This window comes from Pseudidiomarina tainanensis (assembly GCF_900115255.1).
Classification (GTDB): Bacteria; Pseudomonadota; Gammaproteobacteria; order Enterobacterales; family Alteromonadaceae; genus Pseudidiomarina; species Pseudidiomarina tainanensis.
Window position 1 is genome coordinate 173,015 of sequence record NZ_FOYU01000004.1, and the last position, 55,872, is coordinate 228,886.

52 protein-coding genes and 1 rRNA gene are annotated in these 55,872 nt (G+C 47.4%); 29 read left to right on the forward strand and 24 right to left on the reverse strand.

Annotated elements, in window-relative coordinates; genetic code table 11:
* Positions 1 to 42: 42 nt before the first annotated feature.
* Complete coding sequence (locus BM292_RS11015; protein ID WP_092858532.1) at positions 43 to 1,098, reverse strand: NAD(P)-dependent alcohol dehydrogenase; 1,056 nt, start codon at positions 1,096 to 1,098, stop codon at positions 43 to 45.
* 9 nt (positions 1,099 to 1,107) lie between these two features.
* Entirely contained in the window at positions 1,108 to 2,946 is a 1,839-nt protein-coding gene (locus BM292_RS11020; RefSeq protein ID WP_092858534.1) for a M1 family metallopeptidase, read from the reverse strand.
* 139 nt (positions 2,947 to 3,085) lie between these two features.
* On the opposite strand from BM292_RS11020, the gene BM292_RS11025 reads away from it, so the two are divergent.
* The 4 genes from BM292_RS11025 to ruvX are packed head-to-tail and all read left to right on the forward strand — an operon-like array spanning position 3,086 to position 5,809.
* Positions 3,086 to 3,823 carry a 16S rRNA (uracil(1498)-N(3))-methyltransferase gene (locus BM292_RS11025; protein WP_092858536.1) on the forward strand — a complete coding sequence of 246 codons (738 nt, stop codon included), beginning with the start codon at positions 3,086 to 3,088 and terminating at the stop codon, positions 3,821 to 3,823.
* A gap of 25 nt (positions 3,824 to 3,848) precedes the next feature.
* Positions 3,849 to 4,796 (forward strand): glutathione synthase, encoded by a 948-nt coding sequence (gene gshB, locus BM292_RS11030; RefSeq protein WP_092858538.1) that lies wholly within the window; start codon positions 3,849 to 3,851, stop codon positions 4,794 to 4,796.
* A 39-nt stretch (positions 4,797 to 4,835) separates the two neighbouring features.
* On the forward strand, positions 4,836 to 5,402 hold the full coding sequence (locus BM292_RS11035; protein WP_092858540.1) for a YqgE/AlgH family protein: 567 nt from the start codon (positions 4,836 to 4,838) through the stop codon (positions 5,400 to 5,402).
* The gene (gene ruvX, locus BM292_RS11040) at positions 5,399 to 5,809 is read left to right on the forward strand and encodes a Holliday junction resolvase RuvX (protein ID WP_092858542.1); all 411 of its coding nucleotides are present in this window, start codon (positions 5,399 to 5,401) and stop codon (positions 5,807 to 5,809) included. Before BM292_RS11035 ends, ruvX begins: the two co-directional genes overlap by 4 nt.
* Here the strand turns inward: ruvX and BM292_RS11045 are convergent.
* Positions 5,806 to 7,191: a PhoH family protein gene (locus BM292_RS11045; protein WP_092858544.1), complete on the reverse strand. Its 1,386-nt coding sequence runs from the start codon at positions 7,189 to 7,191 to the stop codon at positions 5,806 to 5,808. The two genes, ruvX and BM292_RS11045, sit on opposite strands and share 4 nt — an antisense overlap.
* Before the next feature lie 158 nt (positions 7,192 to 7,349).
* Between BM292_RS11045 and BM292_RS11050 the strand changes: the two genes are divergently transcribed.
* Positions 7,350 to 10,028 (forward strand): helicase-related protein, encoded by a 2,679-nt coding sequence (locus BM292_RS11050; protein ID WP_245751934.1) that lies wholly within the window; start codon positions 7,350 to 7,352, stop codon positions 10,026 to 10,028.
* A complete protein-coding gene (locus tag BM292_RS11055; protein WP_092858548.1) occupies positions 10,025 to 10,681 on the forward strand; it encodes a pseudouridine synthase in 657 nt (218 codons plus the stop codon). The genes BM292_RS11050 and BM292_RS11055 overlap by 4 nt, the downstream gene beginning before the upstream one ends.
* Here the strand turns inward: BM292_RS11055 and djlA are convergent.
* The 3 genes from djlA to BM292_RS11070 are packed head-to-tail and all read right to left on the reverse strand — an operon-like array spanning position 10,659 to position 13,122.
* Positions 10,659 to 11,444 carry a co-chaperone DjlA gene (gene djlA / locus BM292_RS11060; RefSeq protein ID WP_092858550.1) on the reverse strand — a complete coding sequence of 262 codons (786 nt, stop codon included), beginning with the start codon at positions 11,442 to 11,444 and terminating at the stop codon, positions 10,659 to 10,661. The two genes, BM292_RS11055 and djlA, sit on opposite strands and share 23 nt — an antisense overlap.
* Complete coding sequence (gene murU / locus BM292_RS11065; protein WP_425439084.1) at positions 11,441 to 12,109, reverse strand: N-acetylmuramate alpha-1-phosphate uridylyltransferase MurU; 669 nt, start codon at positions 12,107 to 12,109, stop codon at positions 11,441 to 11,443. The genes djlA and murU overlap by 4 nt, the downstream gene beginning before the upstream one ends.
* An 8-nt stretch (positions 12,110 to 12,117) precedes the next feature.
* The gene (locus tag BM292_RS11070; protein ID WP_092858554.1) at positions 12,118 to 13,122 is read right to left on the reverse strand and encodes an aminoglycoside phosphotransferase family protein; all 1,005 of its coding nucleotides are present in this window, start codon (positions 13,120 to 13,122) and stop codon (positions 12,118 to 12,120) included.
* A gap of 147 nt (positions 13,123 to 13,269) precedes the next feature.
* Here BM292_RS11070 and BM292_RS11075 point away from each other — a divergent pair, with 147 nt between their 5' ends.
* Genes BM292_RS11075 through BM292_RS11100 form a run of 6 tightly spaced genes read left to right on the forward strand, consistent with a single transcriptional unit; the run spans position 13,270 to position 19,837 of the window.
* A complete protein-coding gene (locus tag BM292_RS11075; RefSeq protein WP_092858556.1) occupies positions 13,270 to 15,546 on the forward strand; it encodes an LPS-assembly protein LptD in 2,277 nt (758 codons plus the stop codon).
* Positions 15,547 to 15,555: 9 nt separating this feature from the next.
* Positions 15,556 to 16,842 (forward strand): peptidylprolyl isomerase SurA, encoded by a 1,287-nt coding sequence (gene surA / locus BM292_RS11080; protein WP_092858558.1) that lies wholly within the window; start codon positions 15,556 to 15,558, stop codon positions 16,840 to 16,842.
* Between the two features lie 8 nt (positions 16,843 to 16,850).
* The gene (gene pdxA, locus BM292_RS11085; RefSeq protein WP_092858560.1) at positions 16,851 to 17,831 is read left to right on the forward strand and encodes a 4-hydroxythreonine-4-phosphate dehydrogenase PdxA; all 981 of its coding nucleotides are present in this window, start codon (positions 16,851 to 16,853) and stop codon (positions 17,829 to 17,831) included.
* A complete protein-coding gene (rsmA, locus tag BM292_RS11090) occupies positions 17,828 to 18,637 on the forward strand; it encodes a 16S rRNA (adenine(1518)-N(6)/adenine(1519)-N(6))-dimethyltransferase RsmA (protein ID WP_092858561.1) in 810 nt (269 codons plus the stop codon). Before pdxA ends, rsmA begins: the two co-directional genes overlap by 4 nt.
* Positions 18,630 to 18,998, forward strand: coding sequence for a Co2+/Mg2+ efflux facilitator ApaG/CorD (gene apaG / locus BM292_RS11095; protein WP_165383925.1), 369 nt, complete (start codon positions 18,630 to 18,632; stop codon positions 18,996 to 18,998). The genes rsmA and apaG overlap by 8 nt, the downstream gene beginning before the upstream one ends.
* A 2-nt stretch (positions 18,999 to 19,000) precedes the next feature.
* Positions 19,001 to 19,837, forward strand: a complete 837-nt coding sequence (locus BM292_RS11100; RefSeq protein ID WP_092858565.1) for a symmetrical bis(5'-nucleosyl)-tetraphosphatase — start codon at positions 19,001 to 19,003, stop codon at positions 19,835 to 19,837.
* Here the strand turns inward: BM292_RS11100 and tyrS are convergent.
* Positions 19,824 to 21,026 carry a tyrosine--tRNA ligase gene (gene tyrS, locus BM292_RS11105; protein WP_092858567.1) on the reverse strand — a complete coding sequence of 401 codons (1,203 nt, stop codon included), beginning with the start codon at positions 21,024 to 21,026 and terminating at the stop codon, positions 19,824 to 19,826. The two genes, BM292_RS11100 and tyrS, sit on opposite strands and share 14 nt — an antisense overlap.
* Positions 21,027 to 21,218: 192 nt before the next feature.
* On the opposite strand from tyrS, the gene BM292_RS11110 reads away from it, so the two are divergent.
* Positions 21,219 to 22,526: a peptidoglycan DD-metalloendopeptidase family protein gene (locus BM292_RS11110; protein ID WP_425439085.1), complete on the forward strand. Its 1,308-nt coding sequence runs from the start codon at positions 21,219 to 21,221 to the stop codon at positions 22,524 to 22,526.
* Entirely contained in the window at positions 22,526 to 23,653 is a 1,128-nt protein-coding gene (locus BM292_RS11115) for an anhydro-N-acetylmuramic acid kinase (protein ID WP_092858571.1), read from the forward strand. The genes BM292_RS11110 and BM292_RS11115 overlap by 1 nt, the downstream gene beginning before the upstream one ends.
* Before the next feature lie 20 nt (positions 23,654 to 23,673).
* Here the strand turns inward: BM292_RS11115 and pepQ are convergent, their stop codons facing one another.
* The 3 genes from pepQ to BM292_RS11130 are packed head-to-tail and all read right to left on the reverse strand — an operon-like array spanning position 23,674 to position 26,163.
* Entirely contained in the window at positions 23,674 to 24,987 is a 1,314-nt protein-coding gene (gene pepQ / locus BM292_RS11120) for a Xaa-Pro dipeptidase (RefSeq protein WP_092858573.1), read from the reverse strand.
* A 59-nt stretch (positions 24,988 to 25,046) separates the two neighbouring features.
* On the reverse strand, positions 25,047 to 25,394 hold the full coding sequence (gene erpA / locus BM292_RS11125) for an iron-sulfur cluster insertion protein ErpA (RefSeq protein WP_092858575.1): 348 nt from the start codon (positions 25,392 to 25,394) through the stop codon (positions 25,047 to 25,049).
* A gap of 58 nt (positions 25,395 to 25,452) precedes the next feature.
* Entirely contained in the window at positions 25,453 to 26,163 is a 711-nt protein-coding gene (locus BM292_RS11130) for a DUF6776 family protein (protein ID WP_092858577.1), read from the reverse strand.
* An 84-nt stretch (positions 26,164 to 26,247) separates the two neighbouring features.
* Between BM292_RS11130 and hemJ the strand changes: the two genes are divergently transcribed.
* The 3 genes from hemJ to hemL all read left to right on the forward strand — a co-directional run bounded on the left by hemJ (position 26,248) and on the right by hemL (position 29,080).
* Positions 26,248 to 26,673, forward strand: a complete 426-nt coding sequence (gene hemJ, locus BM292_RS11135) for a protoporphyrinogen oxidase HemJ (protein ID WP_092858579.1) — start codon at positions 26,248 to 26,250, stop codon at positions 26,671 to 26,673.
* A 79-nt stretch (positions 26,674 to 26,752) separates the two neighbouring features.
* On the forward strand, positions 26,753 to 27,769 hold the full coding sequence (locus tag BM292_RS11140; protein ID WP_092858581.1) for an aspartate carbamoyltransferase: 1,017 nt from the start codon (positions 26,753 to 26,755) through the stop codon (positions 27,767 to 27,769).
* Positions 27,770 to 27,796: 27 nt separating this feature from the next.
* Complete coding sequence (gene hemL, locus BM292_RS11145; protein ID WP_092858583.1) at positions 27,797 to 29,080, forward strand: glutamate-1-semialdehyde 2,1-aminomutase; 1,284 nt, start codon at positions 27,797 to 27,799, stop codon at positions 29,078 to 29,080.
* Here hemL and mrcB read toward each other — a convergent pair.
* The 3 genes from mrcB to pepB are packed head-to-tail and all read right to left on the reverse strand — an operon-like array spanning position 29,072 to position 35,083.
* A complete protein-coding gene (mrcB, locus tag BM292_RS11150; RefSeq protein ID WP_177203839.1) occupies positions 29,072 to 31,357 on the reverse strand; it encodes a penicillin-binding protein 1B in 2,286 nt (761 codons plus the stop codon). The two genes, hemL and mrcB, sit on opposite strands and share 9 nt — an antisense overlap.
* Positions 31,354 to 33,792 (reverse strand): ATP-dependent helicase HrpB, encoded by a 2,439-nt coding sequence (gene hrpB, locus BM292_RS11155; RefSeq protein ID WP_092858585.1) that lies wholly within the window; start codon positions 33,790 to 33,792, stop codon positions 31,354 to 31,356. Before hrpB ends, mrcB begins: the two co-directional genes overlap by 4 nt.
* Positions 33,793 to 33,796: 4 nt before the next feature.
* The gene (gene pepB, locus BM292_RS11160; RefSeq protein WP_092858587.1) at positions 33,797 to 35,083 is read right to left on the reverse strand and encodes an aminopeptidase PepB; all 1,287 of its coding nucleotides are present in this window, start codon (positions 35,081 to 35,083) and stop codon (positions 33,797 to 33,799) included.
* A gap of 68 nt (positions 35,084 to 35,151) precedes the next feature.
* Here pepB and sfsA point away from each other — a divergent pair, with 68 nt between their 5' ends.
* From sfsA to panC, 7 genes are all read left to right on the forward strand, one after another.
* Entirely contained in the window at positions 35,152 to 35,856 is a 705-nt protein-coding gene (gene sfsA / locus BM292_RS11165; RefSeq protein ID WP_092858589.1) for a DNA/RNA nuclease SfsA, read from the forward strand.
* A gap of 112 nt (positions 35,857 to 35,968) precedes the next feature.
* Positions 35,969 to 36,421, forward strand: a complete 453-nt coding sequence (dksA, locus tag BM292_RS11170) for an RNA polymerase-binding protein DksA (RefSeq protein WP_055439665.1) — start codon at positions 35,969 to 35,971, stop codon at positions 36,419 to 36,421.
* A gap of 1 nt (position 36,422) precedes the next feature.
* A complete protein-coding gene (gene gluQRS / locus BM292_RS11175) occupies positions 36,423 to 37,295 on the forward strand; it encodes a tRNA glutamyl-Q(34) synthetase GluQRS (protein ID WP_092858591.1) in 873 nt (290 codons plus the stop codon).
* Between the two features lie 42 nt (positions 37,296 to 37,337).
* Positions 37,338 to 38,762 carry a polynucleotide adenylyltransferase PcnB gene (pcnB, locus tag BM292_RS11180; RefSeq protein ID WP_092858593.1) on the forward strand — a complete coding sequence of 475 codons (1,425 nt, stop codon included), beginning with the start codon at positions 37,338 to 37,340 and terminating at the stop codon, positions 38,760 to 38,762.
* Positions 38,762 to 39,241, forward strand: coding sequence for a 2-amino-4-hydroxy-6-hydroxymethyldihydropteridine diphosphokinase (gene folK / locus BM292_RS11185; RefSeq protein ID WP_092858595.1), 480 nt, complete (start codon positions 38,762 to 38,764; stop codon positions 39,239 to 39,241). Before pcnB ends, folK begins: the two co-directional genes overlap by 1 nt.
* A 39-nt stretch (positions 39,242 to 39,280) precedes the next feature.
* Positions 39,281 to 40,075 carry a 3-methyl-2-oxobutanoate hydroxymethyltransferase gene (panB, locus tag BM292_RS11190; protein ID WP_092858597.1) on the forward strand — a complete coding sequence of 265 codons (795 nt, stop codon included), beginning with the start codon at positions 39,281 to 39,283 and terminating at the stop codon, positions 40,073 to 40,075.
* Positions 40,076 to 40,080: 5 nt separating this feature from the next.
* Positions 40,081 to 40,917 carry a pantoate--beta-alanine ligase gene (panC, locus tag BM292_RS11195; protein WP_092858599.1) on the forward strand — a complete coding sequence of 279 codons (837 nt, stop codon included), beginning with the start codon at positions 40,081 to 40,083 and terminating at the stop codon, positions 40,915 to 40,917.
* Here panC and panP read toward each other — a convergent pair.
* The 6 genes from panP to mpl are packed head-to-tail and all read right to left on the reverse strand — an operon-like array spanning position 40,914 to position 47,045.
* The gene (gene panP, locus BM292_RS11200) at positions 40,914 to 42,575 is read right to left on the reverse strand and encodes a pyridoxal-dependent aspartate 1-decarboxylase PanP (RefSeq protein ID WP_092858601.1); all 1,662 of its coding nucleotides are present in this window, start codon (positions 42,573 to 42,575) and stop codon (positions 40,914 to 40,916) included. The two genes, panC and panP, sit on opposite strands and share 4 nt — an antisense overlap.
* Before the next feature lie 51 nt (positions 42,576 to 42,626).
* The gene (gene trmB, locus BM292_RS11205) at positions 42,627 to 43,331 is read right to left on the reverse strand and encodes a tRNA (guanine(46)-N(7))-methyltransferase TrmB (RefSeq protein WP_245751936.1); all 705 of its coding nucleotides are present in this window, start codon (positions 43,329 to 43,331) and stop codon (positions 42,627 to 42,629) included.
* Positions 43,328 to 44,104 (reverse strand): ABC transporter permease, encoded by a 777-nt coding sequence (locus BM292_RS11210; protein WP_092858603.1) that lies wholly within the window; start codon positions 44,102 to 44,104, stop codon positions 43,328 to 43,330. Before BM292_RS11210 ends, trmB begins: the two co-directional genes overlap by 4 nt.
* 1 nt (position 44,105) lies before the next feature.
* Positions 44,106 to 45,053 carry an ABC transporter ATP-binding protein gene (locus tag BM292_RS11215; RefSeq protein ID WP_092858605.1) on the reverse strand — a complete coding sequence of 316 codons (948 nt, stop codon included), beginning with the start codon at positions 45,051 to 45,053 and terminating at the stop codon, positions 44,106 to 44,108.
* 3 nt (positions 45,054 to 45,056) lie between these two features.
* Positions 45,057 to 45,677 (reverse strand): flavin prenyltransferase UbiX, encoded by a 621-nt coding sequence (locus tag BM292_RS11220; RefSeq protein ID WP_092858607.1) that lies wholly within the window; start codon positions 45,675 to 45,677, stop codon positions 45,057 to 45,059.
* A 24-nt stretch (positions 45,678 to 45,701) separates the two neighbouring features.
* Positions 45,702 to 47,045, reverse strand: a complete 1,344-nt coding sequence (gene mpl / locus BM292_RS11225; protein WP_092858608.1) for a UDP-N-acetylmuramate:L-alanyl-gamma-D-glutamyl-meso-diaminopimelate ligase — start codon at positions 47,043 to 47,045, stop codon at positions 45,702 to 45,704.
* A gap of 150 nt (positions 47,046 to 47,195) precedes the next feature.
* On the opposite strand from mpl, the gene BM292_RS11230 reads away from it, so the two are divergent.
* From BM292_RS11230 to BM292_RS11250, 5 genes are read left to right on the forward strand one after another with little or no spacing between them, the layout of a single operon-like run.
* A complete protein-coding gene (locus BM292_RS11230) occupies positions 47,196 to 48,188 on the forward strand; it encodes a class 1 fructose-bisphosphatase (RefSeq protein WP_092858610.1) in 993 nt (330 codons plus the stop codon).
* Between the two features lie 41 nt (positions 48,189 to 48,229).
* Positions 48,230 to 48,760, forward strand: a complete 531-nt coding sequence (gene ppa / locus BM292_RS11235) for an inorganic diphosphatase (RefSeq protein WP_092858612.1) — start codon at positions 48,230 to 48,232, stop codon at positions 48,758 to 48,760.
* Positions 48,761 to 48,765: 5 nt separating this feature from the next.
* On the forward strand, positions 48,766 to 49,473 hold the full coding sequence (locus BM292_RS11240; protein WP_092858614.1) for an ABC transporter ATP-binding protein: 708 nt from the start codon (positions 48,766 to 48,768) through the stop codon (positions 49,471 to 49,473).
* Positions 49,470 to 50,720, forward strand: a complete 1,251-nt coding sequence (locus BM292_RS11245) for an ABC transporter permease (protein WP_092858616.1) — start codon at positions 49,470 to 49,472, stop codon at positions 50,718 to 50,720. Before BM292_RS11240 ends, BM292_RS11245 begins: the two co-directional genes overlap by 4 nt.
* On the forward strand, positions 50,717 to 51,205 hold the full coding sequence (locus BM292_RS11250; RefSeq protein WP_092858618.1) for a DUF3299 domain-containing protein: 489 nt from the start codon (positions 50,717 to 50,719) through the stop codon (positions 51,203 to 51,205). The genes BM292_RS11245 and BM292_RS11250 overlap by 4 nt, the downstream gene beginning before the upstream one ends.
* Before the next feature lie 20 nt (positions 51,206 to 51,225).
* On the opposite strand, the gene BM292_RS11255 is transcribed toward BM292_RS11250, so the two are convergent.
* The 5 genes from BM292_RS11255 to rrf all read right to left on the reverse strand — a co-directional run bounded on the left by BM292_RS11255 (position 51,226) and on the right by rrf (position 55,707).
* On the reverse strand, positions 51,226 to 51,975 hold the full coding sequence (locus tag BM292_RS11255) for a TIGR04219 family outer membrane beta-barrel protein (protein ID WP_092858620.1): 750 nt from the start codon (positions 51,973 to 51,975) through the stop codon (positions 51,226 to 51,228).
* Between the two features lie 14 nt (positions 51,976 to 51,989).
* Positions 51,990 to 52,418, reverse strand: coding sequence for a copper chaperone PCu(A)C (locus BM292_RS11260; RefSeq protein WP_177203840.1), 429 nt, complete (start codon positions 52,416 to 52,418; stop codon positions 51,990 to 51,992).
* A gap of 28 nt (positions 52,419 to 52,446) precedes the next feature.
* Positions 52,447 to 52,758 carry a hypothetical protein gene (locus BM292_RS11265; protein WP_092858624.1) on the reverse strand — a complete coding sequence of 104 codons (312 nt, stop codon included), beginning with the start codon at positions 52,756 to 52,758 and terminating at the stop codon, positions 52,447 to 52,449.
* A gap of 179 nt (positions 52,759 to 52,937) precedes the next feature.
* Positions 52,938 to 55,346: a TonB-dependent receptor plug domain-containing protein gene (locus tag BM292_RS11270; RefSeq protein ID WP_092858626.1), complete on the reverse strand. Its 2,409-nt coding sequence runs from the start codon at positions 55,344 to 55,346 to the stop codon at positions 52,938 to 52,940.
* Positions 55,347 to 55,592: 246 nt separating this feature from the next.
* Positions 55,593 to 55,707, reverse strand: a 5S ribosomal RNA gene (gene rrf, locus BM292_RS11275).
* Between the last annotated feature and the right edge of the window lie 165 nt (positions 55,708 to 55,872).

Below are 55,872 nucleotides of genomic sequence, written 5' to 3' on the forward strand. Positions count from 1 at the left end.
TGAACCACACCCACTTTTCTACATTTAGACGTCTAAAAGTCTTTATTTCTGTTTTAATGTCGCCATATCAATCACAAAGCGATATTTCACATCGCTTTTGAGCATTCGCTCGTAGGCTTCATTAATGTCATCCATAGCAATCATTTCAATATCTGAAGTGATGCCATGTTCCGCACAGAAATCCAGCATTTCCTGGGTCTCGGCGATACCACCGATTAATGAACCTGCTAAACTGCGACGTTTCGCGATTAAGTTATAAACCGCAGGAGACGGATGTGATTCGGCTGGCACTCCAACCAACGTCATGGTGCCATTTAAACGCAGTAACGTCAGATAGGCATCAAGATCGTGCGGCGCCGCAACGGTGTTGAGAATGAAATCAAGACTGTTACGCCATGCCTTCATTTGCTCTTCGTCTTTTGAAATCACCACGTGGTCAGCGCCGAGACGTTTCGCATCGTCGACTTTACTTGGCGATGTCGTGAACAAGATCACTTCGGCTCCCATCGCCTTGGCTAGCTTGACCGCCATGTGGCCAAGACCACCTAAACCAACAACGCCAACTTTGTGGCCTTCACGAACACCCCAATGACGAAGTGGTGAATAGGTTGTGATACCAGCGCACAGAAGTGGCGCTACACCCGCGAGATCAAGCTTGTCTGATACTTTCAGAACGAAATCTTGGTCGACGGTAATGCGATTCGAGTAGCCACCGAAGGTGACACCACCTGAATGTTTATCTTCACCGTTGTAGGTTCCGACGAAACCGTTGTCGCAATATTGTTCATATCCTTCTTCGCAGTTCGCGCAGGTACGACATGAATCGACCATACAACCAACGCCGACGGTGTCACCGACTTTATATTTCGTTACTTTGCTGCCGACGCGAGTGACTTTGCCAACAATTTCGTGACCCGGTACACATGGGAACACCGTACCACCCCACTCATTTCGAGCTTGGTGCAAATCAGAGTGACAAACGCCGCAGTAGGCAATCTCTATTTCAACATCGTTCGCAGTTGGGTCGCGACGCTCAAATTCGAAATATTCAAGAGGCTTATCGGCTGCTTGAGCCGCAAATCCTAGTGCTTTTGGCATGTTTACTCCTTAGTTTTCACCGTACAACAATGCTTCATTCACGGTTTGGGTTAATGGGTGATAGCCTGGTTTTGCTTGTTCATAGACTTCTCGCGCCCATTTTAAGTTTTCTGGGGTCTTCGCCAGCTCTCGATATAACGGGCTGACTAATTTATTACGACCAATCGACAGCAAGTAACTACGCAATCTTTCACGTGCTGGTTCATATTTTTTCACGATCGCTAATTTTAACCAGGCGTGTGCAATTTCACTGTTCTGACTTTGAGTAAGACTGAACTCACGATCAAGGCGAGCCATGTTGTTCGCAGAAATATCCAGCGGCAAGTTATTAATAAAATACAGCCACTCATGGGTGGTCCACTCGTCAGTTTGTAACTGGCCACCTTTTAACCAGCGTTGCATTTGTTGCTCGACTCGATTAAACGCATCAGACGTTGGCTTTGGCGCATCTTCTGGCAATCCGGGCTCATGCAACCATTCATTAATTTTGCTCAATGCAACCGTGTTTGGTTTTTTATCCAATAACTCACGTTTTAAATACGCTTCAAATTGCGCAGTTGAAATACTCTGAAACGCAAAATCATCAAAGTACTGGCGTAAGAACTTATCGAACAGGTCACGACCAAACTTTTGTTCCAAATAAACTAGGAATAACTGCCCTTTCACATATGGCACCTGCGAAAACACATCATCTGGATGGCGCATACCTAAATCGATATTTAAAATCGTATCTTTCGGCGGCAAACGCTCCAATTCACCCATCAGGTCTTGGTAGCCCAGCGCTAATTCCATATTGGCGCGGCGTTCACCAAATAAGGCTTCCATAATTCGGTTTTCAACGTAGCTGGTGAAGCCTTCATTAATCCAAAGGTCACGCCAGCTCGCATTGGTAACAAGATTTCCTGACCAACTATGCGCAAGCTCATGCGCAATCAAATTTACGAGGCTACGATCACCCGCCACAACTGTTGGGGTAATAAAAGATAACCGTGGATTTTCCATACCTCCGAAAGGGAAGCTCGGCGGCAGGATCAACAAATCATAGCGATCCCAGCGATATGGTCCATACATGGCCTCGGTGGCTTCAATCATTGCCGGCGTATCGGCAAACTCCCAAGCCGCATCATCCAAAATGTATTTTTCCGCAAACACTGCGACATTATCGCTTATCGATTTAATCGCTAAATCGCCAGCAGCAATGGCTATCAAATATGGCGGAATGGGCTGCGGCATGGTGAATTCGTAGGTGCCCGGACGCTCGTCACTCAAACTGTTGTCCGCACTCATCACCGCCAACAAGCCAGCTGGGGTGTTAATCGTTGCGTTATAGGTTAACCGTAGCGCAGGGCTATCTTGAATCGGAATCCAACTACGCGAATGAATTGGCTGTGATTGACTGAACATAAACGGATGCTGTTTGCCTGCTGTTTGTTCAGGTGTTAACCACTGCAGACCACTGGCGCTTGGCGCAGTTTCATAATGAATGCGCACATGTTTGGCGACGCTACCAATATCAATAATTAATTCTCGGCCAAGGCTTGGATGCACATCACCCAAAGTAAATTTGGTGGGCTGCCACTGTTCATTCACCAGCAACTCCGCACGCTCAATCGTTAAATCACTCGTATCAAGGTAAAGCTGTGTGGTTTGGTCATGGCGAGCTAGGGTGTATGTCGCATAGCCTTTCAATTTACGAGCTTCAAAATCAACCGCCAAGTTGAGATCAAGGTGCGGGGTTGATACTTGGTTTAAACGTGCGTAACTGTGCACATCTTCGGCCTTAACAGGGCTTATCGCCATCATCGTTACGGTCATACTCAACATCATTATGAATCGTGACAGATACATGTAATTCATCTCCTTGGTCATCACACTCTGGCCATGATCAGTCGGATGTCTGACAAAATCAAATTTTTTCAAGCTGTCAAACTCAGCGCTGAATGATAAGATGCAAGCTACTTTGAATACTCAAAAGGGTTCACCTTTCATGCGAATTCCACGCATCTATCAAGCAACCGCTAACCCATGGGTTGTCGGCGCACAGATTGAACTTGAGGCCGATGCAGCGAATCACGTTGGCCGGGTGCTGCGCATGTCCGCTGGGCAACAACTTGAACTTTTTAATGGTGACGGTAGTAACTATGCTGCAACCATTACTGAGGCTACAAAGCGCGCAGTACAAGTCAAAATTGACGCTGTGACAACCAACGTATCCGAATCGGCGGTGCACATTCACCTCGCTCAAGGAATATCGCGTGGTGATCGTATGGATTTTGTTTTACAAAAATCAGTGGAGTTAGGTGTTGCTGAGATTACACCTCTGTTCACCGAACGCTGTGGTGTTAAGCTAAGCGGTGAACGGTTGTTGAAAAAACAACAGCAATGGCAAAAAATAGTGATTGCCGCGTGTGAACAAAGTGGCCGAAGTCGGGTTCCAATGGTTCACACGCCTGTGTCATTTAGCCAGTGGTTACAGCAACTACCGAGTGGATTACGCCTGACACTAGACCCGTACGCGCAAAAACCATTGCGAGACCTTGCCGAGCAACCTCAACAGCTCACCCTTTTTATAGGCCCTGAAGGCGGCCTGAGTGAGCAAGAAGTTGTCAGTGCCAGTGAGCATGGCTTCCTGCCGGTGCGGTTGGGGCCGCGTATTTTACGAACTGAAACAGCGGCACTAACGGCGCTAAGTATTATTCAATATCAATTTGGCGACTTAGCTTAACGCTTAGCTTAACGAAGGAATTTTCATGAAACTTGCGATGATTATGGACCCGATTGAATCGGTAAAGACCTACAAAGACACAAGTTTTCGTTTACTGCTTGAGGCTCAGGCGCGTGATTACGAAATCTATTATCTCACCATGAATGATTTATCGCTCATAGAAGGTGAGCCAATGGGCAATGCTCGTTCAGTACAAGTGGTCGACCAAGCAACAGACTTTTTCGCACTTGGCGAACCAACGGAAATGAATTTAGGTAGCTTTGACGTTATTTTGATGCGCAAAGATCCGCCGTTTGATACCGAGTTTGTTTACGCAACGTATTTACTTGAGCTTGCTGAGCGCCGTGGTGCATTGGTTGTCAACAAACCACAGAGCTTGCGTGATTGTAACGAGAAACTGTTCACTGCATGGTTCGCAGATTTAACGCCGCCAACCATTGTGACCCGTCGTGCCGAGCAAATTCGCGCATTTCATGAGCAACACCGCGATATTATTTTAAAACCACTCGATGGTATGGGAGGAGCGTCAATCTTCCGTGTTCGCGATGACGGTACCAATTTAGGCGTCATTATCGAAACGTTGACACGGCATGGTCAGCAGTTCGCTATGGTACAAAGATATCTACCAGAAATTACCGACGGCGATAAGCGCATCTTGATTATTGATGGTGAACCGATGCCTTACGCGTTGGCGCGCATCCCTTCTGCCGGCGAAACGCGTGGTAACTTGGCTGCCGGTGGTAGCGGTCGTCCGCAACCGTTGAGCGAATCAGATTGGGCGCTGGCGCGCCAAGTCGGTCCCGAATTAAAACGCCGTGGCTTAACCATTGTTGGCTTAGATGTTATTGGTGACCGGATTACTGAAATTAATGTGACAAGCCCTACTTGTATGCGCGAAATTGAGGCCGCATATGACATAAACATCGCAGCCAAAGTATTCGAAGCAATTGAGCGTCAACTAGGCTTGTGCTGAACATCCGCAAAATAAAGCTGTATTGGAGTTGTTGATCAGATGGAAACCTTACAAAGCCTGCAAAATCATTTTCTGATTGCCATGCCAAGCATGGACGATCCTTATTTTGCCCGCACCGTTACATACATTTGTGAACACAACGCGGAAGGGGCTATGGGGCTCATCATTAATCAACCCGTCGAGCTAAGCGTTGAAGATTTGCTTGAAAAACTCGAGATAGTTATTCCTGAACATGGTCAGCGGTTAGATGGCCCAGTATTTTCAGGTGGTCCACTGGCGCGTGATCGTGGTTTTGTTTTGCACTCCGCTGAACAAAGTTGGCGTAGCTCCGTTAAATTAAGTGACGATGTTGTGATTACCACCTCAAAAGATATCTTAGAGGCGATGGGCAAAGGCATCATGCCAAGTGACTACTTACTTACACTGGGTTATGCGGGCTGGGAAGCAGGCCAGTTGGAACGTGAACTAGCGGAAAATAGTTGGCTGACCATTCCAGCGGATAAAGATATTTTGTTCCATACCCCAAGCAAGGAACGCTGGCAGAAAGCGGTTAAAAAATTAGGCATTCAAACCTGGCAACTCGGTCCTGATGTGGGGCATGCATGAGCCAAGTTCTTGGTTTTGACTTTGGTACCCACAGTATTGGCGTGGCGGTAGGCCAAACGATTACCGGAACCGCCTCACCGCTCGCCGCGCTCAAAGCAAAAGATGGCCAACCCAACTGGGAAATCGTCGAAAAGCTGATGAAGGAATGGCAACCCGAGTTTTTAGTGGTCGGGTTGCCGCTCAATATGGACGGTACCGAACAACCGCTCACTGACTTAGCGCGCAAGTTTGCCAATAGATTACACGGTCGATTCGGGATTCAAGTAATTTTACAAGATGAGCGCCTAACCACAGTTGCGGCCAAAGAAACCTTGTTTGGTCGCGGCGGCTACAAACAATTGCAAAAGGGCAAAGTTGATAGCGCCGCCGCTCAATTAATATTGGAAGATTACTTTAACCAACATTAAAGGTTTTCTTCTGCGTACTGCGCCAGCGAACTACGCACCACACCATTGAGATTCACCGTGGCACTGCCCGGATAATCTTTAAATCGCTCCACAATATAAGTTAAGCCCGACGTGACTGCAGTCAAATAATAGCTATCAATCTGCGCCAAGTTACCCGAGCAAATAATTTTCGTGCCGGTACCGCAACGCGTAATAATCGTTTTCAGTTGTGAAGCCGTTAAGTTTTGTGACTCGTCGAGTAAAACAATCGCATTCTGAATGCTCCGGCCGCGCATAAAGTTCAGCGATTTAAACTGAATGTTAGCCTTGTTCATAATGTAATTTAGGCTCGACTCCATGCTTTCATCGTGTTTATGCAATACTTCCAATGAATCGGTAATTGCAGCTAGCCATGGCGCCATTTTCTCTTCTTCAGTGCCTGGCAAGTAACCTATTGATTCGGCTATTTCAGGCGTATTACGTGTAACAATAATTTTCTCGTAAATGCCCTGCTCAACCACAAGTTCAAGCGCCGACGCTAACGCTAATAAGGTTTTCCCGCTGCCGGCTGGACCGGTCAAAATCACTAAATCGATGGCTGGGTCTAACAACGCATTCATCGCCATTGCTTGGTAAATATTCTTTGGCTGAATGCCCCAAGCTCGGTAACTCATCATGCGCTCGAAACCAATATCATGAAGGCGAACGTGTTCGGAATCATAGCCAACAACTTTGGCAGCAAAATGCTCTGTTTGATCGATTATATATTGGTTGCGAAATACCGTTGGTAGCACGTCACGTTCTACTTCGTGAAAGGTTTCACGGCCTTCTTGAGCACTAGTAACTTCGCCTACGTGCTCCCAAAAATCACCCTCAACTTCAACGAAACCTTTCGATAAGAATCGGATGTCATCGATCAACTGGTCGGTACGATAATCCTCAACGTGTTTGACGCCGGCACCCTTGGCTTTCAAACGCATATTGATGTCTTTCGTGACCAACACAACTTTGGTGTCTTGGTGTTGCTTTTGAATCGCTAACGCCGACTGAATAATTCGGTGGTCATTTTCAGACAGGTTTAATACCGCATCTTGCTGTTTTAATTGATAGTCGGGAAATATCGATAATGTTCCTTCCGCATGATGGGCGCCCTGCATGTTACTCAACGGTACGCCAGCGAGGATTTCTTCAGGTGTCGCATCTTTTAGTGCGTTTTCGAGTGAGCGAATCGCCGTTCGAGCCTCACGACTCACGTCTTTGTGGCGGTCTTTAATGTTATCGAGTTCTTCTAACACCACCATGGGGATAACAACGTGGTGTTCGTCAAAATTCAAAAATGCGAGGGGTTCGTGGAGCAGAATGTTGGTATCAAGCAGATAATACTTTGGGACGGTTTCAGTCATAATGGACCTCAAGCTACGTTGATATTTTAGTGATTGTGTTAACGTGCCTTTCATTTCTAAGACTAGCCCAACTTTTATGAAAATGGTGTGAATATTGAAATAATTTTCGCTACCATGTGCGCCCTTTTTATCGACTATGCTGTATAGGTCTTTTATTCATGGTAGCGAACGCAACATCAATGCAATTTATTCCTGGTCAACGCTGGCTCAGCGAAACCGAAATGGAACAAGGCTTGGGCATGGTAAGCCAGCTTCAAGGGCGCATGGTGACGGTCCTGTTTCCTGTCACCGGAGAGTTTCGTCACTATGCCATGAATGAAGCACCGCTTGCGCGTTATCGCTTGCTGGTTGATGAACAAGGCCACCACGGCGATGGCTGGTCGTTTCGTGTAACCCAAGTGGATGAGCAAAATGGTTTGCTAACTTACCATGGCATTCGAGAAGGCGATGAATCAGCTGTAGTTGTCCCAGAAGCACAGCTTGCAGCGCAGGTTGCGACCAACCACCCACTAACGCGTATTCTCGCCGGCAAGGTCGATCGATTAGATATGTATCAGTTGCGCCAACAGGCACAACAACATTTGCAAGATTGGCAACGTAGCCCCGCGGTTGGATTGATTGGCGCCCGTGCTGATCTGCTCCCGCATCAATTGTATGTAGCGGCACAAGTTGCTGATCGGCATCACCCACGGGTATTGCTTGCTGACGAAGTTGGCTTGGGTAAAACCATTGAGGCAGGCTTGATTCTGCAACGACGTTTATTAACTGGTCGCAGTGAACGCGTCTTAATTGTGGTACCTGATAGCCTCGCGCATCAGTGGTTAGTTGAGCTTCTGCGACGTTTTAACTTAGGTTTTAGCCTATTTGATGAAGAGCGATGTGAACAAGCAGCGCTTGATGGTGATGCAATTTTTGCGAGTGAACAACTTGCGCTGATTCCCCAGTCGTTACTTTCACACCCAGTCTGGTCCGGTGAACTGTTCGAAGTAAGTTGGGACTTACTTATTGTCGACGAAGCGCACCAAATGGCGCCATCAGAGCCGCGCTTTCAGTTGCTACAGAAACTTACGCAACATACTCCAAGTGTACTTTTATTAACCGCAACACCGGAGCAAGCGGGATTAGCAGCACATTTTGCTCGCCTGCAACTCTTAGACCCTGACCGGTTTAATGATTTTGATGCATTTATTGAAGAACAAGAAGGCTACCAAGCCTTGGTGCCTAAAGCAGAAGAGTTTGCAGCTCGCGGTGATGTGCAAGCGCTCGATGAATTACTCGATAGTTACGGCACCGGTCGAGTTATGTTTCGTAATAGCCGTCGACACATTGGCGGCTTTCCAACACGTCACTTAGAAGTTGAAGAACTCGAAGCAGGAGATTCACTGCTGACCCGCTTTGAATGGCTGGTGCAGTTGTTGAAAGCGCACAAGCAAGAAAAGTTCGTGCTGATTTGTCGCAGCACTGAGTTGGTTCTCGCACTGCATGAAATGCTTCGTGTACAACAAGGCATCCACGCTGCAGTTTTTCATGAAGGTCTGAGTTTGGTTGAGCGCGACCGCGCAGCAGCATACTTCGCCAGCCCTGAGGATGGCTGCCAGTTACTCTTGTGTTCAGAAATTGGCAGTGAGGGACGTAACTTTCAATTTGCTCAGCATTTAGTTCTTTTCGATTTACCGCGGCATCCTGACTTACTCGAACAACGTATTGGTCGACTGGATCGCCTTGGTCAACAAGCTGATATCTACATCCATGTGCCGGTTGTTGCGAATACACCGGAGCAAATTCTATTTGCTTGGTACGAAGCAATGCAGGCCTTCACACAAACCAATGCTATAGGTGCAATGCTGTATCAGCACTTCGCGCCAGCAATTGAACAATTGATAGATAGCCAAGCGAACGGTGATTTGGATACCGAGCTATTTGCTTCAGCCATGCAAGAAACCCGCGCGATGGCTGCCGACATGCGTGTTGCAGCAGACGCAGGCCGAGACCGCTTACAGGAGCTCAACGCGTTCCGACCGCATCAAATAGACCAACTGACAAGCGCTATTGAGGCACTGCAGAAACCTGTAGAACTGGAACGGTTCATGTTGTCGTTCTGGGACCGTTTTGGGCTTGAATTTGACCGTTTAAACGACCATAGCGGTTGGTTATATCCTACCGAACATATGCGTATCCCGCTGGCAGGATTGCCAGAGGAAGGTTTGACCGTCACCTTTTCGCGTAGCTATGCACTAGCGCATGAAGACGTGACATTTCTAAGTTGGGATCATCCCTTGGTTCAGCAAGCGCTTGAACTCTTAACTCGGGATACCTTTGGTAGTACCGCTGTCGCACTTCTTCAAAACCGAGCGCTAACAGCTGGTGCATGGTTCATTGAACTGCATTTTAGTAGTGTTGTTTTGGCTCCCAAACAACTCGCAGTGCAAGAGTTCTACCCACATCATAGCTTCCGAGTTCTGTTGGATGGGCAAGGACGTGATTTAACTCCGAAAGTAGCACCCGGTGTACTCGATAAGCAGCTCCAGTTTTTGGACAAGAAGCAAGCCAGATTGTTATTAAAACAGCTTCGTGCAGAATGCCAGCAAGCCATTCAAACCGCCTGGAAACCTGCTGAAGCGTTGCAACAGAAAGCGCTGACACAAGCAAGCGAACAAGTTAAAGCAACGTTGAACCATGAACTCAACCGATTATTAAAGCTAAAGCAATCGAACCCGTTGGTTCGTGACAGCGAGGTGGAAGCATTGAATCAACGTCGCGATGCGCTCATTGAAGCATTTAAACAACCGCTGCTACAGCTTGATTCAGTTCGCATCATGGTGAATATGCCGACATGACCTTGTTTCACTATGCGCCGCCAATAACGCCCTACTTGAATATTATCTACAGTGATAACGACGTTGTTGTCATTAATAAACCAAGTGGGCTGCTTAGCGTTCCTGGCAAAGCGATTGAACATCGCGACTCGACTTGGTTTCGACTTGAGCGCAGTTGCCCAAATATCCGCGTTATCCACCGTTTGGATATGGCAACCTCTGGATTGTTGGTCTTTGCTCGAAATAAAGTCGCACAGGCCTCTCTACAGCGCCAATTTGAACGCCGTACTGTCGCGAAACGCTATCGCGCTATGGTGTGGGGGAATTTGCCGGCGCAGCGCGGCGCAATTGAGTTGCCCTTACGTTGCGACTGGCCGAATCGCCCGCGGCAAATGGTTGATTTAGTACTGGGTAAACCGGCTCTTACTTTTTATCAGGTGATCGGTCACCACAGTCATGGCGATATCGTTGGACTGACCCCATATACCGGTCGCTCACATCAGTTACGTGTTCACATGCAAGCACTTGGCACACCTATTTTGGGCGATAAATTCTACGCTTCTGCCGAGGGGTATGCGGCAGCAGAGCGGCTTCTGCTGCACGCCGAACATCTTGCTTTTGACCATCCTTCAAGCGGTGAGCGACTGGTGTTTAATTGCCCTGCTGAGTTTTAATTAACTCATAAGCCGCTTGAATTTGTTGTGCTTTCGCCCGTGCTGACTCCCGCATTTCCGGCGGTAATCCTTGTGCCGCAAGTTTATCAGGGTGGTGTTTGTTCATCAGTTTGCGATAAGCCTTTTTCACCTCAGCAAAACTTGCTGAGCGACTAACACCTAACACGGCATAAGCATCATCGAGCTGATTCGCAGTTGTTTGCTGGCTATATTGACGTGACCGACCGCCGGTTCCAAAACGCTGTCCTGCTTGCGCCATCTGTAGCAAAATATCAAGTTGCGCACGACGGAACCCCAGCGCTTGCGTGACCTTAAGTAAAACATCATATTCAGCTTGCTCAAGTTGCCCATCATGCAGCGCGATAGTTAATAGCTGCTCGAGAAAGAATTGCAACAAGTCGCGTCGCCAAGCCAACTGAGCTCGCAACTGCTCAACGCGCTGAGTTAGCGGGAAATCGGCTTGCTTACCTTGGCGAAAACTCTCTTGAGCATTTGCGCGAGCCGCCTCTGACAACTGTAAATGGTCCATTAGGCGCGTCACGTAATCAATATCTTGCTCAGTCACCCGACCTTTTGATTTTGCTAAATGGCCAAGAACCGCAAATAAGGTGCTAACAAATTGCTGCGGTTGCGCGCTGTTTTGCTGCATGGCGCGAGTCAACGATTTATCAAACCAGTGACCAATCATCAGCCCCAATAACAGGCCAATAAATCGCGCAAATAAAAAGCCAAAAAAGCCACCGAGAATTTTACCCCAAATCATGGGAGCTCCTGTAATTGTGCTAAACGTTCAGGCGTGCCAACATCGGTCCACGCTGCGGTAATAACCGATGCGGCAATCTGCATGTTGGCGATACCGCGGTCGAGTAGCGGCCGTAAACGAACAAATTGTTCGCTACCTGGTTGATACGATTCAAATAACTGCGGTGAGAACAGCCCCATGCCAGTATAGGTGTAGCTTGGGAGGCTCTCTTCCGCGCATTGTAACATGCCCTGGCGCACACCAAAGTCACCGCCAGCATTGTGAGCGGGATTATCTACTAATAGCAAATGAGCATGAACGCCTTCAGATAGTTCGCGCGGTAGCTCGCTAAAGTCTAGCGAGGTAAAAATGTCACCGTTAATTAACCAAAATGGCTGATCGCCAAGCTTTGGTAATGCTCGAATAATACCGCCAGCTGTTTCAAGCCCGCCTGCAGGCTCGGCTGAATAGATGATCTGTAAACCGAACCTTGCGCCATCACCTAGCACTTGCTGGAATTGCTCACCGAGCCAAGCATGATTGATCACAACTTGCTTGACACCTTGCTGCGCAAGTTTTTCTATATGGAACTCAATCAGCGGTTTCCCATACACCGTCAGTAAAGGCTTTGGGGTAGTGTCAGTAAGTGGACGCATGCGTTCACCTCGCCCCGCTGCAAGAATCATGGCACGCACTAAATGCGCTCCTGCAGTGCTGGTTGGATATGCTCTGCTAGCCAACGGCGATAGTCCGCAAACTCTGGATAAAGTCCGGCAATGTCATACAAATAATCGACTGTTCTTGGAATATCCTGCAAATAACCAGACTTCCCATCGCGGTGATAAAGACGGGCGAAAATACCAGCAGCTTTAGTGTGGCGCTGCATGCCCATGAGATCAAACCAACGTTGCCACTGCGTTAAATCAACGCTTTCCGATAACATCTTTTGTTCACGCAAGCGTTCAAACAGCTCAGCACTCAACTCATTCACTTGATGCTGTGGCCAGCGCACGTAGCAATCACGTAACAAACTCACCGCATCATAAGTAATGGGGCCTTGCACCGCATCTTGAAAGTCGATATAGGCCAGCTGTCCGTCTGCTTGCACCATAATATTGCGTGCGTGATAGTCTCGATGTACGCCAACCTGCGGTTGTTCAAGTGCGTTTGCAATCAGCACATCGGTTACTCGCTGCCACATGGCCTGATGTTCAACAGTTAAATTCAAACCCAAATGTTCAACGACTAACCAGTCATGAAATAAGTCAATTTCGCGCCGTAAGAGGGCTGTGTCATATTGTGGTAGGTCACCGAGTTCCGTATCAGAAACGGACATAATATCAATTAAATCGCTTAACGCTTTGCTGTACCAATCACGCATGTTGGTTGCCGTGAGTTCGCTTAAAAGCAGTGTCGAGCCTAAGTCGCTCAGCAGCATGAATCCTTGCTTTTCGTCTGCAGCAATTACCCGCGGCACGGCAACACCGGCTTCCGCATAAGCTTGGGCGACGGCCATGAAGGGCTGCAGTGATTCTTGCGGTGGCGGCGCATCAACCGCAATTAAACTGCGCCGACCATCGGAACAGCGGAAATAACGGCGAAAGCTGGCATCGCCAGATACCGGTTGTAATTGTTGCTGACGATAACCGGTAACGGCTTCACACCAGGCTTGCAATTTCAGTTCTCGTTGCTCGTTCACGTCATCCTCACAGTGCGCATTTCTTCGCCAGCCTACTTCGCTTTCGCAAGATTCTAAAAAAACCACAGTGTAGCAAATGGCGACAGAATAAAAATTGCTTTATCATACCCTGCACATTGTGAAGGACAACCCAGGATAAACGGCTCCATGGCAAAAATTTTTCAGACATCAATTTGGACAGTCGCACTCAGTGTTAGTTGTGCCGCCGTCCATGCGCAGCAGCCGTCTCGCCCTGCGTTGTCTGAAGTTTGCCCCGTACCGGCGCCGTTATTCACTACCCCTATTTCACCAATCAAAGATTTGCCAATCGGCGCCATTGGCGTTCGTGCTGATCGTGCTGATATTGATTCTGAATCAGAGGTCGCATCATTCTTTGGCAATGTTGAAGTACAGTTTGATCAACAACAGTTGCGCACCGAACAAGCACAAATTGACCAACAAACCGGCAATATAAATGCCAGTGGCTCAACCCTGTTTACGGACGGCTATGTGCAGGTTTCATCAGAGAATTTTCGTTTAAACTCGGGTGAGAATCGAGCGTTTTTGAGTGGTGCCGAATACCAGCTAACCGAGACCGGAGCGCATGGTAAGGCTGATCTTTTGTCGTTATCACCAGCACAAGTTCTATTAGAAGGTTCAACCTTTACAACATGCCCAAGTGATAGCCCTGTATGGCAAATGAGTGCACAGGAAATTTCCCTCAACGAAGACGAAGCTTGGGGGGAAGCATGGCACGCGAAATTTGAGTTATTTGGTGTGCCCGTGCTGTATTTACCGTATATCAACTTTCCCGTAACTGAAGAGCGTAAATCAGGCTTTCTCTTTCCAACATTTGGTTCATCACAAAAAAATGGGTTTGAGGTCGAAGTACCGTATTACTTCAATATTGCGCCCAATATGGATGCGACAATTGCGCCGCGCTACATGGCCGAGCGCGGCGTTCAGATGCAAGCTGAGTTTCGTACCCTCAGTACAACGGGTAGTGGGCAATACAACGTCGCCTATTTAGAAAGTGATAAAAGCACCGAGGATAATGCCGCGCGATATTTATGGCGGGTAGAACAAACACAGCGTTGGGGTGAGAACTGGCGGGCGTATGTTAATGGTACTTTTATTAGCGACGATGATTACTTGAATGACTTAGGTAGTGATTTTGCCGGACGCGCTGATGCACAGCTATATCGTCATGCCCAGCTCGATTACTTAAGTGACGACTGGCAAGTGACAATGCGCGCTGAAGACTTTGAACTCCTAGGCTCCTATCGTTCGCCGTACCGAACTATGCCGCAAATTAAGAGCTTCTATGCAACGGATCTCGGGCTTGATTTGGATTTCTCGTTATTTTCCGAAATGTCACATTTCCAAAACCAAGATTTAAGCCAAGATACCGCAACTCGCGTGCATGTTGAGCCACAACTGAGTTTTCATTTAGAACAGCCAGGCTATGATTGGTTAGCCGAGCTTAGTTATGCTTACACCTACTACAATCAAGAGTTCGAATTAGAGCGTAGTCGTAGTAAAAATCCGTCACGCAGTTTACCGACGTTCCGCTGGCGTGGTCGGGTTAACTTAGAGCGTACCATTGATATCCAGCAACAAAGTTACACGCACACGCTACAACCGCAAATTCAGTATTTGTACATACCATATCGCGATCAAACAGGTATTGGCATCTACGATTCAACGTTAATGCAGGACGATTATCAGGGTTTATTTCGAGCGCGCCGGTTCTCTGGTTTAGATCGTATTGCTGATGCTAATCAGGTGACTATTGGTGCTTCTTCTAGCCTATTTGACCAACAAGCCCGCGAAGTTGCCCGCGTGAGTTTTGGGCAGATTTACTATTTCGAAAATAGTGAAACGCAACTACTTGAAAGCAGCACAGCAACAACCGAAAGTCGTTCTGACCTTGCGTTAGAAACACGCTTTCGTATCAACAATAACATGTACTTTAATAGCTCGATTCAATATAACTTAGAGCTCGATAGCACGCGGAAAAGTCAAACGACTCTTGAGTATCGTCTCGATGAATTTAATTTGATTCAATTGAGCCATCGAACGGTCACCAATTTACTTGAAAATGACGTGGAACAAGTTGGCATGTTGGGTGTCGTAGAACTCAGTCCGACCTGGCAACTCGCATCAAATTGGTATTACGATTTGCAAAACAATCGTACCAACGATGCCTTCATTGCGTTACAGTACAGCGATTGTTGTTGGGCCATGCGAATTAGTGGTTATCGGCGCATCAATCGCAATTTAGAATTGAATGCCGGTATGCCCGCTGTTGGCGAACCAGAGTTTGATAACGGTATTAGCGTACAATTTATAATTAAAGGTTTGGGCAGCGATAATCGCAGCTTGCTTGATATGCTTGAGCAAAGTCTGTTCGGCTATCGTCACCCGTTCCATTTGAGCAACTAGGTAGTATTCATGGGTAAATTTGTAAAAGTTTTCGTTGCAGCCACGCTGCTTTCATTGAGCACGTCGACATGGAGTCAGCAGATTCTCGACCGTGTCGCGGTGGTCGTTAACGAAGGTGTTGTGCTGCAGAGTGAAGTAGAACAACTTCTGCAACAAGTTAAGCGCGGCGCACAAGAGAACGGTACTAACCTACCGTCTGATCGGGTGTTGCGAATTCAAGCAATGGATCGTCTGATCTTAGCGGAGTTGCAGCTTCAAATGGCGCAACGTATGGGTATCACTATTTCCGACACCCAATTACAACAAACATTAGAAGCCATTGCCCAAGACCAAAATATGTCGGTTGACGAACTACGTTCAGCTACAGAAGCAAGCGGGACCAACTGGGAGAATTATCGCGAATCAATTCGTAAAGAAATGATTATTACAGAAACTCAACGCGCTACCGTGCGTCGTCGTGTTTATGTCTCGCCACAAGAAATCGAAAACCTTGTCAACGCGATGAAAGAAATGACTGAACAAGAGGTTGAGTACCGCTTAAGTCACATTTTGGTTGGCTTTCGTGAAGGCGCAGATGCCGATGAGGTTCAGTCAACTCGTGAACGCGCTGAGCAGTTATTGGAACGCCTACGTAACGGTGCGGACTTCTCCCAAGCAGCAATTACATCATCCTCGGGGCCGCGTGCGCTTGAAGGTGGTGACCTTGGTTGGATGAATATCAATGCGATGCCAACATTGTTTGCCGATGCGGTACGCGATAAGGGCAAAGGTGAGTTTATTGGCCCATTACGTAGCGGCGTTGGTTTTCATATTCTGAAAGTTGCTGATGTGCGCGGTATTGAGCAAGTACAAGTTGACGAAGTTAAAGCTCGACATATTCTTATTCAGCCATCGATTATTTTGTCTGAACGTAAAGCCCAAGAAAAACTTGCGGGCATTCGTGAAAGTATTCTTGCCGGCGAAGTTGAATTTGCAGATGCAGCGCGCGAGCACTCGGCGGATCCTGGTTCAGCGGCAGCTGGTGGCGACCTCGGTTGGGCCGAGCCAAATATCTACGCAGAAGAGTTTAAACGCAAAGTTGAACGGCTTCCCATTGGTGAGTTAAGTGAACCCTTTGAAACGCAATTTGGTTGGCATATTGTTGAAGTGCTTGAGCGTCGTCAGTTAGATGCAACCAAACGCAGCCAGCAAAATCGTGCTTATCAATTGTTGTTCAGCCGTAAATACCAAGAAGAGCTTGAGAACTGGCAACAAGAATTGCGTGATCAAGCTTACATTGAAACCTTGATTGAATAAGGTAAACGATGACCGTTGCGCGAATTGCATTTACACCGGGTGAACCCGCTGGTGTTGGCCCTGATTTAATTATCAAACTCGCGCAACGTGCTTGGCCGGTTGAGTTAGTAGTGATTGCTGATGCAACGTTGCTAACTCGGCGCGCACAACAATTAAACCTTCCATTAGTTATTCGCGAGTACGAACCGCAGCAGCCAGCTACGGCGCAAGCTGCAGGGTCCCTTACGGTCTGCCATACCGCAATCGCTGAAAAAGTAATTCCGCAACAGCTTAATCATGCCAACGCGAGTTATGTCTTAGCGACGCTGACGCGAGCCGCACAGGGTTGTTTGAGCAAAGAATTTGCCGCCGTGGTCACCGGCCCAGTGCACAAGGGCATCATTAATGAGGCGGGTATTCCATTTAGTGGGCACACTGAATTTTTTGCCCAGCAAAGCAATACGCCGCGCGTTGTGATGATGCTCGCTACCGAAGGTTTACGGGTCGCGTTAGTGACGACTCACTTACCATTAAAGGATGTTCCAGCGGCTATCACTCGCAGTGCTGTTGAAGAAACCCTAACCATCCTTCATGCTGACCTCGTGGCAAAATGGGGTATCGCGAAGCCGCGAATTTTAGTCTGTGGTTTGAATCCTCATGCGGGTGAACAAGGTCACTTAGGACGCGAAGAAATCGACCAAATTATCCCTGCTCTTGACCACCTGCGTGAGCATGGCTTGGAGGTAAGTGGCCCCTACCCAGCAGATACCGTTTTTCAACCCCATTATTTAAGCGAAGCCGATGCAATTGTTGCAATGTATCATGACCAAGGTTTACCTGTGTTAAAATACAAGGGTTTTGGTAACGCTATTAATATCACTTTGGGCTTGCCATTTATTCGCACTTCAGTCGATCACGGTACTGCCCTTGATCGGGCTGGCACACACAATATAGATGACAGCAGTGCGCTACTTGCTTTGCACACTGCAATCGACATGGTAAATCGATGACAAAAACACACTTGGGCCACCGCGCACGTAAGCGATTTGGACAAAACTTCCTGCACGATCAATTCGTCATTAACGATATTGTTGACGCGATAAACCCACTGCCTAATCAAAATCTCGTAGAGATTGGGCCCGGTTTAGCAGCGCTTACTGAGCCTGTCGTTGAGCGAGCAGGAAAGTTAACCGTTGTGGAGCTTGACCGTGACTTAGCCGATCGCCTCGAGCAGCATCCATTCCTGCAAAGTAAATTAACAGTATTTCGCGGCGATGCTCTGAAAACAGACTTTCGCCAATTTGCTGTCGAGCAACCTATTCGCGTTTTTGGCAACTTACCCTATAACATTTCGACGCCATTAATTTTCCATTTGTTAGAGCATTTGGAAGTGGTCGAAGATATGCACTTTATGTTGCAAAAAGAAGTTGTTGAGCGCTTAGCAGCAGAGCCGAACAGTAAGGCTTACGGACGTATTAGTGTTTCGGTGCAACAAGCATGCGCGGTAGAGCCGGTGCTGATGGTGCCGCCGGGTGCGTTCACACCACCCCCAAAAGTTGAATCAGCGGTAGTACGCTTGGTACCTTACAAAACATCACCATATCCGGTGAATGATCGCGCGGCGTTACAAAAAATATGTTTGATTGCTTTTAATCAGCGGCGTAAAACAATACGCAATAATCTCAAACAGATTATGAATGACGAGCAGCTTGAGGCACTTGGTATTGACCCTAATGCTCGCCCAGAAACACTATCGGTTGCAGACTATTGTCGACTAGCCAATTGGTACAGCGAACAGCAAGGTGAACATGTATAACATCGATATTCAGGTGAAAACGCATTTTATTGCGACGCACTCAGATGAAGCGGCTAATGAATATGCATTTGCTTACACTATCACCATTACCAACCATTCTGATGTCACTGTGCAGTTACTTAAGCGAGCGTGGAAAATAACTGATGCAGACCATAAAATCACCCGCGTTGCTGGTGATGGCGTTGTTGGGGAGCAACCGCATATAGCGCCAGGCGAAAGTTACAGCTATACCAGTGGCACGGTGTTGGCAACGCCAATTGGTACTATGGAAGGATTTTATAGCATGGTTTCTAACGCAGGCGACCACTTTGACGTTGAAATCCCGTCATTCCGACTAGCCATTCCAAATATTATCCATTAACGATGGCACGCTATCTGGTTGGCGACATACAAGGTTGCGCGGCACCACTTAAACAAGCACTCAAGCAAGTTAACTTTGATGCGAAGTTTGATGAACTTTGGTGTGTTGGTGATTTGATTGGGCGCGGACCAAATCCGCTTGAATGCCTCGAATTACTTCGTGATTTAGGTCACGCGACTAAAATAGTACTCGGCAACCACGATCTCAATTTGTTAGCGGTATTAAGCGGTGTCCGCGATGCCCATCCAAATGACCGGTTACAATCATTAATCCAGTTAACGGATAGCGAGAAGCGAGATTGGATTGATTGGCTAGTCCACCAACCGCTTCTTATTCGCAGCGATGATAACTTAGTGATGACCCACGCCGGCGTCTATCCTTGGTGGACCGTCGCTGAAGCTGAGTCTTATGCACACGAGGTTTCAGAAGCCCTTAAAGCGGCTTGGCGTGCTAACCGACTCGATAAATTTTTAGTGGCTATGTACGGTAATGAACCTGCGCAGTGGTCATCGACGTTGCAAGGTATGGATCGCATTCGGTTTTTCATTAATGTTTTTACGCGCATGCGCTTCTGTGATTTGAGTGGTCATCTTAATTTTTCGGTGAAATCGGCACCGACTGACCAGCAAGTTCCATCTCATTTAAAGCCATGGTTTGAATTATGGGATGTCAGCGAATATACATTGGTATTTGGTCACTGGGCGGCATTAATGGGGAATACTTTCCGCGATGACATTATTGGATTGGATACAGGTTGTGTGTGGGGCAAGTATTTAACCGTGATGCGATGGCCTGACGGCCACCGCACCATGGTACCTGCATCAACTAGCTCAGCGTAATTCGAGCAAATTTGCGTTTACCGACCTGATACACAGCAGTAGAACCTGCCGTTAAGACCAGCTTGGTATCGCTCACCTTTTCGCCATCAATTTTCACTGCACCTTGTTTAATCATGCGCATCGCTTCAGAGGTTGAAGCAACAAGTTCCGCTTCGCGTAGCAAGTTACCAATTGCTAACTCACCATTATCGCTGGCAACGGTTAGTTCTGGCATATCATCTGGAATCGCATTTTTACTAAAGCGCTGAATAAAATCCTGCTCGGCAGCATCAGCAGCTGCTTCATCATGGAATCGCGCAATAATTTCCTTGGCTAATAGCACTTTGTAATCACGCGGGTTGGCTCCATCTGCTACCGCTTGTTTGAAGCTGTTAATTTCATCCAGTGGACGGAAGCTCAGCAATTCGTAGTAACGCCACATCAGTTCATCAGATACTGACATGACCTTTCCGAACATGTCATTTGCCGGCTCGGTAATACCGATATAGTTACCCAGCGATTTCGACATCTTTTGCACGCCATCTAAACCTTCTAGTAGCGGCACCATGATGACGGTTTGTGGCTTTTGGCCTTCATCTTTTTGTAACTCTCGCCCCATCAACAGATTAAAACGCTGATCGGTACCACCGAGCTCAACATCGGCCTTAAGCGCAACCGAATCCCATCCCTGTACCAGCGGGTACAAAAACTCGTGAATTGCGATCGGTTGACCCGAACCATAGCGTTTTTTGAAGTCATCACGTTCGAGCATACGGGCGACAGTTTGACGCGCCGCGAGCTTGATCATGCCCGCAGCACCGAGCTCATTCATCCATTCAGAGTTAAAGCGAATTTTAGTTTTGGCAGGGTCAAGAATCTTGAATACTTGTTCTTTGTAGGTTTGCGCATTTGCTAATACATCTTCTCGAGATAATGGCTTACGCGTGACATTTTTACCGGTCGGGTCGCCGATCATGCCGGTAAAGTCACCAATCAAAAAAATGATTTCATGGCCGAGATCTTGAAAGACACGCATTTTGTTAATCAGCACGGTGTGGCCAAGGTGTAGGTCAGGTGCAGTTGGGTCAAAGCCGGCTTTAATTACTAGCGGCTTACCACTCGCTAACTTCTCTTTAAGCTCTTCTGCTAAAAGAATTTCTTCGGTACCACGCGCAATTTCTGCAAACGCATCCGCAGCTGACAAGGTCATATTCGGCTCTCTCCCAAGGCATCTCAATTTGGCGACAAGCCTTGCATTGTATGCTATTTCTTTAACTCTTTTAAGCGCAAATAATCGTAAATTGACTGGAAAATCGCCATACTTCATATTATTCTGCAAATTGATTTAACCAATAATAATGCGCTAACACATCGGAAGGTTATGAAGTCGATTCCTAAATATATGACAAGATTCATCGCCGCTTTACCGCGTCGACATCAAGTACTGCTCAGCTCTGTCTGCGCGGTAACGCTGCTTGTTGTGTTGCTTCCATCCGAATCTGCGACCGCATCTAAGCATGTAATCGAGCCGCAGTTGGGGCAGTCAGAGCTCATTCTAGGTCAACGCTATCAATTACAAATCGACGTTGAAAAGCTCAAGACTGATGCCTCAAGCAAACCAGATACAACAGTACAATGGAGTGGCTATGAAGTTCGCTCGGGCGACTCGTTAGCGCGTATCTTTGACAAAATGGGCTTCACCCCCCAGCAGTTGTATCGGGTTACACAAGATTCTCAAGCGGATAAGCTTCTGCGTAAAATTCATCCCGGCGATACGCTACGTTTTGCCAAAGATGAAAATGACGATTTGATTCAAATTGCTTATCAAATTAATCCGACCGACACCTTAATTGTCAGTAAATCGGACAATGGCTTCGTCAGTGAAATTGAATCAAAAACCGTTGAAGTTCGCACCGAAACTGCACACGCTCGAATCACGTCAAGCTTCTGGAATGCTGGCATTGATGCTGGTTTGACAGAAGGCCAAATCATGAGCATTGCCGACATATTTGGTTGGGATATCGACTTTGCACTGGATTTACGTGAAGGCGACGAGTTTAGTGTGATGTTCGAGAAAGAATATGCCGATGGTGAATTTGTCGGTTACGGTCGTGTTTTAGCTGCAGAGTTTGTGAATCGTGGCGAGCATTATCAAGCATTTTTGCATGACAACGGTGACTTCTATACCGCTGAAGGCCGTGCGATGCGTAAATCGTTCTTGCGTTCGCCGGTCAAGTTCACCTATATCAGCTCAAGCTTTAATCCACGTCGATTACATCCGGTTACTGGCAAGGTGCGTCCGCACAATGGTATCGACTACGCGGCACAAACTGGTACGCCAGTTATGTCCTCAGGCGCCGGTAAAGTTATCGCAAGTGCGTATAACAACCTCAACGGTCATTACGTGTTTGTGCAGCATGGTGAACGTTACGTAACCAAATATCTGCATTTAAGCAAACGTCTAGTGAAAAAGGGCCAACGTGTGAAACAAGGTGAATTGATTGGTCGCGTTGGTGCAACTGGCCGTGTTACCGGTGCTCACCTCCATTACGAGTTTTTAGTCGATGGCGTTCATCGCAACCCACGTACAGTTAAGTTCCCGCAAGCTGAATCACTGATTGCAGCAGAACTTCCGGTGTTCAAAGAGATTGCTCAGCAGCGTCTCGCAGTTTTGAATGATAGTAAACGGTTGTATTTGGCGATGCGCTAATGTCGCAGCGTGAGCTTTATTTAGGCCTCATGTCTGGCACCAGCATAGACGGTCTTGATGTGGTATTAGTTGAGTTTGATGCGATGCAGCAACCTGAGCTATTACAACATCGTCAATATCCAATCGATGACCAACTACAACAACAACTGCATAATTTGTGCGATCCAGCACCGAATGAACTCCACCAGTGGGCAACAGCAGAGCGACTATTTGCTGAATATTGTGCTGAATCGGTCAATCACTTTTTACGTCATTTCAATATTTCGCCCAGCGCTATCACTGCTATTGGTAGTCACGGCCAAACCGTTCGCCATCAGCCAGACCATTCGCCAAGTTACACGTTACAGCTCGGCGACCCCAACACTTTGGCGGCGTTAACTGGGATACCAGTGATTGCTGACTTCCGGCGCAAGGATATTGCGCTCGGAGGACAAGGCGCACCGCTAGTGCCAGCATTTCATCAAGCAATATTCAGTAGTTTTGACGAGTCTCGCGTTATCTTGAACCTCGGTGGTATTGCCAATATTACCTGGCTGCCAGGCACACCTGCCGGTGTGACAGGCTTTGATACTGGCCCCGCCAATACCTTATTAGATAGATGGTTTAAGGCGTGTCACCCAGAACATGAGGATGATTTCGACCGTCATGGTGCATTTGCTGCACGTGGACGCGTACTCGACGAGGTATTAGAAAAATTACTTCGTGACGAGTATTTCAAACGCAGGCCACCTAAGAGCACCGGCCGCGATGATTTTAATTTGAAGTGGCTAGAGGAACATCTTGGTGATTTGTCGCAATTTGTGCCCGCAGACTTGCAAGCCACGCTCGTAGAATTGACAGCTCACACTGTCACGCATGCTATTAAGGAATGGCTACCAGAACGTCCAGAAACAATCTTTGTCGCTGGCGGCGGTGCTTATAACCCAATCTTGATGAGCGCGTTAAAGTCGAAGTTACCGCATTGCGGCTGGCACGCCACCTCAGTACTTGGCGTAGCCCCACAACATGTTGAAGCGATGGCTTTTGCTTGGCTTGCACGCTGTTATATGCAACGTGTGCCAGGCAATTTGCCTGCCGTTACAGGAGCGAGCCGCCCTGCTATTCTGGGCGGCTTATATTTACCGTAACCGGCAACACTATCTGTGAACTAGCTTTCTAGTAAAGCAAACGCATCACGGGTTAGATTCTCATTGTGGCCATTCTCACCAACAACGATACTATCTTCAATACGAATGCCACCGTATGGGCGTAGTTCCGCAATTTTATCCCAATTGAAGTCTTGGCTATCGGCATGCTCTTCGAGCAGTTGATCTACCACATACAAGCCCGGCTCAATGGTAAATACCTGACCAGCCTCAACATCACGTAACAACCGCAAGAATGGATGACGTGGATCACGCGCAATTGTATCGCCGCGGTCATTCGCCAAGAAGCCGCCAACATCATGCACTTGCAGGCCAATGAAGTGACCCAAACCATGGGGGAAGAATGCACTGCTGTAGCCTTGCTCGTAAATACTTTCAGCCGACCCGTTAACGAAGCCGAACTCACTCAAAATTTTGGCAATTTTGAGATGTTGGCTTACGTGCAGCTCGTAGTAATTAATACCCGGCTTAATTTCACTCAATAAATCTTGCTGTGCTTGATCCATTGCGGCAATCAGATCGGCAAAGAAGCCCTGTTCACGGGCATAGGTACGAGTGATATCAGCGCAATAGCCGCGGTACAATGCACCAGCATCAATCAAAAACGAACGTGACTGTGCCGGTGCGCTCGTTTCATACACGTCATAGTGCAACACAGCGCCATGCTCGTTCAGCGCCACAATACTGTTATACGGCACTTGGCTTTCACGGAAGTTAATGGCCGCTAGGTAGGCATGATGAATTTCCAGCTCGCTGGCACCTGCTAAAAAGGCATCACGTGCAGCGAGGTGCGCTTTTGCCGCTAGTTTGTTAGCTTGGCGCATGTTCTCGACTTCCCATTCGGTTTTAATGGCGCGATGGAAGTGCAAATGATCAATTAAGTTACCAGGGTTACGCGCTTTAACCGGCCAGCTTGCTACCGGTTCAGCAAAATCTTCGCCGATGAATGCGGCTGATTTTATCTTATCGCCCAACCAGTCGGTCATTTTCTCTTGGCTGTCGATTACAACAAGTTCAACATGTTGCTGCCATTCTTCAGCAGGGATTTTAACTTCGGCATGCCAAAAGTCGCGAGCCTTGAACAGGAATACGACCGGCTTATGGCCTGGTTGATAATAAATCGCACTCTTTGGGCTTTCGATGACAGGAATCCAATATTTGAACAGTGGATTCACTTTATAAGGAGCTGGATTATCATCTAAAAAAGCAACGCGGGGTTGCCCGGCATAGATAAGTACTGAATCGAAACCAGCTGCAGCGAGGGCTGCATCGAATCTGGCTTTAACTGTGGCGATATGGTCTGCGTATGCGCTCATAAATACCTCGGTTAGAATGTGTGGCAACATTCTAACCGAAACAGCACATTAACTCATCTTTAAATAGCGAAGCTTGACCCACAACCGCAGGTAGTCGTCGCATTCGGGTTATCGACGAAAAAGCGGGCGCCTTGTAAGCCTTCTTCGTAATTTACCGTGCCACCAACCAAATATTGCAGGCTCATCGGATCGACGACCAAAGTCACACCGTTTTTCTCGATTTCCATATCACCTGGGTTGGTCTTTTCATCGAATGTAAAACCGTATTGGAAACCTGAACAACCGCCACCAGTTACATAAACACGCAGTTTCAATGCTGGATTTTCTTCTTCAGCGATAAGCTTTTTCACTTTATTGGCTGCGGATTCAGTGAACTGAATTGGCATTGCTTGTGCGACGTCTGACATAGTCTCTTGGTACCTCTTGAAAATTCTTGTGCTATTTTCTCTTACCTGACTAAAAGGGTCAAGTATTGCCTTGCAGAAGTTGACTCCAATAGAAGCTTCGCGTCAACGATTGGCTCGCACCGTTAATTTTGACTTCAACATCAATTCGCTCGGGCAAAAAGTCTGCGGGTAATACGAAATCGCCCGCCTGAACGGTAAAGTAACGCATACTGAATTGGCGATCTTTGTCTTCAACATTCGCCAATGCCAATAAATCAAAGCTCGCTGATTGATCATCTTTACGACCGTGCAAGCGCATGCTCAGCGTGCCTTTAGTGAGATTACGTAAGCGCTCCATTTGCACAATCGCAATGCGAAAATGATAATGGTCGGCCGCAATATTCTGTTGCAGCTCAAGCGAATCAATGACCACGCCACTGGCTTCCATTTCTGGTGCCATGATTTTTTGATAAAACGTCAATTCACGCCGTAACGCAAAGTTCTCGTCTTGCGCCATTAACAACTCTTGTTGCAAACCTTGGCTTGCCGCACGCTCAATACCTAATTCAACGGTTGCTATGTGTTGTTGATAATCAAATGTCTCAGCACGCTCATAAAGTTGCTCAATAGTCGCTTCTTGCTGTGCGATACGCTCATTGAGTGTTAACACGTGCCAATTCCCGCCCCAATAGCCGGCTAGTGCACCAATGCTTATTGCCAACGCAATGACGCCCCAGCCGCCAAAGCGATGAACTAATGCGCTCGTTATGATATTTTGCTTCTCTTTCATGGGCTCACTTCTTATCATGAATTAGCGCCATGCTACGCAGGCACTGGTTAGGACGCAACTAAAAATAAACACATAGGCCTTCACATGATTCTTTGGTTAAAAGCGTTTCACGTAATTTTTATGGTGGCATGGTTTGCCGGTATCTTTTATTTACCGAGATTATTCGTGTACCACGCGCAAAATCAAAACCAAGATGTGCATGAGCAATTCAAAGTCATGGAACGTCGTTTACTCTATTTTGTCACCCCATTCGCTATCTTAACCCTCGTTTTTGGTCTCGCTTTGATGTGGGTTTATGGTAGTGCCTGGCTAAAGGCTAGTGGCTGGCTGCATATCAAACTCGTTATCGTAACCCTGCTCTACGTGTATCACGGTTATTGCTTCAAGCTTTTAGCCGACTTTAAACACAATCGAAATACGCGTAGCCACAAATTCTACCGCGTTTTTAACGAGATTCCGGTACTGGCATTATTCGCCATCATTATTTTAGCTGTGGTCAAACCGTTTTAGCGGTTTGATCATTCTTTTTAAGCTCAGTTTCTGCTAAAGTACTGGCCCAGTGTGTGCAATCACTGCAGGGCCTTTCATCATGAATTTTACCGGTTCAAATATCCTTTCTGTTGAGCAATTCGATATCGACAGTATTCAGACCATTTTTACTATCGCCGACCGCATGCAACCCTATGCTCGCCGGCAAAAGCGCACCAAAGTTCTCGATGGTGCCATTTTAGGTAATTTGTTTTTTGAACCATCAACCCGAACTCGGGTTAGCTTCGGCACCGCCTTCAATCTTCTTGGTGGTGAAGTGCGTGAAACCACTGGTATGGAAAGCTCGGCATTAGCCAAGGGCGAATCGCTTTACGATACCGCGCGCGTACTCAGTAGTTACAGCGATGTCATTGCGATGCGCCACCCTAAATCAGGTTCAGTCGCCGAATTTGCTGAAGGTAGCCGTGTTCCGGTCATCAACGGTGGCGATGGTGCCAATGAGCATCCAACGCAAGCCCTGCTCGATTTATATACCATCAAGAAAGAATTGGCTTATCACGGTCACGGCGTTGATGGCATGCACATTTGCATGATGGGTGATTTGAAGTTTGGCCGTACCGTGCACTCGCTTTCGCGCTTGCTTGCCATGTATAAAGATATTCGATTCACGTTGATTTCACCGCGTGAATTAGCGATGCCTGATAGCGTGCTTGAAGTGCTCGACCAAGCTGGACACCACGTAACGGTAACCGATCAAGTTAGTGGTAGTTCAGATGCCGATATAGTCTATCAGACACGAATTCAGCAAGAGCGCTTTACCACACCACAAGAAGCGGACATGTATCGCGGTAAATTCCGCTTGAATAGCGAAATCTATACCAAGCATTACAAACCGAATACCGTGATTATGCATCCGCTGCCACGCGATTCGCGTGCCGAAGCAAATGAACTAGATAACGATTTGAACCAAAACCCGAATTTGGCCATATTCCGTCAAGCAGACAATGGCGTACTCATTCGGATGGCACTCTTTGCCCTCACCTTAGGGGTGGCAGATCAGATTGAAAAATATGAGTGCGACGTCAACTGGTACAGCGAAAAACGCACCAGTTATTAAGTAACTTAAACGATTACGAGGAAACGAATGTCACGTTCTGACGAATTATTCGCGCAAGCTCAAAACAGCATCCCGGGTGGAGTGAACTCTCCCGTTCGCGCTTTCAATGGCGTTGGTGGCTCACCGATTTTCATCGAAAGCGCTGATGGCGCCTACATGTTTGATGCCGACGGCAAGCGCTATATCGATTATGTTGGTTCTTGGGGGCCAATGATTCTTGGTCACAATAATGCGGCCATTCGTGAAGCAACCCATAAAGCCGTCGACCGTGGGTTAAGCTTTGGTACACCAACAGCCAATGAAATCACCATGGCTGAAAAAATCAAAGCGTTGGTACCGTCGATTGAAAAAGTACGTATGGTTAACTCTGGTACCGAAGCAACCATGACCGCCATTCGTTTGGCGCGCGGCTTTACTGGACGCGACAAAATTCTGAAATTTGAAGGTTGTTATCACGGTCACGCAGATGCTTTGTTGGTGAAAGCAGGCTCAGGTGCTTTAACCCTTGGCGTGCCTAATTCACCGGGGATTCCGGAAGATTTTGCCAAACATACACTCACTGTAACTTTCAATGATATTGATTCAGTTCGCGATGTTTTCGCCGAAGTTGGGCATGAAATTGCGACAATTATCGTCGAACCCGTTGCTGGAAACATGAATTGTATTCCACCGGCACCAGGCTTCTTAGAAGGTTTGCGTGAGATTTGTGACGAATATGGTAGCGTCTTGATTTTCGACGAAGTGATGACCGGTTTCCGCGTGGCGCGGGGTGGTGCTCAAGAACGTTATCAAGTGACGCCTGACCTAACCACCTTAGGTAAAGTGATTGGTGGCGGCATGCCAGTTGGTGCGTTTGGCGGTAAACGCGAAATTATGGACTACATTGCGCCGGTCGGCCCGGTTTATCAAGCTGGGACATTATCAGGCAACCCAGTTGCCATGGCTGCCGGTTTAGCAGCGCTGACACAACTTGATGACGAACAACTCTACCCAGGGCTTTATGCAAAAGTTGATCGGTTGGTTGATGGTTTACAAGCGCTTGCCGATGAAGCGGGTATTCCATTTACCACGAACCGCGCTGGCTCGATGTTTGGCTTTTTCTTTAGCTCAGATGGTCCAATTACCAGCTACCAGCAAGCAACGCAGTGTAATATGGAACACTTCCGTAGCTTCTACCACAGCATGCTGAAACAAGGCGTATACTTAGCACCATCGGCTTTTGAAGCGGGCTTTATGTCAGCCGCACATACCGATGCGGACATCGATGCAACCTTAGCCGCAGCAAAAGTAGCATTCGCAGCGCTAAAATAAGCGCTGCCACCACGGTTTTTCCTCAATATTGCCCGAGCACCCAAGGTCCTCGGGCAATTTTTTTTGTCTCGCTGGTAATAATCGTGCGTTATTGCAATCCACTGGGATGCGTACGCCAAGTTGCGGATGAAAGCCCGCTGCCTCTACAACTAATGGTGAATTCAATTGCAATGGCGCTATGGGCATTTGTTCTAGCACCTGCTGTACCACTCTGAGTGCACCACTACTGCCAGTAAGCTGTACCGGTTGATTATCGTCTCGCCCGAGCCACACAGTTACAACGTGCTGGTTATCGTATGCGACAAACCAGCTATCACGGTAGTCATTCGTGGTGCCGCTTTTTCCAGCTAACTTATTCACCCCGAAGGCATCAGCTAATTTGCTACCGGTACCTTCATTAATCACGCCCCGCAAACCAAAATTCACTAAAAAGCCTGCGGCTTCGCTAAATACTCGCTGAGGCTTTGAAAACTGACGCTCATAAACCATCAACCCCTCATGATTAGTTACCGCTCGTATACTCTGTAATGCCCGATGGCTTCCTTGTTGCGCCAACATGGTATAGATCTCTGTAATTGCCATTGGTGATAAAGGCACAGCACCTAGAGTAATTGCCGGCACACTTGGAATCGGTGAGTCCACCCCGCTCATCTGTAGCAATTCAGTTAAACGTTCAATGCCAACTTCAATGCCAAGACGCACCGCTGGAACATTGCGTGATTGTGCTAACGCGTCATAAGCCAGCATTTTACCCTCAAATTTTTTATCAAAATTTTGAGGTATCCAAACTGGCTGATTGGCTTGTTCCAATTGCAATGGTTCATCATAAACCAATGAACCTAATTCAAAGTCGGGTAACGATTGAAATGCGTCGGCGTAAATTAGCGGTTTTATTAACGAGCCAACGGGGCGCATGGCCGCAACGGCTCGGTTAAAACCTACCTGGCGCGGATTTTTGTCCCCTACCACGGCGGTAACACCCGCCGCCTGATGGTTTGCCACAACAATCGCACCCTGCAGTTTTTCATCATCACTGACTCGCGGTAGCTCCGTGATAATGGCCGCTTCGGCAGCGTTTTGAATTACCGGATCAAAATAGGTAAACACGCGTAAACCTTCTTGTTGCCAATTTGCCGGCAGATTTAAGCGCCCTAATTCGAACTTCACTAATTCCATATAATGCGGCAGGTTTTCGGTAACTAATCGTCCCGTTCCTGCAGGCAGAACAGGTTGACTAACACTCGCCACATACTGCGCTTTACTCATGAGGTTTTGCGCAAACATCAATTGCAATATCAGGTCGCGGCGTTCTTGTGCTCGCTCAGGATAACGACGCGGATCGTAATACGATGGCCCTTTGATAATTCCCACCAACAGAGCGATATCTGCCGCATCTAATTCCTCAACTTGTTTACCAAAATACAATCGGCTGGCAAGCCCAACGCCATGTATTGCCGAGCCGCGATCTTGTCCAAAATACACCTCGTTCAGATAAGTTTCTAAAATCTCATTTTTACTAAAACGATAATCCAGCACTATCGCCATTAAGGCCTCGTTCGCTTTTCGCCACAACGATCTTTCACGGGTTAAGTAGAGATTTTTCACTAACTGTTGCGTCAACGTACTGCCACCTTGAACCGTGCGCATTGCTGACAAGTTGGCGAGAGCTGCGCGGGCAATGGAGGTGACCGAAACACCGGAGTGATGATAGAAGTCTCTATCCTCAATCAACAATAGAGTTTCAATTAAAAGGCTCGGAACACGTTCAAGCCCAACCAGCAACCGGTCTTCGCTGTTACCACCGGACAGTCGGCCCAAATAAGGCGGTTCCAGTTGAATACGATTCAAGCTGCGACCATCTGGCAAACTCATGATTGATTGCACGCGATTACCGGCAAAATTAACCTGCACGCGTTTGGCCATTTGCGGACCCGTTGCAAAATCAAAAGGGCGTCGATAGAACTCAACGCCATACTCAGTTGAGCGATATTGGCCTGAATCCTTAATCGTATTTACTGCGCGATAATTGAGACGTCGCAGTTCAGCGACGACGGTTGCTTTGTTAATCACGGCTTGCGGCTCAAGGGTTAAACTACGCCCGTAGATTAATGCAGGTGCTTGATAACGGTTTGAACTAAACCTTTCGGTTAGGGTTGCGTCGAGGTAAATAAGATAAGCGACCAAAATCACCATACCAACAATCGACAGCTTTAACCCCAACATCAGAATACGACGAAGCAGTGTGGGTTTCGGCGGCGATTTTTTCTTTCGGGTCATTGTAACTGTCTCTTCGTTTTGTGCGTTGCTTGGGCTTGAAGTGGATCATCGGGCCAAGGATGCTTTGGGTAGCGCCCTTTCATTTCTTTTTTGACGTGTTGATAAGCATTTTCCCAAAAACTAGCTAAATCCGCTGTGCGTTGCAACAAACGTCCCGCTGGAGAAAGTAAATCTATGGTAATACTTTGTTTCCCATAACAGATTGTTGGTGAAACTGGCTCCCCAAATAGTTCTTGTAGCTTGGCCGAAAGCGTTGGTTTTTCAGCACAATAATCAATCCTAACAGAGCGTCCACTCGGAATTTGAATAGCCACAGGGCAAGCTTCATCCAACTGTTGTTGCTGCTGATAAGTCAATCGTGCTTGTAATGCAGGTAGCGGATTCCACGCATGCAGTTGGCTGAGACTCTCAATAGACTGCCAGTATGGTTCCGCCCACTGCGCAATTTCATGAGCCAACGATTCACAATCAAACTGCGGCCAATCGCTTGGCTGCTGTAGCATTTGGTAGAGGTTTACCCGCGCCAGCCACTGCTGTGCTTCATGATTTAACTTAAATAAATTCAGCCCCTGCTCAAGCAATTGTGCTTTGACATAACCACTTAACGCATGCAGACGCTGTTCAGCAGTCACTTTATCAGGTTTCGACATCTCGCGAACGATGATGGCGCCAATGGCATCTACTGCAATTGCTTGAAGTCGCTGATTCGGCCCTTGCCAACGCACTTCTAAGCGTTGTTCACGTTGAATTGCAGGATGGTTAAGCTCGGCATCCGATAATGGCACCACAGCACGAATAATTGCATCACGTTGTTGCTCTGATAGCGTCATCTCCACAACCAACAACCATTCGTCGCGGGTGCGGGTATCCTGCTGATGAAACATCGCACCCGCACCATTACTCAAAAGATAACGATCGGAGCTCGCACGTCGTTTCGCAACCCGATCAGCAAAGCCCCACAGCAAGACTTCACTGGCGAGATTAGGGTTCACTTGTGGTTGTGCAAGCGCAAATTGCTGACACCAATAGCGATAGCGCTGACGCAACAATGGCGTCAATCGCTCGAGCGCCAGCGGAAATTGACTCGACTCAACATTCAATTCTAATTGCGCAACCAACCAAGCTGCAGTGGCGAGATGTGTTGGTGACGTTAATTTAGCGCGCGTTAGAATCGTTGCTAGACGTGGTTCGGTGCCAAGCTCAGCAACTTGGTGCCCCAATGTGGTTAATGATCCTTGTGCATTACACAGCTCAAGTGTTTTCAGTAATGTCGTAGCTTGTGCCAGATTGCCGCGGTTGGGGGCACTAAAAAACTGTAATTGTTCTGGGCTTGAGCCCCAGCGCCTGCATTCCAATAAGAAACTGGTTAAATCAGAAGTTTCCAGCTCAGGCGCTTGATAATCTCTCAAACCATGTTCATCGGCTGCTGCCCATAACCGTAAGCAGTGACCAGGCCCGGTGCGCCCGGCCCGGCCTGCGCGTTGAGTCGCTGACGCTTTACTAATTCGGCTGGTAATGAGCTTGGTTATACCGTGTTGCGGGTAAAACTGCGCTTGGCGCTCTCGCCCGCTGTCCACAACCACATCAATATTTGGAATGGTCACACTGGTTTCAGCAATATTGGTTGAAATCACCAATCGCTTGCGAGAGTCATTTGCATTGAGTACTTGTTTCTGTTGTGCGAGAGGAATCTGGCGATGCAATGGCATGACCTGCCAATCGGTCTCAGCACTAAAAACTTCATACAAACGATCGATCTCACGCTTACCCGGCACAAATACCAGCACCCCCTTATTGGCGAGTGTCATGGCTTCGCGAACAACACGCGGTAATGCCTGCAACCAATCTTCGTTCGCCGGCACCGGGCGGTGCTGAATATGAATTGGATACTGCCTACCCGCACTTTGTAAAACGTGAGCATCGCCAAGCCAATTTGCAATCGTTTGCGCAGGTAGCGTTGCTGACATGATTAGTAAGCGTAAATCTGTGCGCAAATGGAAGCTTTCGAGAGCCATTGCCAACCCCAAATCAGTGGCAAGATTGCGCTCATGAAATTCATCAAAAATAACTATCCCAGTGCCGGTTAGTTCGGGGTCACGCTGAATATATTGGGTGAACATGCCCTCGGTAATCACCAAAAGTCGTGTGTTCGCATGAAACTTCGCTTCGCCACGAATGTGGTAACCGACCGACTCACCAACGGCTTCACCAAGCTGTTCGGCTAAAAAGTGCGCAATGGAGAGTGCCGCCATGCGGCGTGGTTGCAGGAGCAAAATGCGTTGCCCTTGCAACTGTTCGCTCTGCATGAGAGCAAGTGGGAGCGCTGTTGACTTACCAGCGCCGGGCGGCGCTTCAAGCACCACAGGTGCACTCGGCAATAGCCGAATCACATCATCGATCAGTGCTGTGACCGGCAGCACCTGTGGTGTTGTCATAGAATTACTTCAATAAGGTTGCGGCGATGGTTCGAAATCCAAGTGCAGTTGCACCGGCTGGCCACATCGCATTGGCACTACCGTTATAGGCACCAGCGATATCAAAGTGCAACCACCCCGCGCCATCGTTTGGCGCAAAACGCAATAGGAAACCCGCCGCATTACTTGCACCACCAGCTCCGCCACCTTTTTGCGGACGGCTATTCGCTGTGTCAGCAAACGCTGACGGACAATTATTTTTATGCCAATGATTTAACGGCAGACGCCAGAGTAGTTCACGTTGCTCGTCTGCTGTTTTGAGGGTCGATTCGGCCAAGCTATCATCAACACTAAACAACGCATTGTATTCTGTACCAACGGCAACCTGAGCGGCCCCTGTTAACGTCGCGGCATCAATAATTAGCGGCGCCTTAACCTCGCCAGCATAGATTAATCCGTCAGCCAACACTAAGCGACCTTCAGCGTCGGTATTGACGATTTCTACGGTTTGACCATCTTTATAGGTAATAATATCGCCGAGTTTATAGGCGCTGCCGTCAATCAAGTTTTCTGCGCAACACAACACCAATTGTACGCGCTTTTGTAAACCTTCTTGGATGGCATGTACCAAAGCGCCTGCAACAGTGGCTGCGCCGCCCATGTCACACTTCATGGCCAACATGCCTTCACTGGCTTTGATACTATAACCACCGCTGTCGAAGGTGATGCCTTTACCGATCAGTACCGCATCAACTGGTGCATTAGCATTTTTGGATGGATTGTAATCTACCACCAACATCACCGGTGGGCGCTTACTCGCGCGACCAACGGTATGAATACCCATCCGACCGTCTGCAACCAGATCGTCACCCACAATGGTTTTCACGGTGACTGCATCACCACCAATACCGCTTAGTTTGTCAGCAACTTTGCTCGCGAGTGATTCTGGATAAATTTCATTCGGCGGCAAGTTGATTAACTGCCGAATCCAAGCTGCAGTTTCGCGAAGTTGCTGCATTTTTTCCGCGGCACCCGCCCAGCTGATTTGGTTCTTGGTTAACGTATCAGTAAAGCCATTTGAAAACGCCCATTGACGCTCAATATCCCAACCTTCACCACTGAGGGAAACCGATTTCACACCCATTGAATCGAGCTGACGACCTGCCTTTTGTATCTTGCGCAAGTTATTAGCTTCGTTATCACCAACATAAATCGTTGCTCCTTGCTCACCTAAAATCACTGCGGTGCTAGGCTTCCACGCCGATTGATTTGGTTGCTGTGTCGAAACAAAGACAGATACAGTGCTAGACATGCGAATACGCTCCCAGTATGTTTTTGACTTTTAAGGCTCTATCGTATCCGAGCTATATGAGGCTGACAATGCTGTTTCACAACCCTTTACGACAGGCGGTGCTAATTAAACGCTATAAACGATTTTTAGCCGATGTTAAATTGGAAAATGGCGATATTATCACAGTGCATTGCCCAAATACCGGCGCGATGACAGGGTGTGCCGAACCCAGCATGCGGGTTTGGTTAAGTGATTCTGCGAACCCGAAACGCAAATATCGTTACACTTGGGAACTCGTTGAAGACTTTGCCGGTCATCTTATCTGCGTGAACACTCATCGTGCCAACCAAATTGCCGGTGAAGCACTTGACCACAACCTTCTTGCACCCTTGCAAGGGGTACAAAATTTACGTGCCGAGCAAAAATATGGCTATGATAATCGCCGCATCGATTGGTTTGGTATCGATTCACAGCAGCGTCACACTTTTATTGAGGTAAAAAGTGTCACACTCGCCACGCATAATCAGGGCTACTTTCCGGACACCGTCAGCAAACGCGCGCTCGAACATCTGCGCAGTTTGCAGGATATGGTCACCGATGGTCATCGCGCTTTAGTTTTGTATACAGTTTTACACAGTGGGATTGAGCAAGTCAGCGCAGCTGACCACATTGACCCCAAATACGCCGATGCTTGCCGTGCTGCGAGAGAAGTTGGTGTTGAGTTTTATGCACTGGGATGTAAATTGACACCGACAGGAATATCACCGTTACGAGAACTACCGGTATTAATGTAAACATAACGATTGCGACTGGCGTAAATAATTAGAAATTAAATTGCGCCGGTATTCGCTTTCTGGTATATGTACCGACCTTTTTAATAACAACGTCTCATACAGGAGAACCATAATGCCTCAAGGAACGCCGAAAAAAGCCCATGGCATTCTGGCACAAGCTGGTTTGGAGCCATACGAGCTCGGGCCGGACGAAGAGTACATGAATGAGGCGCAACGTGCGCATTTTCGTAAAATTCTTGAAGTTTGGCGCGCGCAATTGCGTGAAGAAGTCGATCGCACCGTGCACCATATGAAAGATGAAGCAGCAAACTTCCCTGATCCGGTTGATCGTGCTGCGCAAGAAGAAGAATTCAGTTTAGAGCTACGTACGCGTGATCGCGAGCGCAAATTAATCAAGAAAATCGAGAAAACACTGCAAAAAATCGAAGCCGACGATTTTGGTTTTTGTGACCAGTGCGGAATCGAAATTGGCATTCGCCGTTTAGAAGCTCGTCCAACTGCCGACCTTTGTGTTGACTGCAAAACTTTAGCTGAAATCAAAGAGAAGCAAATGACTGGCGCCTAATATGGCCGCATCCTTTTCTTACTGTGGACGCTTTGCCCCGACTCCGTCGGGGCCTCTTCATTTTGGCTCTCTGATTGCCGCCCTTGCGAGCTATCTTGATGCCCGCGCAAATAGCGGAACTTGGCTGGTTCGTATCGAGGATGTTGATACCCCGCGCGCTGTTGCTGGTGCTGACCAAGTTATTCTAGAGCAGCTCAAACACCATGAGTTACATTGGGATGGTGAAATCTGGTACCAAAGTGCACGCACCGAAGTTTATCAACAAGCACTCGAACAACTTCAACATCTCCAATTAACCTACCGCTGCACCTGTACACGTAAACAAATCAAGGCATTTGGCCCTTACTACACGGGAACCTGCCGTCATAAACATATCCGCTCTCCTAACTCAGCAGTGCGTTTTCGCAACGATGACCCAATACTTAGTTTCAACGATGGTTGGCAAGGTCATGTCGATATCGAGCCCAATTTTGCTGGTGAAGATTTTGTATTGTTTCGCCGCGATGGTTTATTTACTTATCAGTTGGCCGTGGTGGTTGATGATATTGAACAAGGTGTTACAGATATTGTTCGTGGTGAAGACTTACTTACAGCAACCAGTTGGCAGCTCAACCTATGGCGGTATTTTACCGACCGCACACCACATTTTAAGCATGTGCCATTAGCGCTTGATGAGCAGGGCCGAAAGCTCAGTAAACAAAATCATGCGCCAGCACTAAGTAACACGGACGCAAAAGAACAACTGCAAGCTGCAATGCGGTTTCTCGGATTAACACCCAATAGCCGTTTAAATATACCGCAAATGCTCACTGATGCGGTGGCACAATGGCAAGCGAGAAGCTTCCCTGAAGCGCGCCAGCAGGATACAATATAACCGTTTGCGACATTAGCTGGAGAACCTCTTATTATCAAACGCATGAAAGCTTTGGCTCAACGCGCATTGAAGCGCTCTGCGGACAACGCAAATTTACCGCAGAATATTCTCGCCAAACCTAAAATTATTTCTCGCGATAAACATCCGATTTCGCGCAAAGATATTTCAGAACCGGCTCTGAAAGTGCTGTACCGACTGCATAACTCAGGATACCAAGCTTATTTGGTAGGCGGATGCGTGCGTGATTTGATTCTTGGTCTGCATCCCAAAGATTTTGATATCGCCACCAACGCGACACCTGAGCAAGTCCGTAAACTATTTCGTAATTGCCGCTTGGTCGGCCGTCGTTTTCGTTTGGCTCATGTTGTCTTCGGTCGCGAAATCATCGAAGTCGCGACATTTCGTGGCCATCATGATAATACCGACGATGGCACCGATAATGATGTGGATAACAAACGCGCTGATAAAATTTCCAAACAAGATGATGAGGGTATGCTCCTTCGCGACAATGTTTACGGGACTATCGAGGAAGATGCGCAACGCCGTGACTTTACGGTTAACGCCCTGTATTACAACATTGCCGATTTCAGTATTGTTGATTTTGCCGATGGCATGAGGGATATCGAAGCTGGCGTGCTACGCATGATCGGCGATGCACCAACGCGTTATCGTGAAGACCCAGTACGCATGTTGCGAGCGATTCGCTTTGCCACAAAGCTCAACATGCGCCTCGATGATACGGTTGCCAAGCCTATTCGGGAACTCGCGCCGCTGCTACAAAACATTCCACCGGCACGATTGTTTGAAGAAGTCTTAAAGTTATTTACCGCCGGTAAAGGTTTGGCAAACTTTGAAATGCTAGTGGATTATCATTTATTCCAGCAACTATTTCCGTTGTTAAAGTCCTACTTAACCGCGCCAACAGAAGCGCCTTATCAAATGCTTCGCCAAACGTTTTTGGATACCGATACACGAGTTCGCAATGAACAACGGATTACGCCAGCATATTTATTTGCCGCGTTACTTTGGTGGCCACTGCAAGCGCGTATGGAGCAGTTAAGTGTTGAGAGTGGCTTACCGCCTGTTGATGCGCTCAACATAGCTGCTGCAGATGTTATTGGACGCCAAGTGCAAACCATTGCTATTCCAAAACGTTTCAGCATCCCAGCCCGCGAAATTTGGCAATTACAGCAACGCATGGAACGTGCTAAAGGGAAACGCATCAATAGTTTGTTGACGCATCCAAAATTCCGCGCCGCTTATGACTTTTTATTGTTACGCGCGAAAACTGCAACGCCGCTTGAACAAAAGCCGCTACAGCAGCGCGCTCAGTTCTGGACGAAACTGCAAGAAAATACGGAGTTTAGTCCAGCACCAGCGGCAGCCGATGAAAGCAGACCAAGCAAGAAGCGCGGTCGCCGTGGTGGCCGTCGTCGCCGCGCAAAAACAAACAAAAGAGCAGAGTAATGGCGACTGCATACATTGCGCTTGGAGCCAACTTGGGCGATCCAGTACAGACACTTAAAGACGCAATCTTGCACTTAAGTGGCCTGCCGCAATTACAGTTTTTACGCAGCAGTTCGCTCTATTCCAGTACGCCGATGGGCCCAAGTGATCAGCCCGATTATGTGAATGCGGTGTGCTGTACTGAGACCGACTTAGCGCCCCTTGAATTACTTGATTTACTGCAGACTGTCGAGAACCAGTTTGGTCGCCAACGCATAAGACATTGGGGACCACGTACGTTAGATCTCGACCTGCTACTGTATGATGATCAGGTCATCAATGAACCTCGCTTGTGCGTACCGCACCCGGGTATGACAGAACGTGATTTCGTTCTCATTCCACTAGCCGAACTAGCACCCGAACTGAACTTACCTAATGGTCGAAGTGTTGCGTCGCTACTGATTGACATGACGCATCATGACCTTAAAAAAATAACCTGATACAATCGACCCTCTCTAGGTTGCCGCAAGGAGTTCGCTATGGCGGGCATGACGATTTCGAAATTAACCAAAATGAAAGCTGCGGGAGACAAAATCGTCTCAATTACCGCTTACGACGCATCTTTTGCGAAACTCTTTGCAAATTGTGGCATGGATTTCATGCTCGTCGGCGATTCACTAGGAAACGTCATTCAAGGGCAAGCGACAACGCTACCGGTTACCGTTGAACAAGTTGCCTATCACACCGAAGCCGTGCGACGTGGCGCACCGGATGCTTTTGTGATGGCTGACATGCCATTTATGAGTTATGCCACGCCAGAACAGGCTTGCCAAGAGGCTGCAAAACTCATGCGCGCTGGCGCCAACATGGTGAAACTGGAAGGCGGTGATTGGTTACTCGAAACTATTCGTATGCTGGTAGAACGCAGTGTGCCGGTTTGTGCACATTTGGGCTTGCTGCCACAATCGGTCAATGTACTCGGTGGATATAAAATTCAAGGTCGTGAGCAAAGCGCAGCAGAAAATACAGTTCGCCAAGCACTTGCTTTGCAGCAGGCTGGTGCCCAAATGTTAGTGCTAGAGTGTGTGCCAACCGAATTAGGCCAACTGATTAGCGAGAAATTGTCTATTCCAGTCATTGGTATCGGCGCTGGTCCTCACACAGATGGTCAGATCCTTGTCATGCACGATATGTTTGGCATGAATAGCGATTACTTACCTAAATTTGTGAAAAACTTTCTTGCCGAAGCTGGCGATTTAGCCAGTGCAACTGAGCTTTACATTAAGCAAGTCAAAGATGGTAGTTTCCCGGGCCCAGAGCATTCATTCGAGTAATCATCATGCAGCTATTGAAAAGTCTTGAGGAGCTTCGCGGCTGGCGGAATCAAATGGAAGGTACCGTGGCACTGGTGCCAACAATGGGCAACCTTCATGAAGGTCATTTGAAGCTCGTCGATTTAGCGAAGCAACATGCCGAGCATGTTGTGGTGAGTATTTTCGTCAACCCCATGCAATTTGGCGCCAATGAAGATCTCGATAGCTACCCACGCACGCTCGACGCAGATTGTCTTGCCCTTGCCGAGCGCAAAGTCACGGCGGTATTTGCACCGACCGTCGCCGATGTGTATCCGCGAGGTTTAGCCCAACAAACCTTCATTGAAGTTCCTGAGATTTCAGATATTTTGTGTGGCGCCAGCCGACCAGGACATTTTCGTGGCGTTGCTACGGTTGTTGCAAAACTATTTAATATGGTGCAACCAGATGTGGCGGTATTCGGCGAAAAAGACTTCCAACAACTGCAAGTGATTCGCTTGATGACGCAAGATTTGAGTTTGCCTGTCGATATTATTGGCATGCCAACCGAGCGAGCTGACGATGGTCTTGCCCTGAGTTCGCGTAATGGTTATTTGTCGGCGAAACAACGCAATATAGCGCCTGTAATTTATCAAACGTTGCAACAAACGGCCGCCACGATTCAATCTGGTACCGCAGTTGAGCAAGCCTTATTAGAAGCTCAAGAACATCTGAAAAGCAAAGGTTTTAGAATGGATTATCTCGAGCTGCGACGTCGCGATAATTTAGCTCAGGTTCAGGAGACCGACCGCCAACTCGTATTGCTCGTGGCGGCCTATCTTGGCACAACGCGTCTAATTGATAATTTGCAGTTCGATCGTTAACGACCGTGCGGTTCACGCACCAATCCTAACTCACGTAGCTCAGTGTAAAGCGCCCCGCGTAAGCTCATCGCTTGCGCGGCAATCTCCCGTTGCTCTTCGAGCACTTCTTCGAGCATTTCTTTCGTTGTGAGCGGATTTGCTAACACGACACGGAATACGACTGTCGGCTCGCGATGGTATTGCGCTGGCGTGATTTTTGTCCGCGATACAAATGAGCGACCGGTTTCACGTTGACGCTTCTGTATAAATCGCGTGAGTGCATTTAAATGCGGCATAATTCGGCGGATTTGCTCAGCGCTTGCCTGTTTCAATAATGGCTTCACTTTCGTCGGCACAAAGCGATAGGTTAACAAACAAAGCTCTGGCTCAGTAATTAACTCAAAGTCATCTTGCTGTTTAATTAATTCGGCAAATTCTTGTGCTTTTTCGATGCTTTGGTCGATTAACAGCTCATAACCGCGGCGCCCCATAACATGCATTGCTGAGTAGACCAACATCGCCATACCGGGACGTGAGCCTTCCATTGTGTGTGCACCGAGGTCTTTTGAGCCATGACGGATCACGTACTCGGCGTGATGCTCAATTGCACGCACCATACTCGGGTCTTTAAACAGCACCATGCCAGCACCCATGGGCACATACATTTGCTTATGCGCGTCAATCGTAACACTATCAGCGCGCTCAACGCCTCGCAGTAACTGACGATGCCGGTGCGATAGCAAGGTTGCCCCACCCCATGCGGCATCAACATGAAAGTGAGCACCAATCTCCTCGGCCACATCAGCAAGGTCATTCAAAGGATCAATGTGACCCGTTTCGGTAGTGCCACCAACGCCAATAATGGCAAGCACTCGGCCACCTTCATTGGCAACTTTGTCACAAGCTTCACGCAATTTATCGATACGAATTCGATTATTCTCATCGGTTGGCACAGCAATTAAGTTACGCCGACCAATCCCGAGTACGTCGGCAGCTTTACCCAGTGAGTAGTGACCGCGCTCAGACACCATAATGGTGAGGCGCTTGTACCCGTAATGCGCCAAGCCGGCAGCGAGCCCTTCAGCTGCAATACCAGCGAAATCGCCATCAGGGCGCAGTGCTAGATTTCGAGCAACCCACAGCGCGGTAATATTCGCAATGGTTCCGCCAGAGCACATCGCTCCTAGCGAGTGCTGCGCACTATGCATCCAGCGCTGATAGAAACTCTCATTCTGCTGATAAACCAAATGATGCAGCATACCTAATACGTTGCGCTCAAGTGGTGTGAATGCTTTTGAGGTTTCTATTTTAACTAGGTTTTGATTGAGCCCGACCATAAGCTTTGCCAATGGCAACAGAAAATATGGCAAAGCTGACGTCATATGTCCGATAAAACGCGGAGATGACGTGTGTACCGAATGGGCAACGAGGTTATTTAATAAGAATTCGGTATGATCGGATACATATCGAGGTTCTTCAGGGATTTCGCTAGAGCTAAAATTCTGCTCAATTTCATGCAACGGCTTTTCGCGGGCAACAATATGCTCTCCCAAGAATCCCATAAGGTTTTCTGAGAGGTGCTTCTCGATTTTGCCAAGCGTGGAGTCTGGCGCTTCGGGAATAGTAAATATTTTCAGTAACGCTTCTTGGCTTACTTCTGCAAAATTGTTGTCGCTCAAACAAATTTCCTTGTGATTCCTGAGCCCTTGATTCCTAAAGAATGCGGCGCTCTATTCTGCCTCGATTGCAGAAAAATATCGACCATCTTCCGGCAACTGCGCGTGTAATTCCCATAGTTGCTGACCACTACGTTGATATTTCCGCTCAAATGGTGTGATTGGTTCATGCCGAGCCAGTAGTGGCGATATTGAAGCGCTGCAATTGACCAATGCCAAGCTGCTAGCAACTTCCGTCAAATAAGTCACCCAATTTGATCGCATAACCAAACGCCCTCCCAGACCTAACACATAAGGCCAAACAGGACTGCCATGCCAACGACGGCCGAGGTGGGCGGCTTTTGGCCATGGGTTCGGATATAAAATATAGTGCTGATCCAATTGCCAATGCGCCTCAACGGCTAAGCGCCAAAAGTCATGTAAATCAGCACGCACTAGTATGTATCGCTGGCCGGCTTCGGCATTTTGATAATGGGCGTGACGACCAAGTCGATGCGCTGACTTATCAACACCAATCACTAATGCGTTCGGATTTTGCTCGGCGATATATGCGGTGCTCTCGCCAACACCACAACACGAATCTAAGATAATCGGCCCTCGCCAATCAGCGACTAGCTTTTGCACTTGCGCAAATGCTTCGCGATTATGTTCTTGGATTGGCTTACGAAACGGCGAGCGCAAATGGCGCATGACAACAGCAACCAGGTCATCGTGGTTGCCATGCTGATTCGTGGTAACTGCTCTTGATTCCTGATTCACGAACGAATTCCTGCGCCGCGCTTCAATAAGGTATAAGCGGTAACAAATAGCACGACGTTAAAGCCGATAATAACGGTCAACGCAACCGCGACGTTCACATCAGAAACGCCAAGAAAGCCGTAACGGAATGCATTCACCATGTATAACACTGGATTTGCTTGCGCTACCGTCTGCCAAATTCCTGGCAACAATTGAATACTGAAAAATACACCGCCTAAGTAAGTCAGTGGCGTTAATACGAAAGTTGGCACAATCGATATATCGTCAAATGTTTTTGCGTGTACCGCGTTAATCAGACCGCCAAGAGAGAATAAGGTCGAGGTCAAAATCACGGTCAAAACTAAAATCAATAGATTATGAATACTGACGTTATCGACAAACAAAAACGACACGCAGGTAACAATCACCGCGACAATCAGCGCTCGCGCTAGGCCACCACCAACATAACCACCAATAATGACGGCTGGAGATACTGGTGCTACAAGCATCTCTTCAATATTGCGTTGAAATTTCGCGCTAAAAAACGACGAGGCAACGTTTGAATAGGAGTTGGTAATCACCGACATCATGATTAATCCTGGCACAATAAATTCCATGTACGGACGTCCGCCCATCTCGCCAATACGCTCACCAACAATGCTACCGAAAATCACAAAGTATAGGGTCATTGTAATGGCCGGCGGTACCAGGGTTTGAACCCAAATACGCAAAAACCGGGTGCATTCTTTAATCCAAATGGTTTTGAGTGCAATGTAACTAATAGAAGATGTCATATTACGCTCCCGCAGCCGCTGGCTGACGGCCCTTTTCGACTAAATTCACAAACAATTCCTCTAAGCGATTTGCTTTATTCCGCATGGATAATACAGTGATTTTCTGTTGGCTTAGTTGCTCAAAAACGCGGTTAAGCCCTTGGCTCTTTTCAACGTCCACTTCAATCGTGTGGCCATCAACAGCACGCCAATTAAAGCCTTCTAGCTGCAGAGATTGCGCGACATCATCAACGTCATTTGGCGCTAGGTCGAATACAAAAGTTTCCATATTCAGGGTGGCCAACAAGCGCTTTATTGAGGTGTTTTCAATAATGGTGCCTTGGTCAATAATCGCAATATTGCGACATAAGGTTTCTGCTTCTTCTAGATAATGTGTGGTTAAAATGATCGTAATACCTTGTTTGTTAATCGCTTCAAGGTAATCCCACATGCTACGTCGCAATTCGATATCGACGCCTGCTGTTGGCTCATCCAAAATCAATAGTTTGGGTTCATGCAATAACGCACGTGCAATCATTAAGCGACGTTTCATACCGCCAGACAGCATACGCGCAGGGCTGTTGCGCTTATCCCACAAACTCAATTGCTTCAGGTACTTTTCTGAGCGTTGTTTTGCGACTTCACGCGGTACGCCGTAGTAGCCAGCCTGATTCACCACAATCTGTTGTACCGTTTCAAATTGGTTGAAATTAAACTCTTGCGGAACAAGACCAATTTGGCGTTTCAGATCGCTCAGTTGCGTGTCGAGGTCAAAACCAAAAACATTCACTTGTCCTTCAGTTTTGTTCACTAACGACGAAATGACACCGATGGTGGTTGATTTGCCGGCACCGTTTGGCCCAAGTAGCGCGAAAAAATCGCCTTCCTCAACATCTAAATCGATACCCTTAAGGGCAACATGTCCGCCTTTATAAGTTTTCTTTAATCCACGAATAGAAAGTGCTTTCATAAATTATTTTGACTCCTCGCCGTATCCCCAGCGTGGTTGTATTGTTTGCTCTAAGCCGAGATGATCTAAGATGCGTGCCACCACGAAATCGACCAAGTCATCGATTGATTCCGGTTTGTGATAAAAACCAGGGGCTGCTGGCATAATCGTGACACCCAAAAGCGCGAGCTTGTGCATATTCTCGAGATGAATTGCTGAAAGGGGCATTTCGCGCGGTAGCAAAATAAGTTGCCCGCGTTCCTTCATTACGACATCGGCAGCCCGTTCAATAAGATTATCACTGCTACCATGGGCAATGGCTGATAACGTGCCGGTTGAACATGGGCAGACAACCATTTTCTTTGGTGCAGCAGAGCCCGAGGCGACCGGCGAAAACCATTCCTCTTTACCGTAGACACGCAATTGTTCTGCGCCCACACCAAAGTGCTGTTGTAATGCTTCACTCATGCCTTGCGGCGATGCTGGTAGTTGCCAATCTAACTCGGTTGCAAATACCACTCTTGCCGCACTCGACATCAGCACATGAACCTGTTGCTGTTGTGCTAACAAACATTCCAATAAGCGCACAGCGTATGGCGCGCCGGACGCACCAGTAATGGCTACAGTAACGCTTGACCGAGTCATGCTTTGTCCTTATCAGTTCATTGGTTACGACGCTTTTAAGCTGGCCAGCAATCGTTGATGAATATTCCCAAAACCGCCATTACTCATGATCACGATATGGTCACCAACACGAACTTGATTACTTATCATCTCGACTAACTGTTCGACCGAATTGCCAACCTGAGCGCGCGGTACTTTCTCAGAAACCAACCATTGTACCTTGTCTGGTTGCAGCATAAAAATTTCATTCGCATCAGCTAATGCACCGTCTAGCGCATCAGCCATGGTGCCAAGCTTCATGGTATTCGAGCGCGGCTCTAGCACGGCAATGATACGCGCATCACCAACATTCTTGCGCATACCGGCCAATGTTGTGGTAATTGCCGTCGGGTGATGGGCAAAGTCATCATAAACTTTAATGCCTGCTACCTCGCCGAGCAATTCGAGCCGACGCTTGGTATTTTTATACTGCGTAAAGGCTTCCGCACTCACCGTAACTGGCACCCCAACATGATGCGCGGCTGCGATTGCCATCAGACCGTTATATACGTTGTGTTGACCGATTAAAGACCACTCCACAGTCGCTTGTTTTTCGCCACGGTAGAAAACCTCGAAGGCACTACCATCCGCTTGAACGAGCTGAGCAACCCACTCTCCATCCTTACCAATTGTGACTTTTTCACTCCAGCAACCTTGCGCTAGTACTTCACACAACGCTTGTTCATGTTCTGGATAAAAGATTCGTCCATAGCTTGGCACCACTCGTATCAAATGGTGAAACTGCCGCTGAATGGCCGCTAAATCAGGAAAAATATCGGCATGGTCATATTCAAGGTTATTCAGCACCAACGTGCTTGGACAGTAATGAACGAATTTCGAGCGCTTATCAAAAAACGCCGTATCATATTCGTCTGCTTCAATGACAAAAAAGTCGCTCTCACCCAAACGCGCTGATTGCTGAAAGTTCGCCAATACGCCACCGACTAAAAAGCCAGGTTTCAAACCAGCGTACTCGAGCAACCAAGTCAACATGCTAGAAGTCGTGGTTTTACCATGGGTACCAGCTACCGCCAGCACCCATTTGTGTTGCAGTAACGCATCGTGAAGCCACTGTGCGCCAGATGTGTAGGGAATACGTTGATTTAACACGGCCTCGACCGCCGGATTGCCACGACTCAGTGCATTACCGATAATCACTAAATCAGGACGCGGTTCCAACTGGCTCGGCTCGTAGCCCTCAATCAGTTCGATACCAAGTTGACGCAATTGGTCGCTCATTGGCGGGTACACTTGAGCATCACTACCTGTCACTTTATGTCCAAGTTGCTTCGCCAGTGCAGCAATACCACCCATAAAGGTGCCACAGATTCCAAGAATATGAATATGCATGGGTTTCACTCAATTTTTTATATTAACCTTAGTGTATCACGGCACATTCACACGACGACAATCTGAGCAGGCAATTTGCTTAAATTTGCGGTAAACTTAGCCGCGTTTAAAACTCGGTTCGCAACTAACAAGTAATTTCACGAGGGTTCCATGCAACGCCTAATTCCGACCTTACGCCATGATCAGGTCGACGAAGCTCTGATATCAGTTATTAATTCCTTGCAAATTTGTGCGAAGGAGATTTCTTTTCGTGTTGGGCAGGGCGAGTTAGCCGGCGTGCTTGGTTCGACGCTATCGGAAAATATTCAAGGCGAAACGCAGAAGAAATTGGATATTTTGTCGAATCAGCTGATCAAAGAGATCTTGCTGGAATGTCAACATGTTCGTGCCGTTGCATCGGAAGAAGAAGAAGGCATTGTGCTTGGCAACGAACAAGGTAAGTACTTGGTTGCCTTTGACCCGCTTGATGGAAGTTCGAATATTGATATCAACAGCATGGTCGGTACCATTTTTTCAGTTTTGCCGGTACCTGAAAACAATAGCGGCGATGTTGATATGTTCTTGCAACCTGGTAAAAACCAAGTTGCCGCCGGTTATATCTTATACGGCCCGTCTATCATGCTTGCCTTTACCACTGGTCAAGGCTTACGTCTATTTACCTTAGACCAAACGGTTGGTGAGTTCTTACTCACGAAGAAAGACTTGAAAATCGAGCCGGAAACATCAGAATTTGCCATTAACATGTCTAATTTCCGTCACTGGCAAGAAGGTATGCAACTGTATGTTGATGACTTGTTAGCTGGCACGAGCGGTCCGCGCGCGAAAAACTTTAATATGCGCTGGGTTGCCGCAATGGTAGCTGATGTGCATCGTATTTTATGTCGGGGCGGTTTATTTGCTTATCCATGGGATGCGCGTTCGGCCAACAAACCGTATAAATTGCGGTTAATGTATGAAGGCAACCCGATGGCGTGGCTCATTGAGCAAGCTGGCGGCGCTGCGCACAGTGGCGAAGAGCGAATTTTGGATATTCAGCCCACTGATATTCATCAGCGCGTCGGCATTATTCTTGGTGCCAAGCACGAGGTTGAAACGTGTTTGCGGTACTTAGAGGGTTCGCAATCGGGCGACAAGACCGTATAATATTGCCCCATAATTTTATCGTCTTTGAAACAGGAAAAAACATGAGCTTAAGTCACGTTAGCGCAGGTAAAAATCTGCCAGAAGAAGTAAACGTTATCATTGAAATCCCTGCTAATGCAGATCCGATTAAATATGAAGTAGACAAAGACACCGGCACGTTATGGGTAGACCGCTTCATGTCGACGCCAATGTTCTATCCATGTAACTATGGTTTCGTCAATGAAACCTTGTCGCTTGATGGTGACCCAGTGGACGTTTTAGTGCCAACACCTTATCCATTGCAACCAGGCTCTGTCATTAAATGTCGCCCTGTTGGCGTATTGAAGATGACCGATGAATCTGGTGAAGACGCAAAAGTTATTGCGGTTCCAGTTAGCAAATTAACCAAGGAATATGATCACATTAGCAATGTGGACGACCTTCCTGAGTTACTGAAAGCCCAAATCACTCACTTCTTCGAGCGTTATAAAGAGCTTGAAAAAGGTAAGTGGGTAAAAGTTGAAGGCTGGGGTGACATCGACGCTGCGAAAGAAGAGATCATGACTTCATTCGAGCGCGCGAAGCAGAAATAAGCCCTATGGGTGGCACCTGTATTGAACTCAAACAACTTGAGTTTCGGTGGCCAGGTGCCACAAGCCCGCTCCTGCACATTCCTGAATTAACCATCCATCGCGGTGAACATGTGTTACTGCGCGGTGCGAGCGGTTCAGGTAAATCAACCTTACTCAGTCTCATAGCCGGTATTCACCAAGCCGCTCCAGAACAAGTTTTTGTTTTAGGAAAAGACCTCAGCAAGCTCTCACAACGCCAACGCGACAAACTCCGAGCTAACGAAATCGGCTATATTTTTCAACAGTTTAATTTGCTTCCATATTTGTCAGCTTGGCAAAACGTCGTTCTCGCACAACAGTTTTCTCCTGTGCGACGTCAACGACTCGCTCAGCAATCAAAGAACCACGAACAGTTAGCGAAACAACTACTGCAACAGTTAGGGCTAAACACCGAAGATCTCGATCGTCCTGCTCATCAACTGAGTGTTGGGCAACAACAACGGGTGGCAGCGGCGCGCGCATTATTTGGAAACCCAGCACTGATCATTGCCGATGAACCAACATCAGCACTCGATGCTGACCATCGCGATAACTTCATCGAAGTGCTTTTCACCGCTTGTAAGCAACATAATATAACGCTGCTGTTTGTTACGCATGACGGAAGCTTGGCACATCATTTCGACCGTGCCATTGAGCTCAATGAAATCAATACTGCGCGGAGGGAAGCAAAATGATTCGGCTCGCCATCGCCAGTTTGGCGAACCGTAAAGCGAGTGCGTGGTTAACCATACTCGCTATTGCTGTCAGCACTCTATTATTATTAGGTGTTGAACGTGTGCGCACACAAACTCAAGAAAACTTCGCCAATACAATATCAGGTACCGACCTCATTGTCGGTGCACGCACCGGTTCAACTCAACTCCTGTTAAGCAGCGTGTTTCATATCGGTGCTATGAATAACAGTTTGAGCTGGCAAAGTTACGAATACTTACAACAGTTGCCCGGCGTGGCCTGGCATATACCAATGGCTCTTGGTGATAGTTTTGCCAGCTATCCCGTAGTCGGAACCACACCAGCTTTCTTTGAGTATTTTCAATATGGTAATCGTGAGCGCTTTCAGCTCAGCGCGGGCACCGCGTTTACTGACGCTCAACAAGAAGCTGTTGTTGTAGGTGCAGAAGTTGCACGTCGGCTTGACCTCAATGTGGGTGACGAACTGACAATCGCGCATGGCTCAGGTGGTATTAGCTTTAGTGAGCATGATGCTCATCCATTCATTGTACAAGGCATATTAGCGCCAACCGCAACGCCTGCCGATCAAGCCCTATATGTCCCATTAGCTGGGCTTGGCTTGGTGCATGGTGAAATCATGGCGAGCAAACATGACGATCATGACCAAAAGCACGAACATGCCCATGAGCAGCCGGTTTACACCCTCAGTGCGGTATTATTGGGTTTATCAAATAAGCCCTTGGCGCTTCGATTACAGCGTCAAATCAATACCTATGAAGGTGAGCCGTTAACAGCTATCATGCCGGGTCTTGCCTTAACCGAACTATGGCGAACACTGAATCTTTTCGAAAAAGCACTCTTTGCAGTTTCAGCATTGGTCGTTGCCACAGGGTTGCTGGGTATGTTAACAACACTACTTGCTAGCTTGCGGGAACGACGCCGAGAAATGGCGGTCTTACGTTCCATTGGCGCCGGCCCTTTTACGATATTTGGGTTGTTAGTGAGCGAAGCCTTTTTATTAGCTATCGCTGGCGTCACGCTTGGTATCGGGCTCCTATTTATAATTTTAGCAGTGGGTTCTGATTGGTTACTGGTGAATACAGGTATGTTGTTACGCGCAACACCGCTTACCACCACTGAATTTTTATTTGCAGGGGCAGTTCTTGTCGCTGCCATATTATTAAGTTTTATTCCGGCATGGCGAGCTTATCGCAATGCCTTAGCTGATGGGTTGACGATTCGATTATGAGATTAATTTCTGCTGTATTTTTGACTGCGATACTTAGCCTAATTGCGCCACAAGTACTTGCCGATGAATATCAAACAACGCATTGGAAAGAGCTAGTTCCAGAAGGCTATAAACCACCACCCGTGCGCAGTCAGGCTTTTTATGACGCGAACCCAGAGTTAGCCATCCAACCAGAATTGGATGCGCCCATGGTTGAAAGCTTGGATGGCAAAAAGATCAAGATTCCTGGTTACGTTGTTCAATTAGAAGGTGATGCTGAAAAAGTCACACAATTCTTGTTGGTTCCATATTTTGGTGCCTGTGTGCACGTGCCGCCACCACCACCGAATCAGATCGTTCTAGTCGATTTTGCTGACGGCGTGAAATACGAAGATACCTTCGATGCCGTGTGGGTAGAGGGTACGATTGAAGTCAAACGAGTGGAAGGCGATGTCGCTGTAGTCGGCTATCGTATGACCGCCGCTACAGTGACACCTTACTACTAAAAAACCTTTTTGTGCTGGGTTTAGAAATGGACTTCTAAACCGAGATAAGGCCCTTTGAACTGCAAGTCTGAATAGATACCATCAAGATCATCAAGTTCGATAGTGATATCGCGATAACCTAACTGTAAGTTCAAATCGACTGCTAAGTTTTCTACTAAACGATATTCGATGCCCGCTTCGATATCACGAACACTGCTATCATCGATGCTGATTGCGTTTGCTAAACCATAAACCGTTAATGGTGTGGCAGGTATGCCTACTCGCAATTGAGCGTAACCGGTAGGAATCCATCCATCACTCTTTAATGAGTTCTCTGATTGCGCATCGCGCACGGCCAATAAGCCATCAACTTTTTTACCGGTAACACCGATATCGAATGACAGTAAATCGTTGTCAAAAATTTCATAATACAAGGTGACATCGGTATGGCTTAAGTCGATTGCGCTCGCAAGCGATGTACCAGCGCTATAACCTTCACCGTTATAGACGAAATCTTCCGAAAGCGTCACGAAGCCTTGCGTCGATAATTCATTTTCGCGAATTTTAATGTTTGGCAACAACGGAACTGGATGTTCTAACGCGATATAAAAGCTTTGTTGCTTTTCATCCGCGAATCCAAATGATTGATTTCCTGCACCAGATCCAAAACTCCCGGTATTTTCCGTATCCCAAATCTGCCCCCCTGCATAAACTCCGAGCAAGGTATCGGCCTGAACCGCACTTGATAACAACATAGCTGGAGCAAGAATGACTGCGGCAACCTTTTTCATGTATATGATCCTTTCTAACGGATTGATCGAACTTCGGCGTCGAAGCTTACACTATCACCATCACTGAATTGAAGCGTAAATTCAACTTGATCACCCGGTTTAAACGCATTCTTTACACCAAATAGCATCAAATGGTAGCCGCCCGGCTGAAAAACCACCGTTGCGCTGGGTTCAAGCGTTAACTCTGGTACCCGTCGCATACGCATCATGCCATCGCGCATCACGTGTTGATGCACCTCAACAGCTCGTGACGCAGCAGTGGTAGCTCCAACTATACTAATCACTGACGAGCCAGTATTAGTAATCGTAAAGTAACCAGCGCCATTCTCTGTACCCGGAATCGACTCATTAACCCACGGATTGGAGATTTCGACTTCAGCAGCACTGAGCGAAATCGGTAATAACAATCCCAAAGCCAATAATATCTTTAATACTTGCATCATCGTCTCCACAACCATTGATGATTGCAGTTTACACAGTATTTGGCTTTTTTCGAACCGCTAAGTACACCAAGAATCCGACGACTAAATAGGGCAGAAGCCAACCGAACAAGCTCATCACCAATGCTACCACCGCAATTGTTAGAGCAAGTCCAACACTACAGCCGACAAAAACGGCTAATGCAAACGCACCTGCGGCAAGGGCCAGAACCAATAACCCGGTTAATCCAATACTAAAAACAATGCCAAGAATTGCGCCAACAAAGCCGAGTATTTCGTCAGCAAAGAATAAAGCCGCGACAATAGCGAGAATAATCCAGACGATGTTTGTTTTGCGTTGCATAGTAAATCTCCTAATAAATCCGAGTAACTGATCAAACCAAAAATTATGTGTCTGATATTTACTATGCAATTGTCGTGCCTACTTTTATCTACTTGTTTTTATTGTGTTTAATTTAGAAAATAAAAAAGCCACTAACTTGGAGTTAGTGGCTTTGACAACTATTTCGTTAGATTTTTAATTTAAAACGAATAGGTTAACTCAGCAAAATAATAGCCGCCGTTGAAGCCGAAAGGCGCGTTCGTGTTTGGATAAATAAAGATGCCATTGAACTGATTCGACGGATCTTGTTCGTCTGGATATTCATCAAATAGATTCTGTACCCCAACACTCACATTCATATTGTCGGTGGCCTGGTAACGCATCGACAAATCGGTAACCCATTTACCACTGAACGTCGTTTGCAAACCTGAATTATTCTCGAGAACGTAGTCACCAAAATAGTTGAATGCCAAGCGCGTCTCGAAATCATTGATGCTATGGGTCAATGCGAGTGACCCGCTATTGCGCGGGACTGAGCGCGTCATACGTGTGCGTTCGACACCATCAAACAACTTGCCCTCTAAGCCATCAAGAATTTGTGGCAGATTGACGCCATCAATTTCGGTTTTGTTATAGCCATAAGCAAACTGCGCACGCAAGTCACCATATTCCAATTGGAAATCCTTGGTGAGAACGACATCAACACCTTGTGTTGTGGTGTCTACGGCGTTGATAAAGAATCGTGCATTATCCGCACCTGCTTGCGCAAGGGCTTCGGCAACTGCTGGAGAATCTCCCGGCACTAACGAACTCGATAGAATGATGCGATCATCAATCGCAATTCGGAAGGCGTCGACAGTCAACGTTAAATCTTCAGCACCACGCCAGACGAAACCGAAACTGAAACTTTGCGATTCTTCTGGTTGGAGAGCGCCCAGTTCCAGTGATTGTGCGACTGGACTAATGTTATTGAACGTACCTGATTGTTCTGGAACAAGCACGCCATCACGATTAATAAACAGTGTTGAGATGTTGGTAAAATATATCTGCTGCACACTTGGCGCTCTAAAGCCTGTATTAGCCGTAGCGCGCACCGCAAAACTATCGGTGAAATCGTACCGTCCAGATAGTTTCCAACTCGTATTACTACCGAAGTCAGAATAGTCTTCGTAACGAATCGCCGCGCCCCACTGGAACTGACTCGTTAGCATGTTTTCGACTTCAGCATAAATACCAATGTTATCACGCGATTCGTCAACTTCTGATTCAGGCTTGAATCCTGTGAAACCTTGGCTTCCTGCCGGACGCCCGTCAAATTCGCCATTCACGTATGAAGCTTCATGGCCAGCTGTAATTTCGTATGCATTCTCGCGATAACTGACACCAAAAGCGACAGCTAAATCCGAGTTATTTACAAATGGAATGAAGCGAGAGAAATCAATGCTCGCATTCGTTTCTTCCATTTTTAAAGTACCGGCATCAAATTCAGTTGGCGTGGTTGGGCCTAAAGATGCATTAAGTGAGTTTTCGAGACGGTACTGGAATTCACTCGATCCCATACCCGCACTCACATCGACATCCCACTCACCAACTCGGAATTTATAACCACCAGTGAAACTCACATCTTGTGTTTCCGGCGACAATAATGGTAAGAAGCCATCAGGGTAAACTTCTAGGAGATTACGATTATCGAGTGCGCGACGATAAAATGCGCCCGATTGCGAAGTACGATCACTATAACCTGCAAACGCATACAATTGCGAAGAATCACCCACAGGCATCTTAAAGTTTGCAAACACTGCTTTGTTTTCAAAGGAAGCGTCACCGACGTGATGATTTAAGCGATTAAATGTTTCTTCACGCGGATCTAATTCACCATTCACGAGTGGGTACTGTTGGCGCGGATCTAAACCGGCGCGATTGGTCTTATTCTTATGGTGATACTCAGCTGCAAGGGTTAACGAGCCAGCGTCACCAATTAAGAATCCTGTATTACCATGCACTTTGTACTGCTCGCCATCACCTTCATAAGTCTGACCGCCATTGGCAGTAATAGAGCCACCCTCGCTTTGGTCTTTCAAAACAATATTAATCACACCAGCGATTGCATCTGAGCCATACAGCGCGGCAGCACCATCACGCAATACTTCAATGCGCTTAATAGCAGAAATAGGAATAGCATTTAAATCGACATTTGAGCTACCACGACCGGTCGTACCGTTCAAATGCACTAATGCACTGCTATGACGACGTTTGCCGTTAATTAATACCAGCGTATGGTCAGGCGATAAACCACGCAATGAAGCAGGACGTACGGCATCCGAACCGTCAGTAATCGAAGAACTTGGGAAGTTAAAGCTCGGCACAGCATATTGAAGGGCGCGAGCAGTTTCTGTGATACCGCTAGCAGCAAGATCATCACCAGAAATGATATCAACAGGCGCTGAACCATCGGTCGCGGTGCGATAGGAAAGTCGTGACCCGACAACTTGGATGCGCTCTGCGGCCTCAGCCTCTGTGTTATCTTGAGCAAATGCCGTATTTCCAGAGATATACAATGCTGGGCTTAATGAAGCCAATATTGCTAATCGTAAATTAGAATTAGTCATATCGATGTCCTCTACTTCTATTGTTTGTAATTAATATGATAGTTGACTTTGTGACTTATTAATTACACCGTTTTGTTCTGATATAGATCAGAATGTTCCGAATATATGAAGATAGAGATGATATTAGCTATTGGATATTAGATATTAGTGGAAGGCAGAGACGAAAGGCGTTGTTCGTGCGCTGCGCTGTTGGGTCTGTAAACGAAAAAACCCCGAGCGTTAGCTCGGGGTCTCGTCGTATTTGAAGCCTGGCGGTGTCCTACTCTCACATGGGGAAGCCCCACACTACCATCGGCGCTGAAGCGTTTCACTACTGAGTTCGGAATGGATCAGGTGGTTCCACTTCGCTATGGCCGCCAGGCAAAAACTGTTAAACAATATAAACCCGCTGATTGTGCGTAATGAACCACTCTACATGAGCCATTCTTTGGTAAAAGCTCGAACTTGTGCCTTGGCCTTAAGCCCTAAACACCTTCGGTGTTGTATGGTTAAGCCTCACGGGCAATTAGTACGGGTTAGCTCAACG

What these genes read in the sequence shown, in the direction of transcription:
- BM292_RS11055 (WP_092858548.1), top strand. Translation starts at nt 10,025, where the DNA reads ATGACCTTGTTTCACTATGCGCCGCCAATAACGCCCTACTTGAATATT.
- folK (WP_092858595.1), top strand. Translation starts at nt 38,762, where the DNA reads ATGGCGACTGCATACATTGCGCTTGGAGCCAACTTGGGCGATCCAGTA.
- BM292_RS11270 (WP_092858626.1), bottom strand. Translation starts at nt 55,346, where the DNA reads ATGACTAATTCTAATTTACGATTAGCAATATTGGCTTCATTAAGCCCA.
- gluQRS (WP_092858591.1), top strand. Translation starts at nt 36,423, where the DNA reads ATGGCCGCATCCTTTTCTTACTGTGGACGCTTTGCCCCGACTCCGTCG.
- BM292_RS11250 (WP_092858618.1), top strand. Translation starts at nt 50,717, where the DNA reads ATGAGATTAATTTCTGCTGTATTTTTGACTGCGATACTTAGCCTAATT.
- rsmA (WP_092858561.1), top strand. Translation starts at nt 17,828, where the DNA reads ATGACAAAAACACACTTGGGCCACCGCGCACGTAAGCGATTTGGACAA.
- hrpB (WP_092858585.1), bottom strand. Translation starts at nt 33,792, where the DNA reads ATGACAACACCACAGGTGCTGCCGGTCACAGCACTGATCGATGATGTG.
- BM292_RS11015 (WP_092858532.1), bottom strand. Translation starts at nt 1,098, where the DNA reads ATGCCAAAAGCACTAGGATTTGCGGCTCAAGCAGCCGATAAGCCTCTT.
- hemL (WP_092858583.1), top strand. Translation starts at nt 27,797, where the DNA reads ATGTCACGTTCTGACGAATTATTCGCGCAAGCTCAAAACAGCATCCCG.
- BM292_RS11255 (WP_092858620.1), bottom strand. Translation starts at nt 51,975, where the DNA reads ATGAAAAAGGTTGCCGCAGTCATTCTTGCTCCAGCTATGTTGTTATCA.
- dksA (WP_055439665.1), top strand. Translation starts at nt 35,969, where the DNA reads ATGCCTCAAGGAACGCCGAAAAAAGCCCATGGCATTCTGGCACAAGCT.
- BM292_RS11100 (WP_092858565.1), top strand. Translation starts at nt 19,001, where the DNA reads ATGGCACGCTATCTGGTTGGCGACATACAAGGTTGCGCGGCACCACTT.
- BM292_RS11210 (WP_092858603.1), bottom strand. Translation starts at nt 44,104, where the DNA reads ATGACATCTTCTATTAGTTACATTGCACTCAAAACCATTTGGATTAAA.
- BM292_RS11245 (WP_092858616.1), top strand. Translation starts at nt 49,470, where the DNA reads ATGATTCGGCTCGCCATCGCCAGTTTGGCGAACCGTAAAGCGAGTGCG.
- panC (WP_092858599.1), top strand. Translation starts at nt 40,081, where the DNA reads ATGCAGCTATTGAAAAGTCTTGAGGAGCTTCGCGGCTGGCGGAATCAA.
- djlA (WP_092858550.1), bottom strand. Translation starts at nt 11,444, where the DNA reads ATGATTTGGGGTAAAATTCTCGGTGGCTTTTTTGGCTTTTTATTTGCG.
- BM292_RS11045 (WP_092858544.1), bottom strand. Translation starts at nt 7,191, where the DNA reads ATGACTGAAACCGTCCCAAAGTATTATCTGCTTGATACCAACATTCTG.
- hemJ (WP_092858579.1), top strand. Translation starts at nt 26,248, where the DNA reads ATGATTCTTTGGTTAAAAGCGTTTCACGTAATTTTTATGGTGGCATGG.
- BM292_RS11110 (WP_425439085.1), top strand. Translation starts at nt 21,219, where the DNA reads ATGACAAGATTCATCGCCGCTTTACCGCGTCGACATCAAGTACTGCTC.
- ppa (WP_092858612.1), top strand. Translation starts at nt 48,230, where the DNA reads ATGAGCTTAAGTCACGTTAGCGCAGGTAAAAATCTGCCAGAAGAAGTA.
- tyrS (WP_092858567.1), bottom strand. Translation starts at nt 21,026, where the DNA reads ATGACCTTGTCAGCTGCGGATGCGTTTGCAGAAATTGCGCGTGGTACC.
- BM292_RS11075 (WP_092858556.1), top strand. Translation starts at nt 13,270, where the DNA reads ATGGCAAAAATTTTTCAGACATCAATTTGGACAGTCGCACTCAGTGTT.
- pdxA (WP_092858560.1), top strand. Translation starts at nt 16,851, where the DNA reads ATGACCGTTGCGCGAATTGCATTTACACCGGGTGAACCCGCTGGTGTT.
- BM292_RS11140 (WP_092858581.1), top strand. Translation starts at nt 26,753, where the DNA reads ATGAATTTTACCGGTTCAAATATCCTTTCTGTTGAGCAATTCGATATC.
- surA (WP_092858558.1), top strand. Translation starts at nt 15,556, where the DNA reads ATGGGTAAATTTGTAAAAGTTTTCGTTGCAGCCACGCTGCTTTCATTG.
- erpA (WP_092858575.1), bottom strand. Translation starts at nt 25,394, where the DNA reads ATGTCAGACGTCGCACAAGCAATGCCAATTCAGTTCACTGAATCCGCA.
- BM292_RS11050 (WP_245751934.1), top strand. Translation starts at nt 7,350, where the DNA reads ATGGTAGCGAACGCAACATCAATGCAATTTATTCCTGGTCAACGCTGG.
- pepB (WP_092858587.1), bottom strand. Translation starts at nt 35,083, where the DNA reads ATGTCTAGCACTGTATCTGTCTTTGTTTCGACACAGCAACCAAATCAA.
- BM292_RS11230 (WP_092858610.1), top strand. Translation starts at nt 47,196, where the DNA reads ATGCAACGCCTAATTCCGACCTTACGCCATGATCAGGTCGACGAAGCT.
- gshB (WP_092858538.1), top strand. Translation starts at nt 3,849, where the DNA reads ATGAAACTTGCGATGATTATGGACCCGATTGAATCGGTAAAGACCTAC.
- BM292_RS11020 (WP_092858534.1), bottom strand. Translation starts at nt 2,946, where the DNA reads ATGTATCTGTCACGATTCATAATGATGTTGAGTATGACCGTAACGATG.
- BM292_RS11215 (WP_092858605.1), bottom strand. Translation starts at nt 45,053, where the DNA reads ATGAAAGCACTTTCTATTCGTGGATTAAAGAAAACTTATAAAGGCGGA.
- BM292_RS11025 (WP_092858536.1), top strand. Translation starts at nt 3,086, where the DNA reads ATGCGAATTCCACGCATCTATCAAGCAACCGCTAACCCATGGGTTGTC.
- sfsA (WP_092858589.1), top strand. Translation starts at nt 35,152, where the DNA reads ATGCTGTTTCACAACCCTTTACGACAGGCGGTGCTAATTAAACGCTAT.
- mpl (WP_092858608.1), bottom strand. Translation starts at nt 47,045, where the DNA reads ATGCATATTCATATTCTTGGAATCTGTGGCACCTTTATGGGTGGTATT.
- mrcB (WP_177203839.1), bottom strand. Translation starts at nt 31,357, where the DNA reads ATGACCCGAAAGAAAAAATCGCCGCCGAAACCCACACTGCTTCGTCGT.
- BM292_RS11035 (WP_092858540.1), top strand. Translation starts at nt 4,836, where the DNA reads ATGGAAACCTTACAAAGCCTGCAAAATCATTTTCTGATTGCCATGCCA.
- BM292_RS11220 (WP_092858607.1), bottom strand. Translation starts at nt 45,677, where the DNA reads ATGACTCGGTCAAGCGTTACTGTAGCCATTACTGGTGCGTCCGGCGCG.
- panB (WP_092858597.1), top strand. Translation starts at nt 39,281, where the DNA reads ATGGCGGGCATGACGATTTCGAAATTAACCAAAATGAAAGCTGCGGGA.
- apaG (WP_165383925.1), top strand. Translation starts at nt 18,630, where the DNA reads ATGTATAACATCGATATTCAGGTGAAAACGCATTTTATTGCGACGCAC.
- BM292_RS11115 (WP_092858571.1), top strand. Translation starts at nt 22,526, where the DNA reads ATGTCGCAGCGTGAGCTTTATTTAGGCCTCATGTCTGGCACCAGCATA.
- ruvX (WP_092858542.1), top strand. Translation starts at nt 5,399, where the DNA reads ATGAGCCAAGTTCTTGGTTTTGACTTTGGTACCCACAGTATTGGCGTG.
- pcnB (WP_092858593.1), top strand. Translation starts at nt 37,338, where the DNA reads ATGAAAGCTTTGGCTCAACGCGCATTGAAGCGCTCTGCGGACAACGCA.
- BM292_RS11265 (WP_092858624.1), bottom strand. Translation starts at nt 52,758, where the DNA reads ATGCAACGCAAAACAAACATCGTCTGGATTATTCTCGCTATTGTCGCG.
- murU (WP_425439084.1), bottom strand. Translation starts at nt 12,109, where the DNA reads ATGATTCTTGCAGCGGGGCGAGGTGAACGCATGCGTCCACTTACTGAC.
- BM292_RS11130 (WP_092858577.1), bottom strand. Translation starts at nt 26,163, where the DNA reads ATGAAAGAGAAGCAAAATATCATAACGAGCGCATTAGTTCATCGCTTT.
- BM292_RS11260 (WP_177203840.1), bottom strand. Translation starts at nt 52,418, where the DNA reads ATGATGCAAGTATTAAAGATATTATTGGCTTTGGGATTGTTATTACCG.
- BM292_RS11240 (WP_092858614.1), top strand. Translation starts at nt 48,766, where the DNA reads ATGGGTGGCACCTGTATTGAACTCAAACAACTTGAGTTTCGGTGGCCA.
- pepQ (WP_092858573.1), bottom strand. Translation starts at nt 24,987, where the DNA reads ATGAGCGCATACGCAGACCATATCGCCACAGTTAAAGCCAGATTCGAT.